Origin of the sequence: Burkholderia sp. COPS, from assembly GCF_019425585.1 — a bacterium.
Lineage (GTDB): Bacteria > Pseudomonadota > Gammaproteobacteria > Burkholderiales > Burkholderiaceae > Burkholderia > Burkholderia cepacia.
The window spans coordinates 111134-167305 of the sequence record NZ_WIXR01000004.1 but is presented as its reverse complement, the minus strand read 5'-3'; the positions used below and the strand labels follow the sequence as shown (position 1 = coordinate 167305).

The window sequence follows — 56172 nt, the reverse complement described above, 5'->3', positions numbered from 1 at the left end:
CCTATGCGGGCGCGCTGAAGGTCGCGCCGGACGCTGCTATTCGCGACATGCTCGTGCGCAGCCAGCGCCGCTGGATCGCCGCGCGCAACAACCGTCTCGATGCCGATTATGACGGCCATCTGCTGGCAGTCAATGAAGTGCGCAAGGCAATCGACCGACGCAGCGCCGAGCTGGCGGATCAGTCCGGTAAAGGCCTGATCGCGCGAGCACTGGCCGAACGCCAGTGGCTCGCGAAATTCACGGGCGGTCCGTTGACCGGTTTCGATGGCAACTGCGATTTCATCCCCGACGATGCGAGCGGCGCGCACGTTTCGTATGCGTGTTTCGGCGCGGTGCACGTGCAGAATCGCACGCGCATCTGCAGCCAGAGCGAGGACTGGGCGACCGGCGCGGTTTATCAGTACCGCTCGGTGAGCGCGGCCGATGGCGGGCGGGCGCGCCCGGTGGCGTTTTGCGAGGCACAGGCGCATGGGCGTGCGTGCGATAACGGGGGCGCGCAATCGGGTTGGATGCGTGCGGGGGTGTCCGGTGACGATAAGCGTGCGTCCGCGCCGGCAATCGGTTTGCCGCAACTTGATGCGGAAATGTGGCCGATCGGCGACGGAGACGATGCGGTGTGGTTTGAGCGGTGTCTGACTGCGTCGGTGTTTCCTGATGCGCGGTGACGTATCGCGTTTCGTGTTCCAGCAAGGCCCGCCATGGCGGGCCATTTTCATTTCTGCCGTCGTTCAGTGCGCCGTACCGTAGTCCTGATCGTCGTCCGACGGTGGGAGGTCGAGCACGAGCTTGACGGCGCTGTAGTTGGCCTTGAGCGAAAACACGCGGCCGATCACGAGAAACGTCTGGCGCGAATTCTCGAGTTCGACGAAATCGCCCGGTTGCGGTACGTGCCCGCCTTGATCGTAGGAAAAACTGGTGCTGGTTTGTTCTCCGATGGCCTCTGCCGCGTGTTCGGTGAATTCGATCGTGATGTGGGTGGTCATGCAGGCCCCGTCGTGGGTGGATTGAAGCGGTTGGAGGTTCCGATTCTCGCATAATGGCGGTTCGCTTCCGGAGCGATTGTCGTGCACCGGTGCTTGCGGATCGTGCTGGCCCGCCGGGCTCCGGTTCACCGGAACACGCGTTCGTCGAGGATTTTCTCGCGAGCCCTGCAGCGAGCCTCCCGCTGGATAAACGTGACAGTGCGATGGCAGCGGCCCGGCCGAAGCCGGGCGGCGTGGAACGAAGCGAGGCGGCGTTATTTCCCTGCAAACGTGCCGGCTTCCACCAACGTCATCTTGGCGGGGTCCAGGTATGCGCGGATGGCGGTGTTCACCTGCTCGACGGTCAACGCGCGGATGCGCTCGGAATAGGTGTCCAGGTCACTCAGCGGGCGATCCTGGAGCACCGTCTGGGCGATCATGGCGGCCATCTGGCCGGTGGTTTCCATCGCGACTTGATGGCGACCGATCATGCCGTCCTTGCGTGCATCCAGTTCCGCCTGGGTGATGCCCTGTTTCCACCAGACATCCAGAATGCGGCGCGTGCTGGCAATGCCCTTGTCCAGCAGGGGCGGGGCGAAGCTGCTGGCGATGAAGAATCCGCCGTCCATCAGGGAGAGCCCGGACAGGCTGGCACGGATGCCGTAGGTGAGGCCTTCCTTGTCTCGGACCCCTGCCATCAACCGGCCGGTGAAGCCGTTGCCCAGGATGTTGACGGCAGCGCTGAGGGGCAGGTAGTCGGCATCGTTCGCGCGCAGGTCGATGGCCTGACCCAGCATCACGCTGATGGATGCCTTGTCCTTCATCGCGATTCGCTGCGTGTCGGCCTGGCTCGCCTTGGGTGGCGGACTCTGTCGCACGAGGGCCTTGCCACCGCTCCAGCCCGCGAAGGCCTCGGTCACCGTGGATTGCAGGCGTCCCGGGTCCGCTCCACCCACTACCACCAGCGTCATATGTGCCGGTCCGTAGTAGGTTCGATGAAACGCCTTGATATCGTCCAGCGTGGCAGCGGCAATGGCCTCGAGCATCCGTTCGCGCGGCACCGGGGCGTTGAGGTGCGAGTCGGGGTAGATGGACCGATGCAGCGCCTCGGTGGCCCGGACCGACGGGTTTTCTCCGGCGTTACGGACCGCGGCCTCCAGCCGGGTCTTGGCCTTGGCCAGTTCCTCAGGCCTGAAGGCTGGCTGGCGCAACTGCTCGGCCATCAGGTCGATCAGCGTCGGCAAATCCTTGGTCAGGCATTGGCCACGTATGCCGACGTAACCTCCGTCGGACTGGAATGACAACTGCGCGCCCAGGCTGTCCAGCAGCGCGGAGATCGCCACCTTGTCGCGACGGGCGCTGCCTTCCTGCAGCAACATGCCGGTCAGCAGGGGCACGGCCGGATTGGCTGTCTTGCTGGCCGCGTCGGCGTCGCCCAGGGGCATGACGCCGACCAGTGACACCATTTCATGCGGCGACATCGGATAGGTCAGCAGCGCGATGCTGCCGGCCTGGGTGCGCACGACGCGGTCGGCGATGCCGGCCTGAGCCGCAACAGGCAGCCACAGCACGGCGAACCACACGAACCAAGTCCGCAGATGATTGAAACGAAGATGCTTCATGAAGATTTCTCCGGGACGAACCAGCCGGTCGTGCTCTGGTTTTCGATGAGGTACTTGCGGGCGACGCGCTGCACGTCGGCGGGCGTTACCTTCTCCAGTTCTTCAAGCTCGGTGACGAACCGTGTCCAGTCGCCCAGCGAGGCCGCGTTGCCGAGTCGGGTGGACGTCAGGCTGACGCCGTCACGCTGATAGATCTGATCGGCCCGGTACGGCCCCAGCACCCGCTGGATATCCTCGCGAGTGACGCCCTCGGTCTTGATGCGCTCCAGTTCGGTCCAGGCGATTTTCTCGGCCTGCTCGTGTTTCGCGTCGGGCGGCAGGCTGACCGTCACCACGAACGGACCGGGGTCGCGCAGCGCGTGGAAACTGGCGCCGGCATGCGTCGCAATCGCAGTGTCAACCAGTGCGCGATACAGCGGGCTGCTCTTGCCCTGGCTCAATACCAGGCCCAGTACGGTTAGGGCCGGCGCATCGGGATCAAGCGCGCGCGGCGCCTTGAAGGCAATGATCAGATTGCCTGTTGCGCCGGCGCGCTTGAGCACCAGCCTTCGCGGCCCCTGCTGCGGAGGTTCCTCGGTCGTGACAGCGGGGATGGCCTGGGGCGCGCGCGGGATGCCGCTGTAGTACTGCCTGACCCAGCCCAACGCCTGGTCCGGCCGAAAATCGCCGACCAGGATGACGACTGCGTTGTCCGGCCAGTAGAAGGTGTCGTAGAAACGGCGCAGCTTGTCCACGCTCACGTGCTCGATGTCGCTGCGCCAGCCAATGGTGGGATGGTGATAGGGGTGCGCCTGGTAAGCAGTGGCCATGACCTGCTGGAACAATGCGGTGAAAGGACTGTTTTCGCCCCGCTCGTACTCGTTGCGCACCACCGTCATCTCGCTGGCCAGATCTTCCGGGCGCAGCAGGAGGTTGCGCATGCGGTCGGCCTCGATGGCGATGTAGCCTTCCAGCGCGTCGCGACCGAGCGTGCCGAAGTAGTTAGTGCGGTCCGTCGAGGTGGTTGCGTTGAAGGTCGCGCCCACTCGCTCCATGTAGCTGTTCAATGAGTTGCCGAGCGCCGAGTTGTAGTGGCGGCTGCCCTTGAACATCAGGTGCTCCAGCAGGTGGGTGTCGCCGGTCGTGCCGGTGGCTTCGTTGCGTGAACCCACTTGGTACAACACCTGGAAACTGACTACCGTCGCTGCCGGGTCGGGCAGGGCAAGCACGGTGAGACCATTGGCATCCAGACGGTATTCGTCGATACCGCCCAGGGAGCGGACGTGGGTAAAGCCCGCTACCTCGACGGGTTGGGCCATCGCCGTGCCTGCAATCAACAGGCACAGTGAGAGCCCGGTGCATATCAAACGTCGTACTGACATGGAACGTCCTTTGGTGTGGGCAGGATGAACGCGGAAGATCGGGCGCCGGCTCGGCAGGTCAGTTGACCTGCCATGCGCCGAGCGCGGCGAACGTGAAGTTTTTCATATTTTCCGATGCGCGTTGACCGGTGGCGTATGGCGGGGACATCGATGCCGTGATGCGCTCGTTGACGGCCATGCGCTGTTTGACCGTCGATGCGTAGCGACAGACGGCGCGATCTCCTTTGAATGTGCAGATCACCTGAAAGCGATTGTCGGGCTTGGACTTGTTCGATGGCGCATCGCTCTGGGGGCTGGCGGCAAACAACGCAGGCAGGGGACCGTTCGACGCTGACGCATCGGCGGAAAATCGGGACCCGTCGCCGGTGCTCCGGTCGAGCGTGATGGCAATGGAGGCACGACTGGGCCGTCTGTCGCAAGCAAGGAAGTTCGGAGGCCAACGGCCCGCGTTGACTCGGGTGGTATGCTGCGTTGCCGGTTCCGCCATCGGGGGCGTGGCGGCCTCGGTGTTCATCGAGGCCGGTACGGAAACCAACATCGCAAGTCGGCGCGCGAGCACGCGCAAGGTGGCGACCTTCATTCGGCATCCCGTTCCAGGGTAAGGGCGATCGATGCACGACCGCAATCGACAGGCTCGTGCGGCTCGACGTCGTGACATCGAAGGCAGCGCGGCCCCATTGCGAACTGGTGAGCCAAATTCGACCCCACGTGACAATGCAGGCGGGGGCAGGGAGGCTCAGGTGCGATGCTACTTCGCGCTCCATCATCGTGAAATGAGACGAGTTCGAATTCTTGGGGCAGAACCGGCGTATTCGTCGGTACGACCGGCCGGTGAGAGATCGTGAACGCAGGCTGCGTTTCGCGGTCCTTTCGGCCGAAAGCCCGCGATTGAAGCACACCGGGATCGGAAGGAGGCGTGGCGCTCTCAGCGCATCAAATTCCATTGTTTGGGCGTCGCGCGCCGATCGGACGGCAATGCGTTGCTTCAAAATGAAAGGGGCATATCGAACTGCCTTGCACGACGGGCCGTTGGCGGGGCGTGCATCCGATTTGACGGTCGATGCCGTTGCCGGCCGCCTGTTTTGCTTCGCCGAACCCTAAATCGCTGTAAACTCACGCTTTTGCTGCCACGCCCCCACATTCCAGATGTCCCAATCCCCCAAAGTAGGGTTCGTATCCCTCGGGTGCCCGAAAGCCCTCGTCGATTCCGAACAGATCATCACGCAACTGCGTGCCGAAGGTTATGAAATCTCCGGCACCTACGACGGCGCCGACCTCGTCGTCGTGAACACCTGCGGCTTCATCGACGAAGCCGTGCAGGAAAGCCTCGACGCGATCGGCGAAGCGCTGACCGAGAACGGCAAGGTGATCGTCACCGGCTGTCTCGGCGCGAAGTCGAGCGCCAGCGGCTCGAACCTGATCGAGGAAGTCCACCCGAAGGTGCTCGCCGTCACCGGCCCGCACGCGGTGGGCGAAGTGATGCAGGCCGTGCATTCGCACCTGCCGAAGCCGCACGACCCGTTCACCGACCTCGTGCCGGCGGCCGGCATCAAGCTCACGCCGCGCCACTACGCGTACCTGAAGATCTCCGAAGGCTGCAACCATCGCTGCACGTTCTGCATCATCCCGTCGATGCGCGGCGATCTCGTGTCGCGTCCGGTCGCCGAAGTGATGCTGGAAGCCGAGAACCTGTTCAAGTCGGGCGTGAAGGAACTGCTCGTGATCTCGCAGGACACGAGCGCGTACGGCGTCGACGTGAAGTACCGCACGGGCTTCTGGAACGGCAAGCCGATCAAGACGCGCATGACCGACCTGGTCGCCGCGCTCGGCGAACTCGCGGCACAGTACGGCGCATGGGTGCGCCTGCACTACGTGTACCCGTACCCGAGCGTCGACGAAGTGATTCCGCTGATGGCCGAAGGTCCGTTCAAGGGCCACGTACTGCCGTATCTCGACGTGCCGTTCCAGCACGCGCATCCGGAAGTGCTGAAGCGCATGAAGCGTCCGGCGAACGCCGAGAAGGTGCTCGAGCGCGTGCAGAAGTGGCGCGAGATCTGCCCGGACCTGACGATCCGCAGCACGTTCATCGCGGGCTTCCCCGGCGAGACGGAAGAGCAGTTCGAAACGCTGCTCGACTTCATCCGCGAGGCGGAACTCGATCGCGTCGGCTGCTTCGCGTATTCGCCGGTCGAAGGCGCGACGGCAAACGAACTCGACGGCGCGCTGCCGGATGAGGTTCGCGAGGAACGTCGCGCACGCTTCATGGAAGTCGCCGAGGAAGTGTCGGCGAACCGCATTCAGCGCAAGGTCGGCAAGACCCTCAAGGTGCTGATCGACGAAGTCAGCGAGGAAGGCGGGATCGGCCGCACGGCGGCCGATGCGCCGGAGATCGACGGCGTGGTCTATGTCGAGCCGGCGGCGAAGGCCTCGAAGCGCTACAAGGTCGGCGATTTCGTGTCCGTGAAGATCACGGGCGCCGACGGCCACGATCTGTGGGGCGAGGTGTAAGCGATGGCCGCCGCATTCCCGGAGATCCTCGCGCTCGGCGAAGCGATGATCGAATTCAACCAGTCGCAGCCGGGCCAGCCTGAATTCCTGCAGGGCTTCGGCGGCGACACGTCGAACTTCTGCATCGCCGCGGCGCGCCAGGGCGCGTCGACGGGCTTCGTGTCGGCGATCGGCGACGATCCGTTCGGCCGGCTGCTGGCCGACATGTGGCGCGCGGAACGCGTCGACACGACGTACGTGCGGATCGATCGCACGGCGCCGACCGGCGTGTATTTCGTCACGCACGGTGCCGACGGCCACCAGTTCGACTATCTGCGCGCCGGCTCGGCGGCGAGCCGCTATGCGGCAGGCGACCTGCCGCTCGACGCACTGGCCGCCGCGAAGGCCGTGCACCTGTCGGGCATCAGCCTCGCGATCAGCACGGCCGCGTGCGACGCCGCGTTCGCGGCGATCGACCACGCGCGCCGCAACGGTGCGAAGGTCAGCTTCGACACGAACCTGCGCCTGAAGCTGTGGCCGCTGCCGCGCGCCCGCGCGGTGATGCGCGAGGCGCTGCGCCAGACGGATATCTGCCTGCCCAGCTGGGACGACGTGACGGCAATCACCGGCGCGAACGATCGCGACGCGATCGTCGACGCGATGCTCGAACACGGGCCGCAGGTCGTTGCGCTGAAGCTCGGCAAGGAAGGCGCCTACGTGGCGACGCCGAACGAGCGGCGCGTCGTGCCGGGTTTCGCGGTCGAAGCCGTCGACGCGACGGGCGCGGGCGACTGCTTCGGCGGTGCCTTCGTCGCGCGGATCGTCGCGGGCGACGATCCGTTCGCGGCGGCGCGTTACGCGAACGCCGCGGCGGCATTGTCGACGACGGGCTACGGCGCGGTCGCGCCGATTCCGCAGCGCGAGGCGGTGGAGCGCCTGATGCAAGGCTGATGCAAAGTACGCGCGCCGGCCGCGGCCCCGTATGACGGCCAGCGCATCGCCGCAATTTACGAGCGAATCTGAAGCGAGGAGCAACACAAGGTGGGTCGATATTCGCAATGGCAACGGGCGCTCGTTGTCGCGGGCGCGCTGGCGGCGGGCATGGCGATGCCGGGCGTGGTCGCGGCGCAGGCTGTCGCGCCGGGCGTGCAGCAGGACGAACCGGCACCGGCGCGGCCGCTGAAGCCGAATCCGGAGTTTGCCCGCCTGCCGCGCTACGAAGGCACGCTCGGCGACCGCCCGATCGTCGTGCATCTCGGCCCGAAGACGGACGAGGAAGGCGTGCACGGCGAATACCAGTTCGCCGATACGGGCGAGGTCGTACTGCTCGCGGGCGATCGCGACGGCGACACGCTTGAAATCGAGGAATCGAACGACGGCACGAACATCACGGGCGTGTGGATCGGGCGCTTCGACGCGACGGGCACCCTGAAGGCCGACCGGATGAACTCGGACGAGTCGGATCCGCAGCCCGTCGTGCTGCGTCTCGCGCCGGGCAAGCGCGCGGCGCTGCAGGTGCGCGACGGCCGCGTGCAGGAAATCGAGACGGTGGGCGGCGTCGTCAACCTGCGCACCGACAACTGAACCCGCGCTGGCTCGGCGCGCGCGGCGCGCATTGTACCGGGCCAATCGTGCCGATTTTGGCTAATCTGGCGACTTGTTCCGCAACCGAACGGCCTCGTGCCCGGCTTCCTGTCATGACTGCATCCACTCCCAAGCGCGCGCTGCAAACCCGCATCGTTCAACCCGACGACGTGATCCCGGAAGGTTTCCGTTCGTTCGTGCCGCCGGTCGCGCGCGCGTCGACGGTCGTGTTTCCCGATCTCGCGACGATGCGTGCGCTCGTCTGGCACAACGACAACCAGTGGCGCTACGGGCTGCATTCGACGCCGACGTCGCTCGCGCTCGCGCAGCGGCTTGCCGAGATCGAGGGCGGCACGCATGCGCTGCTGCAGCCGTCGGGCCTCGCGGCGATCATGAACGTCTACTTCGGGATCGTGAAAGCCGGCGACGACGTGCTGATTCCGCACAACGTGTACGGGCCGAACGCCGATTTCGGCAACTGGCTCGCGAAGGATTTCGGCATTACCGCGCGCTACTACGATCCGCTCGTCGGTGCCGGCATCGCCGACCTGATCCAGCCGAACACGCGGCTGATCTGGATCGAGGCGCCCGGCTCGGTGACGATGGAGGTGCCCGACGTCCAGGCGATCACGGCGGCCGCGAAGGCGCGCGGCATCGTCACCGCGATCGACAATACCTTTTCGGCCGGGCTCGCGTTCAAGCCGTTCGAGCACGGTGTCGATATCTCGGTGCAGGCGCTGACCAAGTACCAGTCGGGCGGCAGCGACGTGCTGATGGGCGCGACGATCACCGCGAGTGCCGACCTGCAGGCGAAGCTGAAGCTCGCGCGGATGCGCTGCGGGATCGGCGTGTCGGTCGACGATTGCTCGCTCGTGCTGCGCAGCCTGCCGAGCATGCAGGTGCGCTTCGACGCGCACGGCAAGAGCGCGCTCGCGCTGGCGCAATGGCTGAAGGCGCGGCCGGAGATCTCCACGGTGCTGCATCCGCAGATCGCCGACTGTCCGGGGCACGCGGCGTTCATGCGCGATTTCACCGGCGCGGGCGGGCTGTTCTCGGTGGTGTTCGACGAACGCTACAGCGCGGAGCAGGTCGACCGCTTCGTCGAGTCGCTCGAACTGTTCGCGATCGGCTGGAGCTGGGGTGGCGCGTGCAGCCTTGCGATGCCTTACGACGTCGCGTCGATGCGTCCGGACTGGCCGCATCGCGGCACGCTGGTGCGTTTTTATGTGGGCCTGGAAGACGAAGCCGACCTGCGCGCGGACATCGAACGCGCGATGCAGGCCGCACTCGGCTGATCGCTGGCCGGTCAGGTTCCCCGGCACGACAAAACGCCGGCGCGATGCCACATCGCGCCGGCGTTTTTCATTTGACGCGCGGCAGGATCAGAACAGCCGCAGCAGCCCGTCGAGGCCGACGTGATCGAACGCGACCGTCGCCGCGTCGCGCACGACGGGTTTCGCGTGGTACGCGATCGACAGCCCGGCTTCGGCCATCATCTTCAGGTCGTTCGACCCGTCGCCCATCGCGATCGCGCGGCTCGGCTCGAGGCCGAGCGACGCGCACGTCTCGCGCAGCAGGCGCGCCTTCACGTCGGCGTTGACGATCTCGCCGAGCACCTTGCCGGTCAGCTTGCCGTCGACGATCTCGAGCGTATTCGCATGCGCGTAGTCGAGGCCGAGGCGCGCCTTCAGCCGCTCGGTGAAGAACGTGAAGCCGCCCGACACGAGCAGCGTCTTCATGCCGGCGGCCTTCACGCCGGCGAGCATCGTCTCGGCGCCCGGTGTCAGTTGCAGCCGTTCCTCGTACACGCGTTCGAGCGCGTGCGCGTCGAGCCCGGCCAGCAGCGCGACGCGGCGCGTGAGGCTTTCGTTGAAGTCGCGGATCTCGCCGCGCATCGACGCTTCGGTGATCTCGGCGACCTGCGTTTTCAACCCGCAGAAATCGGCGATCTCGTCGATGCATTCGATCGTGATCAGCGTCGAATCCATGTCCATCACGGCGAGCCCGAAATCGGCGAGCGTGCGGCCGGCCTCGACGAACGCGAAGTCGAGCGCGTGCGTGCCGCAGTACGCGTCGATGTCGAGGCGCTGTGCCGGGCTCGCGTCTTCGATGCGCAGCGCATGATCGTCGGTCTGCACGACGCGGGTGCCGCGCGACAGCGCGAGCAGCGGTTTGTGATGGGCGTCCGACAGCGGCGCAAGGCTCTGGATGACGAGGTTGTGGGTCATGACGGGATGGTTGGGAGGCGTATGAAAAGCGTGCGCGGCCAATGGGCGGCCGTCTGCGTGCGTGGCCCCGTTCGACTGCGGGCCATTGCGTCGCGAACGCGCCATTGTAGCCGGTTGGCCGGACCGGGCGGTCGCGGCAGGGACGAATCCTGAGGCCCGACTCGAACCGGCACGCCCGCGGCGCGAGCCGAACGAAGGCACCTATCGCCCGTCCGCGCGATCCCAGTACGGCGGATCGCCGAAATGCTCGGCCAGGAACGCGATGAACGCGAGCGTCTTCAACGGCACGTGTGTGCGGCTCGGGTAGACGGCCCAGATCGCGACGTCGTCGGCGAACGGATAGTCGTCGAGTATCGTGACGAGCGCGCCGCTCGCGAGCAGCGGGCCGACGTCCCAGGTCGACTTGATCGCGATCCCGAAGCCGTCGACCAGCGCTTCGCGGATCGCCTCGCCATTGCTCGCGACGAGCCGGCCGCCGACCCGCACGGTCAGCGGGCCTTGCGGCGTCGTGAACGACCAGTCGCGCTGGTCGCCGAGGATCACGCATTCGTGCTGCGTCAGGTCGGCCGGATGGCGCGGCGTGCCGTGCCCGGCGAGATACGCGGGCGAGCAGCACAGCACGCGGCGGTTGGCGGCGAGCTTGCGCGCGACGAGCGTCGAATCCTTCAGCGCGCCGAGGCGGATCGCGACGTCGTAGCCGTCGTCGACCAGGTCGACGATCTCGTCCGACAGCCGCAGGTCGAGCGACACGGACGGATAGCGGCGCAGGAATGCGGGAATCACCGGCGCGACATGCTGCCGGCCGAACGACGACGACATCGACACCTTCAGCCGCCCGTACGGTTCGGTGCGGCCGTGGCCGACCGATGCGCGCGCGGCGTCGGCGGCCGACAGCAGCGTGTCGGCGTGCGCCATGAATACCTCGCCGTCCTGCGTGAGGCTGATACGGCGCGTGGTGCGGTGCAGCAGCCGTGCGCCGAGCTGACGCTCGAGTTGTGCGATGCGCGCGCTCGCGACCGCGGCCGACACGCCGAATTCGCGCCCGGCCGCGCTGACGTTCGCGAGCAGGGCCGCGCGAACGAACAGCGCGACGTCGAGCAGGTCGAGCGGCTTGTCGGGGGCCGGAATCGGATCGGAGGCCATTATTCTGAATTTCCTGAAAATGTTTCAGGAAATATAGCGGTTTTCTCGAATGATCGGGTTGCCTACGATAACGTTCATGGGGCTGCGCCGCGGCCCCCAGGTTTCCCTGAAGGAGTTTCGTGATGAAGGCCGTTGGACTGACCCGTTATCTGCCGATCGATGACCCGCAAGCCTTGCTCGACGTGGAGCTGCCGCAGCCCGTGCCGGGCCCGCGCGACCTGCTCGTGAAGGTCGAGGCGATTTCCGTGAACCCGGTGGACACGAAGGTGCGCGCGCCGAAGCCGCAGGTCGAGGACACGCCGCGCGTGCTCGGCTGGGATGCGGCGGGCACGGTGGTCTCGGTCGGTGCCGACGTCACGTTGTTCCGGCCCGGCGACGAAGTGTTCTATGCGGGCAGCATCACGCGGCCCGGCGCGAACAGCGAATTCCATACGGTCGACGAGCGGATCGCCGCGCTGAAGCCGCGTACGCTCGATTTCGCCGCGGCGGCCGCGCTGCCGCTCACCGCACTGACCGCGTGGGAGGCGCTGTTCGACCGGCTGCACGTGTCGCCGCAGGGTGCGGACGCCGGCAAATCGGTGCTGATCATCGGCGGCGCGGGTGGCGTGGGCTCGATCGCGATCCAGCTCGCGAAGGCGCTCGGCAAGCTGCACGTGATCGCGACCGCGTCGCGGCCGGCGTCGGCCGAATGGGTGCGCGCGCTGGGCGCGGATGCGGTGGTCGACCATTTCGGCGACTTGCCTGCGCAGTTGCGCGAGGCCGGGCATCCGAGCGTCGACTACGTGCTGATCTTCAACGATACGGATCGTCATTTCCCTGCCGCTGCGGAGGTAATCCGGCCGCAGGGCAGCATTTGCACGATCGTCGAGAACGACAAGCCGGTGCCGGTCGAACTGCTGAAGGCGAAAAGTGCGGCGTTTCACTGGGAATTCATGTTCACGCGTGCGATGTTCGAGACGCCGGACATGATCGAGCAGCACCGGATCCTCGGCGAAGTCGCGCGGCTCGTCGACGGCGGCACGCTGCGCACCACGCTCGGCGAACAGCTCGGCACGATCAATGCCGCGAACGTGCGGCGCGCGCACCAGCTGCTCGAGGCCGGGCGTGCGATCGGCAAGCTCGTGCTGAGCGGCTTCTGAGCCGGTATCGCGCGTAAGGTTGCGGCGCCGCGAACGCAAGCGGGGTAACACCCGATGCGTTTGCGGCGCATTGCACCCCGCTTGGCGGTAGACTGGCAGCGCATCATGCATCGAAAACCGCGCGGCACGCGCGTGCCGCCGCATACCAAGGAGGTCAGCATGAGCCAACGCAGCTTGTCAGTCGCCGCATCGTTGTCGGTCGTGTTCGCGGCGGCGTGCGTCAGCGCGAGCGTATTCGCGGCGCCGCCGGTCAAGGGCAGCCTGAAGGGCGGCGGCACCGGACAGCTCGAATACACCGTCAAGGTCGAATCGAAGACCTTCGGCAACACGCAGGAGACCCGCAAGATCCGCTCGGGCGAGACGGACGACTTCAACTGGAAGTCGGTGCCGCCGAGCGGTGCGGTCGCGATGCCGGACGGTTGCCCGAACGCCGACAGCCTGCCGCGCGACGCGAACGGCGCGATGGTCCGCCAGACCCAGGTGCGGCTCGCGCCGTCGATCGACGCGAAAGGCGTCGCCAACGTGCAGATGAGCTTCCAGGCGGCCGCGCCGAAGGGTACGCGCAGCGTGACGGCCGGCGGCAAGTCGCTGCAATGTCCGGACGTCGCGTCGGTGAGCCAGGTGAAGTGGGTGTCGATCCCGACCAACGGCGGTTCCAAGTCCGTCACGATGAGCGACGGCACGAAGGTGACGGTGTCGATCAAGCGCTGAACGGCGCGCGCGGGACGCTGCCGGAACCGGTGCGCGCGCAACGGATTCGACGCGCGGGCCGGCCCGGCGGCGCGTGAGCGTTTCGTGTCGCCGTCACGATGCTTTCCCGCGACCCGCTCGCGGTGCCGTGCTGCGGCAGCGGTATGGCGGCCGCCCGGCATGCGGCGGTGTCGCGCGTCGACCCGCGTGACGTCATGCGAATGTCACGCTATGCTCGCCCGCATCATCCACTTCCCGTAACGACATCCCGATGAAATGCCGAATCCGCGCATTGCTGTGCGCCATTGCGTTCGCCGCCATGCACGCGCACGCGGCCGACGATTGCGGTTTCGTGAAAAAGGTCGAGCTGCCGTCCCGGCAGCAGGTGGCCGTCGTGTCGAGCGGCGCGCTCGAACCGTGCTCGACCGGCAGCTACGCGGTGCGGGTGTATTCGACCGCGCATGCCGCCGCCGGCTTCGATACCGACGACTACGTGACGGGCGCGCTGCATGCGCGTGACGGTACGGTTACCGATGCGTTCACGGCCGACCTCGGTGCGCGGGCGCCGCAGGCGCTCGTCGTGACGATACGCTCGGCCGGCAGCGGCGGTTATGTCGGCGCGCAGGCCTATGTGACGACGCCGCGCACGGTGCGGCTCATTGCGTCGGTCGACGGGCTCGCGGCGGACGCGGACATCGCGGCCGCATTGCGGCAGGCGATCGGCAAGCGTCGCGGCGCGCGCTGACCGGCGAACCGCGCGGACGAATCGCGCGGCGACTCCGCGTGTCAGTGCGCGCGTTCCTCGAGCCGCGATGCGAGAAAGCGGTGATCCGCCGAGAACAGCCGGCGATAGGTCATCAGCACCGCGCCGACGGTGCCGAGCGCGGAAGCCGCGGCGATCAGGAACATGATCACGATCTGGTAGCGCACGGCCTGCAGCGGCGACTGGCCGGCCAGCACCTGGCCCGTCATCATTCCCGGCAGGCTCACGACGCCGACGACGGCCATCTGGTTCAGCGTCGGCAGCATGCCTGCGCGCACGGCCTGGCGCGCGGCGTCCTGCGCGGCTTCCCAGCGCGTCGCGCCGAGCGCGAGTGCGGTTTCGACGCGGTCGCGGCGCGCCGTGAGCTCCTCCATCATCCGCTCGACGCCGAGCGACACGCCCGTGAGCGTATTGCCGAGAATCATCCCGAGGATCGGAATCGCGTATTGCGGTGCGTACCACGGATGGATGCGGATCACGACGAACAGGCCGACCGCCGCGACGAACCAACTGCTGAACCAGATCGATGCGATGCTGTCGATGCGCTGGCCGCGGTAGGTGCGCTTGCCGCGCCCCGCGCCGGCGAAACCGGCGATCAAGGTCATCAGCGCGGTGAGCGGCAGCACGATGTACCAGTGAGGATGACCGAATACCCAGCCGAGCACGTAGCCGATCGCGAGCAACTGCACGACGGTGCGCACGGCCGCGAGCGCGAGCTTGCGGCCGAGGCCGAGCGACAGTGCCATCGAGATCGCGCCGTTGACCGCGACGAGTGCGGCGGCGATGCCGACGTCGACGAGGCTCAGGTCCTGCAGTGCGGGGCTCATCGTGTTGCCTCCGTCGGGTCGGCAACGTGTATCACGCCGGCCTGCATCACGAGCCGCATCGTGCCGATCCGTGCGGCCTGGGCGGGATCGTGCGAGATCCACATGTACGCGCGGGCCTCGGGCGCCGCGTCGAACCATGCGCCGACGAGCGACTCGATCGCGCGCGCCGATTCGGGATCGAGCGCGGAGGTCGGCTCGTCGAGCAGCAGCACGTCGGGATCGAGCTGCAGCACGCGCAGCAGCGCGGCGATCTGGGCTTCGCCGCCCGACAGGTCGCTCGCACGCTTGTCGAGGAAGTCGGGGCCGCGGCCGGCCTGCGCGGCGAGCGCTTCGGCGCGCGCGCGATCGAACGCGACGTCGCGATAGATCGCCAGCAAATACGGATAACGCAACTGCGATTCGACGGTGCCGTCCATTTGCGCGGGGCGCTGGCGGACATAGGCGACGCTGCGCCGGTAACGCGGGATCGCGCTGCGCCGGATCCGTTTGCCGCGCCACAGGATGTGGCCGCCGTCAAGCGGATCGAGCAGCGCGAGCGCGCGCAGCAGCACGCTCTTGCCCGACCCGGACGGTCCCGTGACAGCAATTCGCGATCCCGCTGCGAGGCTGAAATCGGTCGGGGCGAGCAGGGTCTTGCCGCTGCTGGCGTCGCGCCGCGTGATGTGCTGCGCATCGATGAGGCCGGTGGGGGCTGTCATGTCACAAATGAAAAAAAGCGTTAATGGCGCCGAAACGTCACCATGGCGTGCGTCATAATACCGACTGAAAAGCCGCGGGTGTCGTGCGCCGTTCGTCCACGCAAGCGGCCCGGCATGGTGCGGCGACATTTCAGAACAACAACGGAACCGCCATGACGCTTACCCGAGCCATCGGCAAATCGGCTGCATGGATCGTCGGTATCGTCGCGGTGCTCATCGCGGCGGCCGGCGTCTTTCTCTTTGCGTTCGACTGGAACCGCGCGAAGCCGTGGGTCAACGAACAGGTGAGTGCCGCACTCGGCCGCCCGTTCGCGATCAACGGCGATCTCAAGGTCGGCTGGCGCCGACCCGACGGCGAAACCGGCTGGCGTGCCTGGGTGCCCTGGCCGAGCTTCTCGGCCACGCAACTCGAGATCGGCAACCCCGACTGGGCGAAGACGCCCAAGTTCGTCACGCTCGATGTCGCACACTTTGACCTCGCGATCCTGCCGCTGCTCGCGCATGAAATCGTCATCCCGTCGATCGACGTCGTGAATCCGGCCGTCGACCTCGAGCGGCTCGCCGACGGCCGCAACACGTGGACTTTCCAGTTCAAGCAATCGTCGCAGCCGTCGCCGTGGAAAGTGCGGCTCGACAGCTTCGGCTTCGCGAAGGGCACCGTCACGTATCGCGACGCGATCACGAAGGCCGACCTGACCGTCGCGATCGATACGCTCGGGCAGCCGATTCCCCTCGGCGATGTGCTGAAGGAGCAGGAGCAGACGTCGCGCGCGGCATCCGCGCAGCGTGTCGGCAAGCGCGGCGCCGCGCAACTGAGCGCGAAGGCCAGCGCGGAAGCTGCGTCGGGCGCGGAGGCGTCGAGTGCGGCATCGGCGCCGGGCGCTTCGGCTGCTTCGGCTGCTTCGCGCGTTGCTTCGGCTTCTTCGGCTTCGTCCGCTGCTTCTGCTTCCTCCGCTTCTTCCGCATCGACGGCTGCCGCCGCGTCCGGCGCAAGCGGCGCCGCGGCGCCCGCGAAGCCGTCCGGCCCGACCTATGCGTTCGGGCTGAAGGTCGACGGCCGCTACAAGAACGTGCCGATCAGCGGTACCGGCAAGCTCGGCGGCGTGCTGGCGATCCAGGATGCGTCGCGGCCGTTCCCGCTGCAGGCCGACGTGAAGGCCGGCGACACGCGGCTCGCGATCGTCGGCACGCTGACCGATCCGATGCATCTCGCGGCGATCGACCTGCGGCTGTGGCTGCAGGGCACGTCGATGTCGCACCTTTACCAGCTCACCGGCATCACGCTGCCCGACACGCCGCCTTACGCGACGGAAGGGCGGCTGATCGGCAACTTCAAGCGGCGGGCGAGCACGTTCCGCTACGAGAACTTCAACGGCCGCGTCGGCGGCAGCGATCTCGGCGGCACGCTGGTGTACGAGCAGCGCGAGCCGCGGCCGAAGCTGTCGGGCGAGCTCGTGTCGAACCTGCTGCAGTTCTCGGACCTCGCGCCGGTGATCGGCGCGGATACGGCCGCGAGCAAGGCCAGGCGCGGCGACACGACGCGCCAGCCGCCGGACCGCGTGCTGCCGGTCGAGACGTTCCGTACCGATCGCTGGCGCGCGCTCGACGCGGACGTCAAGTTCACGGGCCGCAAGCTGATCAAGAGTTCGAACCTGCCGATCACGAACCTGTACACGCACATCGTGATGCAGGACGGCGTGCTGTCGCTCGAACCGCTGCAGTTCGGCGTCGCGGGCGGCACGCTCGCGACGACCGCGCACCTCGACGGCAGCGGCGCGCCGTTGAAGGGCCGCTTTACGGTGGCCGCGCGGCACCTGAAGCTCAAGCAACTGTTCCCGACGCAGAAGGTCATGCAGTCGGCGCTCGGCGAGATCAACGGCGACGCGTCGCTGTCGGCGACGGGCAACTCGCCGGCCGCGCTCGCCGCGACGTCGACCGGCGAAGTGAAGGCGCTCGTGACGGACGGCCGCATCAGCCGCCTGCTGATGGAAGCGGCGGGGTTGAACGTCGCCAACGTCGTCTACGAGAAGCTGTTCGGCAACAACGACGTGAAGATCAACTGCGCGGCGATCGATTTCGTCGCAACCAACGGGATGCTCGACCCCAAGGTGTTCGCGCTCGATACCGACGATGCGCTGATCAACGTCGACGGCCCGATCAGCCTGCGCGACGAAACGCTCGACCTGAAGATCCATCCGCATACGAAGGGTTTCCGGATCTTCTCGCTGCGCTCGCCGCTGTATGCGAAGGGCACGTTCAAGAATCCGAAGGTCGGCGTCGATGCGGGCGCGCTCGCGCTGCGCGCCGGCGCGATGGTCGGGCTCGGGCTGATCAACCCGTTCGCGGCGCTGATTCCGCTGATCGCGCCGAGCAACAACCGCGACGTGCCGTGCTCGGAGTTGTTCGGGCAGATCAACGCGAAGGCCGCGCAAAGAGCGGCCGCGAAAGCCGGCAAGTGACGCACGCAGCCGCTGGAGCGGCTTGCGCCACGGTGCCGTTCGGGGTCGTGGCCGCGCCCGGCGAAGCGCCGGCCGCGCGGGGCGCCATCAGGGGCGCCATCAGGGGCGCGCTCAGCGGCCGGCGCGTACCCAGACGATCACCGGCTCGACTTCCCGGCCGCCGATCCGTACCGGTTCGGCGGTGCCGAGTTGCAGCCGGTCGCCGTCCAGGCTGACTACGCGCTGCTGGACGTTGCCGATCCAGTTCGGATACAGGCTGACGTCCATTTCATGAGTCAACGTGCCGTCGTCGTCGACGTTAAAGGGGCCGGAATACGCGATGTAGCCGTGCGCCGCAGCCGCGCGTTCCTCGACGCTGCCGCCCTGCAGGTCGCCGTCCGCGTAGGGCGGGCGGCCGGCCGCCATCAACTGGGCGGACATATAGCCGTCGGGCGTATAGAGGATCCAGCCGCGTGCGTCGCGGCCGAGCGGATAGGTGACGGTACTGCCGTCGCGCGGGCGGATTTCGTAGGACACGAGGCGCCATGCGCCAACGAGTTGTTCGCGAAGCTGGCTGGCAAGCATGCGGGGGTTCCGGTGAGACGGCGGTGGAGCGCGTGCCGTCGTGTTGACGGGCCGCCGGGCGGCGGGCCGGGAGGGCCGGGAATACGCCGTCGGGGCGGTGCGGTCGGCAGTTTCTCCGACACCTGCTAAAATACACGGTTTTCCGTCGATTTCTCTCTTACGGGACCTGCCGTGCTTTCTACTGCCAACATCACGATGCAATTCGGGCCGAAGCCCTTGTTCGAGAATATCTCGGTCAAATTCGGCGAGGGCAACCGCTACGGTCTGATCGGCGCGAACGGCTGTGGCAAGTCGACCTTCATGAAGATCCTCGGCGGCGACCTCGAGCCGAGCGCCGGCAACGTCGCGCTGGAGCCGAACGTGCGCCTGGGCAAGTTGCGCCAGGACCAGTTCGCGTATGAAGACGTGCGCGTGCTCGACGTCGTGATGATGGGCCACACCGAGATGTGGGCCGCGATGACCGAGCGCGACGCGATCTACGCGAACCCGGAAGCCACCGACGACGACTACATGCACGCCGCCGAGCTCGAAGGCAAGTTCGCCGAATACGGCGGCTACGACGCCGAGGCGCGCGCGGGCGCGCTGCTGCTCGGCATCGGCATCGAGGAGAAATTCCACAACGGCACGATGAGCGACGTCGCACCGGGCTGGAAGCTGCGCGTGCTGCTCGCGCAGGCGCTGTTCTCGAAGCCGGACGTGCTGCTGCTCGACGAACCGACCAACAACCTCGACATCAACTCGATCCGTTGGCTCGAGCACACGCTCAACGAGTACAACTCGACGATGATCATCATCTCGCACGATCGTCACTTCCTGAACTCGGTGTGTACGCACATGGCCGACATGGACTACGGCACGCTGAAGGTCTGGCCGGGCAACTACGACGACTACATGCTCGCATCGGCACAGGCGCGCGAGCGCCAGGCCGCGGCGAACGCGCGTGCGAAGGAGCGCGTGGCCGAGCTGCAGGACTTCGTGCGCCGCTTCTCGGCGAACAAGTCGAAGGCCCGTCAGGCAACGAGCCGCGCGAAGCAGATCGACAAGATCAAGATCGAGGAATTCAAGCCGTCGTCGCGTCAGAACCCGTTCATCCGCTTCGAGTTCGAGAAGAAGCTGCACAACGTCGCGGTGGTCGCGGAAGACATCACGAAGAAGTACGAGCGCACGATCTTCCAGAACTTCAACCTGTCGGTGCAGCCGGGCGAGCGGATCGCGATCATCGGCGAGAACGGCGCGGGCAAGACGACGCTGCTGCGTTCGCTGCTCGGCGCGCTCCCGCTCGAGCACGGCACGGTGAAGTGGTCCGAGAACGCGAATGTCGGCTACATGCCGCAGGACACGTACGAGGAGTTCCCGAACGACATCACGCTGATGGACTGGATCGACCAGTACCGCAAGGACGGCGACGACGAAACGATGGTGCGCGGCACGCTGGGCCGCCTGCTGTTCTCGTCGGACGACATCAAGAAGTCGGTGAAGGTGCTGTCGGGCGGCGAGAAGGGCCGGATGATCTGGGGCAAGCTGATGCTCGGCCGCCACAACGTGCTGCTGATGGACGAGCCGACCAACCACATGGACATGGAATCGATCGAGTCGCTGCAGATCGCGCTCGAGCAGTTCGAAGGCACGCTGATCTTCGTGTCGCACGACCGCGAATTCGTGAGCGGGCTGGCGAACCGGATCATCGAAGTGCGCACGGACGGCACGCTGTTCGACTTCGGCGGGAATTACGAGGAGTTCCTGACGAGCCAGGGGCAGGAATAAGTGTCCTGAGCGTTCCTCCGGCCAAGGGTCGCGGCTGGGCAGGCAAGCAGTACCTCCGCCGTCCCCACGAAGCGAACCGCCGGAAGTAAATCGAGCCCGCATCGACAGCGTTGTCGATGCGGGCTTTTTTCATTTCCGCTTGCAGCGCAACCCGGCAGCGTGTCTCATTCCGGTTTCCTCCCATCAATCGACTTCGGGTAAATTACCCACCGAACGCCAATCATCATTCCCCATTTCGACCCGGAGCCGCCCCCGATGCCGGACCATCCTCTCCCGCTCGACCTGTCCGGCCTTGCGCAAAGCCTGTACGCGCAGGGCACCGAGGAGGGCATCCTGTCGCGCCTGATGGAGCGGATCACGCCGGTCAACCGGTTCTGCGTCGATATCGGCGCCAGCGACGGCCTGCGCAACAGCAACACCGCCCGGTTGTTGCGCGAACAGGACTGGGCCGGCGTGCTGGTGGAAGGCAGCGCGTACCGGTTCGGCAAGCTGGCCGCGCACTACGCGGGTGCAGCGCGCATCCGCCTGCATCACGACCGCGTCCAGCCCGACACGGTCGATCATCTGCTCGCCGACGCGAACACGCCGACCGACTTCGACCTGCTGTCGATCGATATCGACGGCAACGACTACTGGGTCTGGCGTGGCCTGCAGGCGTTCAAGCCGCGCATCGTCGTGATCGAATACAACCCGTACTACACGCCGCCCGAGCGTTGGGTCATGTGCTTCAACCCGGATCACGAATGGGACGGCTCGACCTATTACGGCGCGAGCCTCGAATCGCTCGTGCACCTCGGCAGGCAGAAGGGTTATGAACTCGTCTGCTGCGACGACATGGGCAACAACGCATTCTTCGTGCGTCAGGACCTGTATCCGCTGCTCGGCATCGCGAACAACGATCCTTCGGTGCTGTTCCGGCCCGCGATGTACAAGCTGCGTTATGTCGGACACAACACGTTCCTGACCGGTCATCCGTATCGGCACGGGCCGGCCGAGCACATCTGAATGGGCCCGCTCGCCGCGACCTTCGACGAGATCCTGGAAGCCTGCGCGCTCGGCCGTAGCGGGCCGCCGCGCCAGGTCAGCGAACGCGTGTGGCACCTGCCGACCGATGACGGCGGCGTGGCGGTCAAGCTCTACGCGGCCGGGCATCAGGCGCGTGCGGCCAGGGAAGCGGCGGTGCTCGCGCACTTCGAGACGCACGGCGATACACGTTTCCATGTGCAGGCGCTGAAACGCACGGCAGCCGGCGCACCGCTGTGGACGGGGGCGAACGCCCACGCGATGCTCACGCGCTGGGAACCCGGGCAGTTCAGAACCTACGACACGTTTTCGCCGGCCGAATGGGATGCGCTGGGCGCGAGCCTGGCCGCGTTGCATCTGAGTCTCGAACGGCTTCAGCTGCCGTCGCTCGACACGATCCGTGCGCGGTTGATCGCGATCGACGCGGATGCGGTGCGGCGCAGTCTGCTCGATGCGTTGAATCGCGCACGCTCGAACGAGAACGCCGCGAACCTGCGCCGCTACGTCGATCTCGCGCTGCGCATGCTCGACCGCTACTATCCGGGCAGCATCGACGCGTTTCCCGCCGACGATCCGCAGCACCCGATCCACAACGACTACAACCAGTTCAACTATCTGTTCACGGGCACGCTGCCGCCGCTGATCCTCGACTGGGAAGCGACGATCGGCGCGCCGCGCGAATACGAACTGGTGCGTTGCCTGAACCATTTGCCGCTGGAAGCGCCGCAGCTGGCGGAAGCGTTCGTGCGCGCATACCGGCGGGTGCGGCCGGTGGATCCCGCACGCATTGCCTGGGCGGTCGATGCCGCATGCCTGCAGCACGCGCTGAAGCTCTGGATCGTCCAAGGCTGGCTCGACGATCCGTCGCGTTTCGCGTCGCATCTGAGCGGCGCGGTGACGATGGCATCCGCGATGGTGGATGCCCGCGACCGCCTGGTCGATTTCTTTTCCCGTTGCATCGAAGCAGGACGTTGAAGTGAATTCGAACCTGAACCGGATGTCGCCTCCGACGTCGCCGTCGGGCGAGCGGCAGCACGTATTTCCGCCGCCGCTGGAGCGCGACTACCGTGTCGAGGACGGGCGCGTCCTGACGCGCTCGCTGGAAGCGCATATCGTCGACCACTGCAACCTGACGTGCGCGGAATGCTGCTCGCTGTCGCCGCTTCTGCCCGAGTGGTACGCGAGCCCGGCATCGCTCGAGGCCGACCTGCGCCGTGCGGCGAAGGTGCTGCGCCCGCGCATGTTCAAGCTGGTCGGCGGCGAACCGCTGCTGCATCCGGCACTCGTCGAGCTCATCGGGCGCGTGCGCGCCACGGGTATCGCGCCCGTGATCTCCGTCACGACGAATGGCCTGAAGCTCGGCGAGATGACGGACGCGTTCTGGCAGGCGGTGGATGCGCTGACGATCTCGCGCTATCCGAAGCCGTCGCTTTCGGCCGACCTGGTCGCGCACATCGAGCACCAGGCCGCGCGCTTCGACGTGCGCCTGAACTGGAAGGTGCAGGACGTGTTCACGACGATGAACCGTGCACAGCCCGGCACCGACCGGGACGCCGCGCAGCGCCTTTATCACGATTGCTGGATTCGCGAGCGCTGCCATATGATTCGCGACGGCATGTTCTACACGTGCACGCGTCCGGCGCATTTCCACACGCTCTACAAGGGCGAGAAGGATTTTCGATCCGACGGCCTGCCGCTGCGCGACGACGCGGGCATGCTCGACGCGATGCTCGCCTATCTGCAACGCGAGGCGCCGCTCGAAGCGTGCCTGCATTGCCAGGGCGGCAGTGCGCCGGTGGCGCCGCATCGCATCCTCAAACGCATTGAAGTGGACTCCTTGAAGGCTCGTTATCCATGATCGTCGGCACGCGCGACCTGTTCGGCTTCGACCGGCTTCACTACCATCCGCGCAGCGGCACGGCGGCGTCCGGCATCCGGGCCGTCCTGCACGCATCGGCGCAACCAGCCGGCGAGCCGGACGCGGCGGCCATCGCGGGCTACCTGAGCGGCGAGCGTCTGGCCGGCCGCACCGTGCTGCGCGACGTGCGCGCGGTGCCGCCCGGCCATGCGCTGATCCGTTCGCCGCAAGGGCTGGCCGTTCAGCCGGCACCCGGGCGGTCGCAGCACGCGGATCTGGAAACCGTGCTGCGCGCGTCGCTGCAACGTGCGCTCGACAGCGGCAAGCGCGTTGCGCTGGCGTTGAGCGGCGGGCTCGATTCGGCGTTGCTGCTTGCGCTGCTGCGCGAACTCGGCGCGCAGCGGCACGTGACGTCCTACATCCTCGTGACCGACATGCCGGACTATTGCGAACGCGATGCGGCACTCGAACTGGCCGGGCAGATGCAGGCGAACGTGAAGCTCGTGCGCGTGAACGAGGCGGATTTCGTCGCGGCGCTGCCGAGAACGACCCATGCGGTCGAGGAGCCGATGTTCAACCTGCATCCGGTCGCGAAGCTGCTGCTGGCCGAGGCGATGGCCGCGGACGGCGTCGAGGTGGCCATCACCGGCGACGGCGCGGACCAGGTGCTGCGCCGCGACCAGTCGGCCAACTATCTGCCGCTGTGCCATGCGTTGTTCGATGCGGCGTCGGTCGACCTGCATCCGCCGTTCGTCGACGATGCCGTCGTCGCCCATCTGACCAGCATCGCACCCGATCCGGACAAGCAATGCCTGCGCGATCTCGGTGCGCGCCTGAACCTGCCGGACCGGCTCGTGCATGGCCCCAAGCGCGGGCGGCTCGCCCCGGCGATGGATCTCGCGACGCTGCTCGATCGCGACCGCACGCGCGTGCTGGCCGACACGCTCGGTCTGGACGCGCCCACGCTGCAAACGGACAACGAACGCGTGCTGTGGACGACGCTGTCGCTGATCCTCGATCATTTCAACCGCCTCGACACTCCCCTCGATGCCGCGCATCGCCCAACCTGAGCCGCTCATGAAACGCATCCTGTTCTGCGTGGTGCCCGAGAAAGGGCACGTCAATCCGTGCATCGGCCCGGCCCAGCACCTGCGCGCCGCCGGTTGCGACGTCGCGTTCTATGCGCCGGCCGACATCAGCGCCCAGCTCGACGGCGCCGGCGGCTTCGCGTTCGTCGGGCCGCGCGAGACACCCGAGCGTCACGACCTGTCGCGCGGCGCGAGCTTCGCCGCGAACATCCGCGACGCGGACTGGCTGCGGCACTGGATCCGCACGTTGCTGATCGACCTGGCGCCCGCACAGGTGGACGGCATCCGCGCGGTGCTGCGCGACTGGCGGCCCGACGTGGTCGTGATCGATCCGCTGCTCTATGCGGCGGCGATCGCCGCCGAGCTGGAGGGGCTGCCGTGGGTGGCGATGTCGAATTCGCTGAATCCGGTGCTGCCGGACGATCTCGACTCCGAATTGCTGCGCACGGTGCGATGGCTGGCGCCGGAACGCACCCGGCTGTTCGCGCGCTACGGGCTCGATGCACGCTTTCGCGGTTGCGACATCCTGTCGCCGCACCTGACGCTCGCGTTCACGACCGACGCGCTGGTCGGCGCGCCGCCGCCCGGTGTCGAGCTGGTCGGCCCCGCGCTGCCGTCCGGCCCGCGTGGCGACGAGACGCCGTTCCCGTGGGAGCGCCTCGATGCCGATCGTCCGCTCGTCTACATGTCGCTCGGCAGCCAGCTTTATTACCAACCCGATGTGTTCGCGAAAGTCATCGAGGCGGCGCGCGCGACGCCGGCGCAACTGGTGTTGTCGGTGGGCGAGCTGGTCGATGCGGATCTGCTGCCGGCCGACGACGCGCGTGTCATCGCGGTGCGTTACGTGCCGCAACTGGCGCTGCTGCGACGCACGCACGCGTTCGTGAGCCATGGTGGCGCGAATTCGGTGATGGAATCGCTTGCATGCGGCGTGCCGATGTTGCTGTCGCCGTTCTGCAACGACCAGTTTCATTCGGCGCACTTCGTCGAGCGGGCCGGCGCGGGGCGCGTGCTGGATCTGCAGCACGCCGGCGTGGCCGACATTGCCGATGCGCTCGCGGGCCTATTGCGCCCCGGTTCGTTGCGCGAGCATGCGGCGCGGATCCGTGCGAGCTACGCGTGTGACGGCTCGGCGGAGGCCGCGCGCCTGATCAGCGAACTCGCTTCAGGAAGCCGCCTGGCGACAGCGTCATGAGTACGCGGTCTTCGATGTCGTAGTCGACCTCGAACCGGTCGTCGCGGCCGAGATAGTCGCGCACGGCGGTGGCCGGGTTGTTGCCTTTGCCGTACGGCTTGCCGTCGAACATCGACGCGGGCAGGTATTCCATCACGGTATCCATCACGATCGCGTAGCTGCCCGGCGTCACGAGCGGCGCATAGCATTCGAGTTCGCGCAGCACGTGCGCATGGGTATGCGTGAGGTCGAGGATCGCCATCACGCGCGCATCCTGCGGGATCTGCGCGCGCACCGATGCGAGCGTGTCGGCCGCGCACGACTCGCCTTCGATCAGCACCATGCGATCGGCGAGCCGATGCGATTGCAGGCGCTGCCTGACGTCGTCGCGCAGGCGTGGCTCGATCGCGACGACACGGCCGCGATCGCCGTTCAGCGCCAGCATCGACGCGGAGAACACGACGCCGCCGCCCGCCGCGATGCCGGTCTGCACGATGCAGTCGGGACGCTCGCGCCAGATCAGTTCCTGGAGCGCGAGCATGTCGCCGGGCAAGTGGAAGAAGCGCTCGCCGAGCCAGCGCGTCTGGAACAGGTGGTCGAATTCGGCGGCGCGCGTCAGCCATTCGATGTTGATGTCCCGCATGCGGGCCGAAGGACGCTCTGACATGGTCAATGCAACGAGTAGGAGTGACGTGAAAACGCTGGAACCGTGGCTTCACCGGTATTGGAACATCGGGCCTGCACGCATGCAGGCGCTGGCGTCGGGCCATACTAACAAAACGTATCTCGTCGAGTGCGACGCGGGGCGCGCGGTGCTGCGCGTGTCGTGGTCCGGCAAGCCGGTCGGGCAGGTGGATCGCGAGGCGGCGATACTCGGTCATCTCGGTGGGACGCGGGCGGCGCCGATGCTGCCGGCGCTGCCGCGCCTGCGGCCGACCGTCGACGCGCAATCCGGCGTGCGACTGCCTGACGGAAGCTGGCTGCATCTGTTCGAGCATATCGACGGCAGCCCCGGCCTGCCGCCCGAAGCGGAGGCGGGCGCGATCGACGCGATGCGTGCGCTCGCGCATCTGCATGCGGCGCTGGCGGCGATTCCCGTGACCGAATCGGCGCCGCTGGCCTGGCTGTCGGCGCGGCACGCACGCGTAGCCGCGCGTGCCGCGCCGCCGTTGCCGGGGGACCTGGGCGACCGGTACGGGACGATGATCCGTCGGATCGGCGCGCATCTCGACGCTGCCGCACGCTGGCTGACGGGCACGGTGCACTGGCTGCACGGCGACTATCACGCGGGCAACCTGCTGTACGTAGGGGGCGCCGTGAACGGCGTGCTCGATTTCGACGACGTCGGGCAGGGCGCGCAGTGGCTCGAAGCGGCCTTTGCGCTGTTTGCGCTGTCGCGCGATGCGGGCCGGGACGATCGCTTCGTATTCGACGCGCGCCGCTGGGACGCCGGCCTGCAGGCCTATGCGGCGACGCGGCCCGATGCCGTGCCTGACTGGATGCATGACCGTCGCGACACGCTGATGGCCCTGTTCTGCGCGGACCAGACGCTGATTCACCTGGAAGCCGCGCAGCGCGGCCTGTGGGTGCCGGGGTCCGGCATCGGTTTTCTCGGCGGCTGGCGGCAGTTGCTGGACGGCGCTGCGCCCTGACGCCGGCCGGATGCCGCGTCAGCGCGGCCGATTCAGGAACAGGCGCACGGCCTCGACCGTGTTGGGCCGCGCCTCGCCGTGCCGCGATCCGTCGTGCATGCAGAACAGCACGTCGCGCCGCCGTGCCGTGCTGGCGTCGACATGGGCGCACATCGCGTCGAACAGCGCCTGCGGCGACGGCGCCGGCCGCTGCCAGTCGTCGAGGATCGCGGTCCAGCCGGTATGTTCGCGTTGCAGCCGTGCGAGCACGCGGGCGCGACTGTCCTGCGGCATCAGTCCATAAGGCAGGCGCAGCGGGATCGCATCCGGCGCGGGCACGCGGGCCTCGCGATAGGCATCGCGGATCAGCGCGTCGGTCGTCTCGATCTCGTCGATCAACGCGTCGTCCGACAGCGTGCCCGGCTTCGCATGCGAACGGGTGTGATTGCCGAGCCGGTGGCCTTCGCGTGCCATGCGTGCGGCCACATCGAGCGCGCCTGCCAGATTCCGGCCGAGCAGGAAGAAGGTCGCGCGGCACGACGCGGCGTGCAGGACGTCGAGCAGGAGGGGCGTCGACGGGCCGGGGCCGTCATCGAAACTGAGGCAAATGGGCATCGCAGGTGGGTGCGCCGTTCAAGGTGTACCGGGGGAACGATAGCGCAAGTCGCGGCGAGCGGCAGCCGGCGACCGGCTACTCGCGCGGCTCGATGGCCAACGGACAGGTGCCGACCCGACGCAAGCGCGTACCGGTCCACTCGTAGAAGAACCGGGCCGCCTTCGCGTCGTTGTAGTCGCAGTCGTCGTTGAAGCAGCCCGCGACGATCAGCAGCGTACTGCCGGGCCGGAAATCGACGCGCTCCTCGTCGTTGCCCGTCACGCCTTCGATGGCCTGTACGCCGGGCATCGTGTACGTTGCACCCGTGTACTTGTCGACGATCGCGAAATTCCGGCAATCCGTTCCGCAACCCCAGGTCGCGACGCGGTAGTGGCCGGCAAAGTTGGCCGGTTGCGTGAATTCGTCGCGAATGACGGTGCGGTAGAGGCGGGCTTCCCGGGTGGTCAGGCGTGGTGCGGCGGCCGGCTTGCGCGGTGCGCTTGCGGCGGGTGCCGGATAGCGCTCGAACGACGGCGAAGGGCATGCGGCGGCGGCCGTGGCCGTGGCCGCGCCGGCGGTGCCGGCGGTGCCGGCGCCGCAACCGAGCGCGGCCGCTGCGCCGGCGAACAGCAGAAATCGATGGGCAAGCATCACGCGAGCGTCCTTCATGTTCGGGATCGAGATCGGGCCGGAGGGTCCGGGCGGCCGGCGACGACGATTCTATGACGCTTCGCGCGCGTGGGCGACCCGGGCGGGCGATCGCGCACGGATGCAACACCGGCATGTCCGCACGCGGCGCGCCGTCAAGCTTTGTCAAATCGTGGCGATATCACGATGCCTGACGTTTCAGGCCGCCTCCAAAGGCTGTCATGCACGGGTTGATTGAGTATCCTTGGATTCGATTCGCGGTACTCACGCAGTCACAACCGGGAGGCTTCACATGAATGCACGTCTATACCGCGCGACCATTGCCGGTGCGCTGATCGGATTGCTCGCGCCGTTTTCGGTGGCGCATGCGCAGCTGGGCGATGTCCTGAAGCAGGTCGGCGGCGGGGGCGATTCGGGCGGCAGCGCGGGCGGTGCGCTCGGCAACCTCGGCGACATCGGCGGCGCGTTGACGGGCGGCGGCGGTTCGTCGCTGATGCCGGGCAGCACCGGCAACGTCGCGGGCCTGCTGCAGTTCTGCATCCAGAACAACTATCTCGGCGGGGCATCCGGCGGTGCGTCGTCGGTGAAGGACGCGCTGATGGGCAAGCTCGGCGGCAACGCGTCGTCCGACAGCGGCTATACCAGCGGTGCGAGCGGTGTTCTCGACGCCGGCAATGGCAGCAAGCTCGACCTGAGCGGCGGCGGACTGAAGCAGCAGGTGACCAGGCAGATCTGCGACAAGGTGCTGACGCAGGCGAAATCGCTGCTGTAAGCGCGCATCGCGGGTCGGGGTGCGGTGCGCGACGTACCGCCCCCGTCAGTCTTTCCGGCTGACATTCCCGTCAACGAAAGGAGCGCGGCGCCGCGCGTGCCGTCCCGATCGTCAATCGGCCAGCCGCTTGTCGGCGAGCGCCTTGCAGCAGTCTTCGTAGACCCATTGCACGAGTTTCGCCCGATAGTCGAGGTCGTCGGTATCGACGATTTCCTCGACCGCGTCGCGCGCCCACGACGCATCGACGAACCCGGCGTGCCGCTTGGCGATGTCCTGCGCGAGCGCCGCGAGCTTGGCGATCGCGAGCCAGTCGGCCTGACGGTGATGGCGGTCGAGCCAGCGGTGCGCGGCCTGGACCTGGAACGTGGCGTCCGGCCACGATTCGTTGAGGTAAAACGCGCCGAGGTTGCCGCAGGTGAGCCAGCAAAGCAGCTCGAGGCGGTCTTGCGAGCCGAGGGTATGGGGTGCGTCGGACATGGCAGCGCTCACGAAATACGTCGATTCCGGGCGGCGCCGGTTGCAACGGGCCGGTGCCGATAGTAAAAACATAGCACGATGCGGGCCCGCCCGCGCACCCGGGCGGATGCTGACATGGCGGTGGCGAAATGGACGCTGCGCCGGCGCGGATGGCCGATGGCGGAATGAGGGGGCGGCGGGAACGAAAAGTGCGCGAGCGCGTGGGGAGCGACGTGGGAAGATGCGGCCGGGAAGCGACCAGGAAGCGACCAGGAAGCGGCCGCTTGCGCCGCGAAGCGGGCCCGTTGCCGGGCCCCCGCAGCCCGGCGCGCGGGCTGGCGGATGCGCGGGTTCAGTTCGCCGTGTGCGTGGCGCGCGCGATCGAGCGGATGCTGCGCTCGACGCGGATCAGGATGATCAGCACCGCGAGCGACACGAACGAATACAGCGCGACGAGCGCGGCGACACCGGCGAAGCGCGCGGTCTGGCCGTTCTCGGCAGCCGTTTCTTCCGCGGCCTTCTTCTCGTTGTCGATCGCGGTCCGGCGTGCGTCGTAGCGCTCGGAGAAGTCGCGCATGACCGCCGACACGACGTCGGTGTACGCCTGCTCGCGCGCATATTCGTCGCCGTGCCCGGCGACTTTCTTCTTGACGCTTGCCGCGACGTCCGCGCGTGACAGCACCTTGTCGAGATACGCGATCTGCTGTTCGTAGTACGCGACGTCCGGATGGTCGTCGTCGCTGAGCACGCGCTGGAACGACGGCTCGTACGCGTCGCGATCGACCGCGTAGTCCGGCGACAGGGCCGCCCGGCCGTGCTTCTGCACGATGCCCGACAGTTGTGTCGACAGGCGTAGCGCGGGCGATGCGTTGTCGTCCTTCGCTGCCGCGCCGTCGGCGGCCGGCGTGGCCTTGGCGGTTGCGCCGTTCTCCCACGCGAACGATGCAGGATCGACCTGGATGGCCGAATCGACCTTCGGCGGTTTCGACAGGCGCGCATCGAGTGCGATCGCGCCGAATATGACCCCGCCGATCAGGACCGCGGTCGCAAACAACAGCACGATCACGCGCAATACCTGAAGATAGCCGCCCTCGATTTTGGTCAGGATGCTCAAGGCATTCTCCTTTCTTATGATGAATGAGGCGCCGAGGCTAAAGACCTTTCCAATAGCTGTCAATCGTCACACCGGCCGGCCGAAACGCTCGCTAGAATGTCGGCTTTCCTGGAGGCGGAAAACGATGAAAATCTACGACCAGTTCTATATCGACGGCGCGTGGCGCAAGCCGGCCGGCACCGGCACGATCGACGTGATCGACTCGGGCACCGAAGCCGTGATCGGCCGGATTCCGGAAGGCGTCGCGTCCGACGCGCAGGACGCGATCCGCGCGGCGCGCGCGGCCTTCGACGCGTGGGCGGCCACGCCGGCCTCGACGCGCGCGGGCTACCTGCGCAAGATCGTCGAGCATCTGCAGGCGCGCAGCGAGGAGCTCGCGCAGTCGATCACCGGCGAAGTCGGGATGCCGATCAAGCTGTCGCGCGCGATCCAGGTCGGCGGCCCGATCTACAACTGGAAGGCGTACGCGAAGCTTGCCGAGTCGTTCGAGTTCGAGGCACAGGTCGGCAACTCGCTCGTCGTGCGCGAGCCGGTGGGTGTCGTCGCGGCGATCACGCCGTGGAACTACCCGCTCAACCAGGTGACGCTGAAGGTCGCGCCGGCGCTCGCGGCCGGCTGCACGGTCGTCCTGAAGCCGTCCGAGGTCGCACCGCTCAACGCGTTCATGCTTGCCGAAGCGATTCACGAAGCCGGGCTGCCGGCCGGCGTGTTCAACCTCGTGTGCGGCTACGGCCCCGTGGTCGGCGAGGTGCTGGCCACCGATCCGGACGTCGACATGGTGTCGTTCACGGGCTCGACGCGCGCCGGCAAGCGCGTCGCCGAGCTGGCGGCCGCGGGCGTCAAGCGCGTTGCGCTTGAGCTGGGCGGCAAGTCGGCGTCGGTGATCCTCGACGATGCCGATTTCGCGACGGCGGTGAAGGGCACGGTCAACGCGTGCTACCTGAACGCGGGGCAGACCTGCTCGGCGCACACGCGCATGCTGGTTCCGGAAGCGCGCTACGACGAAGCGCGCGAGATCGCGAAGGCCGCGGCCGAATCGTACGTCGCGGGCGACCCGCGGCAGGATGCGACGCGTCTCGGCGCGCTTGCGTCGGCCGTGCAGCAGCAGCGCGTGCAGGACTACATCCAGCGCGGGATCGACGAAGGCGCGGAGCTCGTGACGGGCGGCACGGGCCTGCCGGAAGGGCTCACGAAGGGCTTCTTCGTGAAGCCGACCGTGTTCGGCCGCGTCGATCCGAAATCGACGATCGCGCAGGAAGAAATCTTCGGGCCGGTGCTGTCGATCATCACGTATCGCGATGAGGACGAGGCCGTGCGGATCGCGAACGATTCGCCGTACGGGCTCGGCGGCGCGGTGTGGGCCGGCAGCGACGAACGCGCAATGGGCATCGCGCGCCGTATCCGCACCGGGCAGGTGGACATCAACGGCGGCACGTGGAACGGCGCCGCGCCGTTCGGCGGCTACAAGCAGTCGGGGCATGGCCGCGAGAACGGCGTGTACGGGCTCGAGGAATATCTCGAGTACAAGTCGATGCAGCTCAAGCCCGCGAAGCCTGCCTGAGCGCTTCGCACCGCACGAACCGGAAACGGCACGCTGGTGCCGTTTTTTTATTGACGGTCGTCAAGGTGCGCGGCGGTGGATCGTCGATCATCGCGGTTCCGATGTTCCGACGAGGTTTCAGATGACCGTACGCACTTCCTTTCCGCCGCTGACGATCCGCGGCCGCACCTTGCTGCCTGTCGTGCAGGGCGGCATGGGCGTCGGCATTTCCGCGCACCGGCTGGCGGGCAGCGTCGCGCGCGAAGGCGCGGTCGGCACGATCGCGAGCATCGACCTGCGTCACCATCATGCGGACCTGCTCGCGCGTTGCCGCGCGCAACCCGATCGCGCGACGCTCGAGGCCGCGAACCTCGACGCGCTCGCCCGCGAGATCCGTCTTGCGAAGACCTACAGCGAAGGACGCGGGATGATCGCGGTCAACGTGATGAAGGCCGTGAGCGCGCATGCGGACTACGTGCGGGTCGCATGCGACGAGGGCGCGGATGCGATCGTGATGGGCGCGGGCCTGCCGCTCGACCTGCCCGATCTCACGCAAGGACACGACATCGCGCTGATCCCGATCCTGTCGGACAGCCGCGGGATCGCGCTCGTGCTGAAGAAGTGGATGAAGAAGGGGCGCCTGCCCGACGCGATCGTGATCGAGCATCCGGCGCATGCGGGCGGCCATCTCGGCGTCACGCAGATCGACGACATGCACGACCGCCGTTTCGATTTCGCACGCGTGCTCGACGAGACCGCGCAGGTGATGGCATCGCTCGGCATCGAACGCGAAACGATCCCGCTGATCGTTGCGGGCGGGATCAACAGTCACGACACGGTGCGCGCGGCGCTCGAGGCCGGCGCGAACGGCGTGCAGGTCGGCACGCCGTTCGCGGTGACGGAAGAGGGCGATGCGCATCCGCACTTCAAGCGCGTGCTGGCCGATGCGACGCCCGACGACATCGTCGAATTCGTCAGCGTGACGGGGCTGCCCGCGCGCGCGGTGAAGACGCCGTGGCTCGATCGTTACCTGCGCAACGAGACGCGCATCCGCAGCAAGCTCGGCGCGCTGAAGCAGCGCTGCCCGACCGCGCTCGAATGCCTGAGCGTATGCGGGTTGCGCGACGGCATCGAGAAGTTCGGCCATTTCTGCATCGACACGCGGCTGGCGGCGGCGCTGCGCGGCGACGTCGCGAACGGGCTGTTCTTCCGCGGCCGTGAAGCGTTGCCGTTCGGCCCTGCGATTCGCAGCGTGCGCGACCTGCTCGACCTGCTGCTGACGGGCTGTGCGACCGAGCCTGCGGCAAACCGTCCCACGTTTACGCTGGCTTGACGGATATCAAGAACATGAAAAGACCCTACGAGGAGAATGGGAACCATTCTTTGGGGGTCCGTACCATGCTTAAAACGATTCGAACTTGTGTCACCGCTGCCGCCGTTGCGGCCAGTTTCGTCGCGATGCCGTCGCTGTCGCACGCGGCTTCGCCGGGCGAAGGCATCAACCAGGGCGACGTCCTGGTCCGGCTGCGTGCGATCAGCATCCAGCCGAACGAACGCGCGAGCGACACGCTCGGCGCGCTCAACGTCGGCGTGAACAACGCGATCGTGCCCGAGCTCGACTTCACGTACATGATCCGCGACTACCTCGGCGTCGAACTGATTCTCGGCACGTCGCGGCACCAGCTGACGTCGAGCCTGGGCAATCTCGGCGGCGTGGGCGTGCTGCCGCCGACACTGCTGCTGCAGTATCACTTCAACCATGCCGGCAAGGTGCGTCCGTATTTCGGCGCGGGCGTGAACTACACGTACTTCTACAACAACGGGCTCAACGTCGGCGGGCAGGGCGTGTCGATCAACAAGAGCAGCTTCGGCCCGGCATTGCAGTTCGGCGTGGACGTGCAGTTGACGAAGAAGGTCTTCATGAACGTCGACGTGAAGAAGATCTGGATGAGCACCGATGCGACGCTCGGCGACAAGGGCATCGGCACGCTGCACATCGATCCGCTGATCGTCGGCGTGGGCGTCGGGATGAAGTTCTAGACGCGGCGGGAAACGAACAGAAACAGGTACAGAAACAGAACAGAGTTGGGGTTGGCGGCATGGCGGTCTGCATGCCGCTTTTTTTTGCGCGGCGGATTTACAGCTTGTCGTACTGGAAGCGCATCGCGGTGCCTTCGCGCTGGATGCGCTCCCATACCGCGCGCTTTTCGTCGTCGCTCAGGAACACCCAGTTCGACACTTCGGCCGCCGTGCGGCCGCAGCCCTTGCAGACTTCGTCGAAGAGGGTCGAGCACACGCCGATGCAGGGGCTGTCGGGCAGGTCGTGGAGATTGGAGGCCATCGGAGGGGTTCACGCAGTTGAATCGTCAGCCGCCATTTTAATGCATCGCGGCCGGTCGGTCGGACGGGTGCGGCCGGCATACCGTACCGGTGCAGCGGCGTAACAGTACGGCCGGGTTCGGGCGCAGCCGCCGCACGGCTCGCGTCCGGCCGGCGAACGCGGTTTCGTCGCCGCCTGCCTTTCCCGGTGGACAGCCGCCGATTACCCGATAGAATTCCCCGGGAACGTCTCGCCGCACGGGCCGCCTGACCGGCCGGCAGCGGGATATCTGTTCCGTTTGCGCGACACCGGCATGATTTTTTTGTGACGGGGCGCGAATGATGGTAGTTTTCGGGGTTTTCGAGGGGCGGCGCGCCAGAATGCGCCGCCATGACGAGGCAGACGGCAGCCGGGCAACGTGTCCGGCCGGAGGGAGAACGGGATGAAAGCAAAGGTAGTGGGCCGGTTCGCAGCGCTCGCGCTGTGCGTGGGTGCATCGGCGGCAGCGGCGAAGGATACGCAGCTCAATGTCTATAACTGGTCGGACTACATTGCGAAGGACACGATCCCGAACTTCGAGAAGCAGACGGGCGTCAAGGTTCGCTACGACAACTACGACAGCGACGATACGCTGCAGGCGAAGCTGCTGACGGGCAGCTCGGGCTACGACATCGTCGTGCCGACCAGCAACTACGCGGGCAAGCAGATCGCCGCCGGCATCTTCGCGCCGCTCGACAAGTCGAAGCTGCCGAACCTCAAGTACCTCGATCCGCAACTGATGGCGCTCGTCGCCGGCGCGGACCCGGGCAACAAGTTCTCGGTGCCCTGGGCGTACGGCACGACCGGTCTCGCGTACAACCTGACGAAGGCGCAGCAGGCGCTCGGCAAGGTGCCGCTCGACAACTGGGACATCCTGTTCAAGCCGGAAAACATCTCGAAGCTGAAGACCTGCGGCGTGTCGGTGCTCGACGCGCCCGACCAGATGTTCGCGGCGACGCTGCACTACATCGGCAAGGATCCGATGAGCACGAACCCGGCCGACTACAAGGCCGCGATGGAAGTGCTGAAGAAGATCCGCCCGTACATCACGCAATTCAACTCGTCGGGCTACATCAACGACCTGGTCGGCGGCGACATCTGCTTCGCGTTCGGCTGGTCGGGCGACGTCGTGATCGCGAAGCATCGCGCGATCGAGGCGAAGAAGTCGTACAAGGTCGAGTACTACATTCCGAAGGGCGGCGCGCCGGTGTGGTTCGACGTGATGGCGATCCCGAAGGACGCGAAGAACAAGGAAGCCGCGCTGGAGTGGATCAACTACATCGAGGATCCGAAGGTGCACGCGGCGATCACGAACGCGGTGTACTACCCGAGCGCCAACGCCGAGGCCCGCAAGTACGTGCGGCCCGATGTCGCGAACGATCCGGCCGTCTATCCGCCGGCCGACGTCGTGAAGACGCTGTTCCTGCTCAAGCCGCTGCCGCCTGAAATCCAGCGCCTGCAGACGCGTCTGTGGACCGAGCTGAAGTCGGGCCGCTGACGCGAGCCGGCGTTCCCAGCAGTCATGAAGCCCCTGGTGCCCCCGGGGGCTTTGTTCGTTCAACGCAGGAGAGATGCAGCACATCATGAATAGCCAGTCGGGTGCGCCGGTCGCGGGCGCACCGTCCTCCGTTTCCTCCTCCGGCGCCGATGCGCGCGCCGAGAACTTTGTCCAGATCGTCGACGTCGTCAAGAAATTCGGCGACACCGAAGCCGTGCGCAGCGTCAACCTGACCGTGCGCCAGGGCGAGCTGTTCGCGCTGCTCGGCAGCTCGGGCTGCGGCAAGTCGACGTTGCTGCGGATGCTCGCGGGCCTCGAGACGGTCACGTCGGGCAAGATCCTGATCGACGGCGAGGACCTCGCGCAGATGCCGCCGTACAAGCGGCCTGTGAACATGATGTTCCAGTCGTATGCGCTGTTCCCGCACATGTCGGTCGAGTCGAACGTCGCGTTCGGCCTCAAGCAGGAAGGCACGCCGAAGGCCGAGCTGAAGGAGCGCGTGGCCGCGGCGCTCGAACTCGTGCAGATGAGCAAGTACGCGAAGCGCAAGCCGCACCAGCTGTCGGGCGGCCAGCAGCAGCGCGTCGCGCTGGCTCGCTCGCTGGTCAAGCGCCCGAAGCTGCTGCTGCTCGACGAGCCGATGTCCGCGCTCGACAAGCAGATCCGCCAGCGCACGCAGATCGAGCTCGTCAACATCCTGAACAAGGTCGGCGTCACCTGCATCATGGTCACGCACGACCAGGAAGAAGCGATGACGATGGCCAATCGCCTCGCGGTGATGAGCGAAGGCCAGATCGTGCAGATCGGCTCGCCGAACGAAGTGTACGAATACCCGAACAGCCGCTTCTCGGCCGAGTTCATCGGCTCGACGAACCTGTTCGAAGGCGTGACCGTCGAGGACGAACCCGACCACGTGTACATCGAATCGCCGGAGCTTCCGAGCCGGTTGTACGTGAGCCACGGGATCTCGGGCCCGCTCGGGATGCCGGTCACGGTGTCGGTGCGCCCCGAGCGGATCGCGCTCACGCGCAAGCCGCCCGAAGGCGCGTTCAACTGGGCGCGCGGCCGGATCGGCAACGTCGCGTACATGGGCGGCTATTCGCTGTACCACGTGAAGCTCGACGGCGGCAAGACGGTGATCGCGAACGTGTCGAGCCTCGCGATTTCGGAGCTCGACACGCCGTCGCTCGGCGACGAGATCTACGTGCGCTGGAGCGCGACTGCCGGCGTGGTGCTGACGTCATGACCTCGTTCAAGTCCATGCTCTCGTGGCCGGTGCGGCGCTTCAACCTGACGGGCGCCACGGCGGTCGTGGCCGGCCCGTTCACGTGGCTCGTGCTGTTCTTCCTCGTGCCGTTCGTGCTGGTCGTCAAGATCAGTTTCGCGGAGCTGCAGCTTGGCATCCCGCCGTACACGGAGCTTGCGTCGTACGCCGACGGCGTCGTGCACGTCGCGCTGAACCTGTCGCACTACGCGTTCCTGTTCACGGACAGCCTGTATTTCGCGACCTATGTGAACTCGGTGTGGGTGGCCGCGATCACGACGCTGCTGTGCCTGCTGATCGGCTATCCGATGGCGTACTACATCGCGCGCTCGAACCCGGCGACCCGCAACCTGCTGATGATGGGCGTGATGCTGCCGTTCTGGACGTCGTTCCTGATCCGCGTGTACGCGTGGATCGGCATCCTGAAGAACAACGGGCTGCTGAACAACTTCCTGATGTGGATCGGCCTCACGCATACGCCGATCGAGCTGTATCGCACCAACTACGCGGTGTACATCGGGATGGTGTATTCGTACCTGCCGTTCCTTGTGATGCCGCTGTACGCGCACCTGGTGAAGATGGACCTGCGTCTGCTCGAGGCCGCGTACGACCTCGGCGCGAAACCGTGGAAGGCGTTCGTGCAGATCACGCTGCCGCTGTCGAAGAACGGGATCATCGCGGGCTGCCTGCTCGTGTTCATCCCGGCGGTGGGCGAGTACGTGATTCCCGAGCTGCTCGGCGGCGCGAACACGCTGATGATCGGCCGCGTGATGTGGAACGAGTTCTTCAACAACGCAGACTGGCCGATGGCGTCGGCCGTGACCTGCGCGATGGTGCTGCTGCTGCTCGTGCCGATGGCGATGTTCCAGCACTTCCAGGCGAAGGAGCAGGGAGGCCGTCGATGAAGCCGAATCGTTACCTGCAGTTCGCAGCGCTGTTTGCCGGCTTCGCGTTCCTGTACATCCCGATCATCAGCCTGATCGTCTATTCGTTCAACGAGTCGAAGCTCGTCACCGTGTGGTCGGGGTTCTCGTTCCGCTGGTACTCGGCGCTCGTCGAGGACGACGAGCTGCTGACGGCTGCGTGGCTGTCGCTGAAGATCGGCGTGCTGACCGCGTTCGCGTCGGTGATCATCGGCACCTGGGCCGGTTTCGTGCTCGCGCGGATGGGGCGTTTTCGCGGTTTCGCGCTGTTCAGCGGGATGATCAACGCGCCGCTCGTGATTCCCGAGGTGATCCAGGGGATCTCGCTGCTGCTGCTGTTCATCGAACTGGCGAAGTGGATCGGCTGGCCGGCCGAGCGCGGCATCTTCACGATCTGGCTCGGCCACGTGATGCTGTGCATCTCGTACGTCGCGATCATCGTGCAGTCGCGCGTGCGCGAGCTGAACCCGTCGCTGGAAGAGGCCGCGCTCGATCTCGGCGCGACGCCGCTGAAGGTGTTCTTCACGATCACGCTGCCGCTGATCTCGCAGGCGCTGATCGCGGGCTGGCTGCTGTCGTTCACGCTGTCGATCGACGACCTCGTGCTGTCGGCGTTCCTGTCGGGCCCCGGCTCGACGACGCTGCCGCTCGTGGTGTTCTCGCGTGTGCGTCTCGGGCTGAACCCGGAGATGAACGCGCTCGCGACGCTGTTCATCGTCGCGGTGACGGCCGGCGTCGTGATCGCGAACTTCGTGATGCTGCGCCAGGAGCGCAAGCGGATGGCGGGGTTCGCGACCTGACGCTTGAATGGCGTCTGCCATGAACAACGCCCGGTGCCGACGACGAGTCGGGCCGGGCGTTTTGTCTGGCGCGACGGGAGAAAGGAATTGAAGATTTCAGAATTGCTTGGTGCAAGCCTGACTGCCGCGATCGTGGCAGGCTTGTTGATCGGCATTGTGTCCGTCAAGGATTTCGGCGAAGTTTCGATCTTTTTTTCCGCTGTGGCTTTCACGGTTGCATTTCCCGTGGCAATGCTGCTTTCGTATCCGGTCTATCGGGCCAGCACGCTGCTTCCTCGGAGGGCGGTATTGCCGATGCTGGTCATCGTGGGCGGTGCGGCTGGATTGACCGTTCTTGCGGTTCTGACACAGGCAGCCTGGCCGGACATCGCAGGGAACGGAGAAATGGCCCTGCTGTATGCGGCAATCGGGATGATGTGTGCGGTTTCGGCGCTGGGGTATGTCGAGCGATCCGGGATTGCCGGCAGGCTGCGCAAATGGCTCGAAAGGCCGAATTGACGGCCATCCAGCATCTGCCTTGACGACGACGGTGCGTCGCGCCGTTGGCCGGTGGCGCCCGCGATAAAAAACGCCCGGTGCGGACGTCGAGTCGGCCGGGCGTTTTGTCTGGAGGCGCTGCGCGTCGAGCTGCGTCGAGTCGGCGCCGGTCGGTACGCGATTACGCGCCGAACGCCGCCTTCGCCAGCAGCCCGAGCGCGACGCACACGAGCACGGCCGCGAACCCGGCCTGCACGTGCCGCGCGGCGAGGTGGCGCGACGCGCCGCGACCGGCAGCCATGCCGAGCGCGGTCGCGACGGTGAACCACAGCGTCACGTCGAGCGGCGCACGCGTGCCCGACACGAGCGTCGCGAGCACGCCGCCGGTGCCGACCAGCGCGATAACCATCAGCGACGTCGCGACCACCCCATGCATCGACACGTTCGTGAACTTGCGCAGCATCGGCACGATCACGAAGCCGCCGCCGACGCCGAGCAGCCCGGTCATCAGGCCCGTCATCGCGCCGGTCGATGCCAGCGCGATGCCCACGGGCCAGGACCACATCAGCCGGCCCGTATCGGGATTCACGCGGCCGACGCACAGCGGCGACGCATCCGCATCGACCACCGCCTGCCGCAGCGCCTGCCGCAGCAGGCGGCCGGCGACGATCAGCATCGTCAGTGCGAACAGCGCGAGCAGCAGGCGCTGCGGCAACACGTGCGCGAGCCGTACGCCGAGCGTGGTCAGCGGCACGCCGGCCACGGCCATCAGCAATGCCGCGCGATAGCGCACGAGCCCGCGGCGGAAGCCTTCGAGCGCGCCGAGCGCCGCGCTGCCGGCCACCGCGACGAGCGCGACGGGCGTGGCCTGCTGCATCGGCCAGCTCATGCCGACGACGAGCGCGGGCACCGCGAGGATGCCGCCGCCGGCGCCGGTCAGGCCGAGCACGGCGCCGACGAAACCGCCCAGTACGAGGGAAATCAGCATGACGTCATCGGGCTCCGGTCAACGCGCGATCGCGGGTTTCGCGAGCCATTCGCGGCCCTTGAGCATCGCCTTCCAGTAGAGCGGCGGCAGCACGCGTTCCTTGAGCAGCCACGCGAGCCGCGACGGGCGCTTGCCGTCGATCAGCCACGCGGGGAAGGTCGGCGCGACCTTGCCGCCGTACAGGAATTCGGCGAGCACGATCTTGCCGCGCTCGACGGTGAGCGGGCACGAGCCGTAGCCGTCGTATGCGGCGTCGCCGTGCGCGCGGCCGAGCGACACGAGCAGGTTGTGCGCGACGACGGGCGCCTGCTTGCGGGCGGCCGCGGCCGTTTTCGCATTGGTCGTGTTGGTGGCGTCGCCGAGCGCATAGATGTCCGGGTACTGCCGATGGCGCAATGTCGCCGGATCGACGTCGATCCAGCCGGCCGCATCGGCGAGCGGGCTCGACCGCACGAAATCGGGCGCCTTCTGCGGCGGCACGACGTGGATCATGTCGAACGAGCGCACCACGGTTTCCTTGCCGCCGTCGGGCAGCGCGCGCGCGAACGTCGCCTGGCGTGCCGGGCCGTCGATCGCGACGAGGTTGTGGCCGAACGACAACGCGATGTCGTAGCTTTTCACGTACTCCATCAGCGCGGGTACGTAGTCGGCGACGCCGAACAGCGCGCCGCCCGCATTCAGGAACTCGACGTTCGCGGCCTCGAGGCGGCCCGCGCGCCGCCAGTGGTCGCACGACAGGTACATCGCTTTCTGCGGTGCGCCTGCGCACTTGATCGGCATCGGCGGCTGCGTGAAGAGTGCGTTGCCGCCGCGGAACGCGCGCACGAGTTCCCACGTGTACGGCGCCAGGTCGTAACGGTAGTTGGACGTGACGCCGTTGCGGCCGAGCGTATCGGCGAGGCCTTCGATCGCGTGCCAGTCGAGCTTGAGCCCCGGGCACACGACGAGCTTGCGATAGCCGATGCGGCGGCAGCCGTCGAGCACGACCGCGTGCGCGTCGGGCTCGAAGCCCGCAACGGCGGCCTGGATCCGGTGCACGCCGCGCGGCAGCACGTCGGTAATCCGGCGTGCGGTGGTCTCGGGCCGGAAGACGCCCGCGCCGACCATCGTCCAGCCCGGCTGGTAGTAGTGGACGTCGGCCGGATCGATCACCGCGATGTCGAGCGACGCGTCGCGTGCGAGCAGGCTCGACGCGACTGCGATGCCGGCCGCGCCCGCGCCGACGATCACGACGTCGTGCCGCGCGTCGACGGCCGGTGCCGCCTGCTTGCCGCCTTGCACGACACGCGACGCGAGCGCGTGCAGGTCGTAGCCGGCCGCGGCGGCCGTCGCGACGATGTCGTTCAGCGGGCGCAGGCCGGCTTGCGACAACGCCCACAGCGTGGCCGAACGCATGCCGCTGCGGCAGTACGCGAGCACCGGGCCGTCGAGCGACGCGACGAGTGCGCCGAATTGCGCGGCCTGGTCGTCGGTCACCTTGCCCGTATCGACCGGCAGGTAAAGCACGTCGATGCCGAGCGGCGCGGCGGCCGCGCGGATTTCGGTGACGGTCGGCTGGTCGGCGCCTTCGCCGTCGGGGCGATTGCAGACGATCGCGCGGATGCCGGCCGCGTGAAGCGCGGGCAGGTCGGCCGCCGCGATCTGCGGCGAGACCGACAGCGTGTCGGTCAGCTTGCGGATGGAGGTCATGTCGGGGGTCTCGGTTGGGGCGCCGGCGCTCAGATCGCGTCGAGCGGGATCTTCAGGTAGCGCACGCCGTTGTCTTCGGGCTCGGGCAGGTGGCCGGCGCGCATGTTGACCTGCACGGACGGCAGCATCAGCACCGGCATGGCGAGCGTGGCGTCGCGCGTGGTACGCATCGCGACGAAATCGTCCTCGGTCACGCCGTCCTTCACGTGCACGTTCGCGCGGCGCTGTTCGGCCACGGTCGTCACGAACTGCACGTCGCGGCCGCCCGGCTGGTAGTCGTGGCACAGGTACAGGCGCGTGTCGGGCGGCAGGCCGAGCACGCGCGCGATCGAGCGGTACAGCGTGCGCGCGTCGCCGCCCGGGAAGTCGCAGCGGGCCGTGCCGTAGTCGGGCATGAACAGCGTGTCGCCGACGAACGCCGCGCGCTGCGTCGCGTCGTCGACGCAGTAGGTCATGCACGCGGGCGTGTGGCCCGGCGTATGCAGCGCGCGGATCGTCAGCGTGCCGAGCGCGAGCGTGTCGCCGTCGTCGAGCAGCCGGTCGAACTGGCGGCCATCGTGCGCGAAGCCGGGGCCCGCGTTGAACAGCGTGCCGAACACGTGCTGCACGCGGCGCACGTGCGAACCGATCGCGATCCGGCCGCCGACGTGTTCCTTCAGGTACGGCGCGGCCGACAGGTGGTCGGCGTGTACGTGGGTTTCCAGCAGCCAGTGCACGTCCGCGCCGAGTTCGGCGACGCGGGCGATCAGCCGGTCGGCGCTGGCGGTGCGCGTGCGGCCGGATGTCGGGTCGTAGTCGAGCACGCTGTCGATCAGCGCGCATGCGCGGCTCGCGGTATCGAGCACGAGATAGCTGACGGTGTGGGTCGCCGGGTCGAAAAAGCCTTCGACCGACAGTGTGGTGGCATCGCTCACGGGGTGTCCTCGATCGGGTTCTGCATCTGCAATCGCAACCTGTAACTCAAGAAGCGTGCCAGCCTGCGTCGCGGCACCGGCCGATCTGCCAGGGATTTGATTCGACTCGGGTTTTCGGCGCAGGCGCGTTGAAGCACGGGCGTCGCCGGCATACGGTTGCCGCTGCGGACTGCCACTTCTGGCAGTGTCGTGGCAGAATTGGCAGTCCGCCTGGCAGTACGCTCGCCCGTTCGTCAGGCATCTCCTTCACCGAGCATCCGCATGAATCCGCACGACACCATCCCGATCGTCCCCGCGCCGCGCCCCGACGTCATGCCCGACGTGCGCGCGCTCGTCGCGTATCTCGAGCAGGATCCGCAGCCGATGATCGTCGTCGATCCCGATTACCGCATCCTCGCGGCGAACGATGCGTACCGGCGCCAGTTCGGCGTCGCGGGCGTCGAGCACGTGGGCCGGCACTGCTTCCAGGTGTCGCATCACTACGACGTGCCGTGCGACCAGGCCGGCGAGCATTGCCCGATGAAGCAGGCGCTCGAGTCGCGCGGGCTGAACCGCGTGCTGCACATCCATCACACGCCGCGCGGCCCCGAGCATGTCGACGTCGAATTGCGGCCGATCTTCGATGCGCACGGCAACGTGATCGCGTACGTCGAGCGGCTGACCACGGTGCGCAGCGCATCCGCGCAGCCGAGTGCGGAAGGGCTCGTCGGCGGCGCCGACGCGTTCAATGCGGCGCTCGGCGCACTGCAGCGCGTCGCGCCGTCGATGCTGCCGGTGCTGCTGCTGGGCGAATCGGGCACGGGCAAGGAACTGTTCGCCCGCGCGCTGCACGAGGCGAGCGATCGCGCGATGGGGCCGTTCGTCGTCGTCGATTGCTCGGGGATCGCCGAGACGCTGTTCGAGAGCGAACTGTTCGGTTACGAGAAGGGTGCGTTCACGGGCGCGAACCAGCGCAAGCCGGGCCTCGTCGAGACCGCGCAGGGCGGCACTTTGTTTCTCGACGAGATCGGCGACGTTCCGCTGCCGATGCAGGTGAAGCTGCTGCGCCTGATCGAGTCGGGCACGTTCCGCCGCGTCGGCGGCGTCGAGGCGCTGCGCGCGGACTTCCGGCTGGTCGCGGCGACGCACAAGCCGCTGCGCGAGATGATCGACGACGGCCGGTTCCGGCAGGATCTCTACTACCGGATCAACGCGTTTCCGATTCCGCTGCCGGCGTTGCGCGAGCGGCGCGGGGACGTCGCGCTGCTGGCCGAATCGATCCTGCGGCGAATCGCGAACGCGCGCGCCGGCGCAGGCGAGACGGGCGCCCGGCCGTTCGCGGCCCGGCCGTTCGTCCTGACCGAACGCGCGCGTGCGTGTCTCGATGCCTATGCGTGGCCGGGCAATATCCGCGAGCTGCGCAACGTGCTCGAACGCGCATGCCTGTTCGCGGACGACGGGACGATCCGGGTCGAACACCTGCCGGCCGAACTGGTCGCCGCATCGGCGGCGCCGCAGGATCGCGCGTCCGATGCGCGCGGCGTGTCGGACGCCGAGCTCGTGCGCATCGCGCGCACGTTCGACGGCACACGCAAGGCGCTCGCCGAGCAGGTCGGGATGAGCGAGCGGACGTTGTACCGGCGGATGAAGGCGCTCGGGCTCGGGGCGCGCGAGCGCTGAACGGGCAGGCGGCTGGCAGAGGCACGCGGCTGTGTCGATAATGGCGCGTTCGATCCCGCTTCCACCTCGCCGATGAAGAGACACTTCCTTTCGCCTTGCCTGTTTCTGGCCGCCACTGCGCTGTGCAACCTGGCGCAGGCCGCCACCGAATACACATGGACCGATGCGGCCGGCGCACATGCGGTGACGCTCGCACGCACCGCGTCCGGCGACGACCTCGAGCTCAAGGTCGCCGCGACGCTCGACGGCCGGCCCGACTGGACCGTGCGCGACTACGTGAAGGCATGCCCGGTCGACGTGATTCTCGACGTCGTGCCCGCGTCGATCGAGATGCGCGACCTGCTCGGCAACGGCCGCAAGCAGTTTCTGTTCGCGTACAGGATCGGCTGCCGCGGCGACGTCAGCGCCGACCAGGTCAAGTACTTCCTGATCGACCAGGGCACGAAGTACGTGCTGCGCGGCGAGGAAACCGTCACGGTCAACGGCAAGTTCATGGACGGCGGCGCGGCGCCCGTGCCGAATGCGGACCTGAAAGCCCGACCCGCGTTTCTGCGCTACATGACGAAGCGCTGGCACGCGATCAGCGCGCACGACTACCGATAGGCGCGCCCGGCGCTCGTGACGGCGCGTGCGACTCACGCCTGTCGGGGGTGAGTCGAACCGGTCGAACAATAAGAAATCATGGTGCAACGGCAATAAATTATCGTTTCACGATAATTTTGGACGTACAATCGACGCTCGTTCATTCGTCGTCGAGGACACGTCATGCATTCCGATCGTATCGCCCGTATCAGCCAGCAGATGGCCACCGTCACGCTGTGGTTCATCGTCGGCATGCTGGTGCTCAACGCCGCGTGCTGGGCGTTCCCGTCGCTGAACGCGGCGTCGGGGCCCGGCCTCGTATTCGGCCTCACCGATTCGGTGATCTCGAACCTGCACGTCGATGTCGCCGCGTTCCCGTGGTGGCAGAAGGCGGTCGGCATCCTGCTGTCGAGCGTGCCGCTGATCGCGCTCGCGAACGGCCTGCGTCATCTGCGTGCGCTGTTCCGCACCTACGCGCGCCGCGACTATTTCTCCGCGCAAGCGGCCGGCCATCTCGGCAAGACGGGCCGTGCGATCGGGATGTGGGTGTTGCTGAGCCTGCTGTGCGAACCGCTCCTGAGCGTGTGGGCGACGCTGCGCGAACCGGTCGGCCATCGCGTGGTCAGCATCGGTTTCAGCCTGCCGTACGTGGTCGCGCTGTTCACCGCGGCCTGCATCGCGGTCATCGCGCATATCCTCCGGCAGGCGAGCGAACTCGATGCCGAACATCGGCAGTTCGTCTGAGGCGCGCCATGTCGATCGTGGTCAAGCTCGATGTGATGCTCGCGACGCGCAAGGTCCGCTCGAAGGATCTCGCGGCGGCGGTCGGCATCACCGAACAGAATCTGTCGCTGCTCAAGCAAGGGAAGGTCAAGGGCATCCGTTTCGCGACGCTCGAGGCGATCTGCCGTTATCTCGACTGCCAGCCCGGCGACCTGCTCGCGTTCAGCGATGACGGTGTCGGCGAGCCGGACTGACGCATCGCCCTCGCGGCTTGCCGGCGTGGCGGGGCGACGCCGGCCGCGCATCGTCGCGCTGGCTGTCGTCGCGTCCGTATCGATTCACCTGCTCGGATGGTTCGTGCTGCAGCGGGCGTCGACGGTGGCCGGCCCGAACGCCGGGGCGCGGCCCCGGCTCGCGCTGCGCGTCGAGCTGATTCCCGCGCGGCCGGTGCCCGTGGCGGGTGTGCCTGACGCCGGGCGAACCGGGCCCGCCGCGAGTGGGCGCGGTGCCGAGGGCGCCGTGTCATCGACGAAACGATCCGCCGCGGTTGCGGTGTCGCGCATGACGACGCGGCCGTCTTCGAATACGGAGGGCGTTTCGCATCGGCAAGGTGAAACGCGTGCCGGTGCAATCGCGACCCGACGTGAACCCCTTCCCGAGCCCGCACCAGGCCCCGATCTCGACTGGCGCCGCGATCTGGACGCGATCGGCTCGCGGCATGCGGCGGCGCGCAGTCCGGCGCAGGCGGCGGTCGGGGCATTGGGCGCGTCGTCCGGCGGCGTGGCCGCGCGCCGTGACAGCGTCGACGCGAGGCTGGCCGACGGCGTGTCGAATGCCCGTCGCACCGACTGCCGTCACGCGTATTCACACGCGGGCCTGCTGGCATTGCCGATGCTCGCGCTGGATGCGGTGCGCGACACGGGCTGCAAATGGTGAAACGGGCGGCACGCGGGAAACCCGCGTGCCGCCCGCACCTTCATGCGCTCAACGCGTTCAGCGCGCGGGCGCAAGCTGTGCCATCGCCTCCCGCACGAAACCGATCAGCGTGTCGTCGGCCCACGTATCCTGCGTCAGTGCAGGCTCGTTCATCATCGCCGCGCGGAATTTCGCGTGCGTGGCCGGATCGTGGCCGGCATAGCTGCAGAACAGCTCGAGCCAGCGCTGCGCAAGCGCGCGGCCTTCCGGCGAAGCAGGTCGGGTACCCGCATCGATCGCGTCGCGCACGTCGCCCATCAGTTGCGGCCATTCCATCGCGCGTTCGCCGTAGTGCGCGCGCATGAAGCGGATCTCGTCCGGCGCGAGATACTTCTCGAAGATCCGCATCTTGTTTTCGGACGACGCACGCAGCACATAGTCGCGCAGCGCGGTCGAAATGCCGATCTTCGACTGCATCGCCGGTTCGTGCTCGTGCATCAGGTTCAGCTTCGCCAGCAGCCGCGGGTCGTTGTTCGTGTCGCGCACGAGCAGCGTCATCCAGCGACTGGCGAGCGCACGGGGGCGTTCGTCCTCGGCGGGTACGCCCGCGTCGTGCAGCGCGCGCACTTCGTCGACGAGTGCGATCCATTCGGCGTCGCCCGCCTGGCTTTTCTGGTACATCGGCAGGCGCGCGAGTTCTTCCTCGGAAAAATACTTGTCGTACACGGTCATCAACTCCAGTGTGGTGAGCCAATCGGCCAGCTCCGGCTCCGTGCCCGCGGCGAGCTGCGCATGCAGGCTCACGAGGCGCTCGCGCAGCTGCGCGGTCTGCGCGAGCTGACGGTCGAGCAGCGCGATCTGCTTCGCGACGAGATCGACGAGCGGCGTGCCGGGCTGGTTCAGGTGGTCGCCGATTTCGGTGAGCGACAGGCCGAAGCGACGCAGCGCCTGGATCTGGTGGAGCCGGGCGATGTCGTGGCGGTCGTACAGCCGGTAGCCGTTGTCGGCGCGCGCCGAAGGCGTCAGCAGACCGATCGCGTGATAGTGATGAAGCGTGCGGACGGTCAGCCCGCTGCGTTTCGCCAGTTCTCCCACTTTCAGTCGCATTCGTTCCTCCGTTCGGTACGCGCACTGGAGTCTCGAACGTTACGCTACGTGAGGGTCAAGCGGAAGATGGGGGGGCGTGCGCGCGGGATTCCGCGCGCACGCGATGGCGGGCCGGCTTATTGCGGTGAAGGCGGCGTCTCGGTGGCGGCAGTATCGGCGGTGGCGGCGGTGGCGGCGCGCTCTTGCTGGCCGGTTGCGCCGTCGCCGTCGCCGGCGGCGTTGCCGGCCTTGCCGGACGGCCCGCCCTTGTCGACCGGCGGCGTGCCCATCGCCTGGTAGAGCCGCGCGGTATCCGCGAACCGCGCGCCGGTCGCGCGGATCTCGTCGAGCCGTGCATTGCGATACTGCAGCTCGCTGGCGCGCGCGGCCGACGGCGGCAGCGCGCCGAGCCGCACGCGGGCCGCCGCGTCGTCGTACGCGCCCCGCGCGGACAGCGCGGCGCGCGACGACGCGTCGAGCGCTTCCGCATCGTGCTCGAGCGCCGCGAGCGAATCGGCGACGTTCTGGAACGCGCCGAGCACGGCCTGCTTGTACTGGTCGACGGCGGCCTCGTAAGTCGCCTTCGCCGCGCGGCGCTGGGCAAGCAGCGCGCCGCCGTGGAAGATCGGCTGGCTCAGCGACGCGCCGACGTTCCAGATCGCGCCGGCGCCCGACAGCATCGCCGGCCAGCTGAAGCCGCCTTTGCCCATCGCCGCTGACAGCGACAGTTGCGGAAACATCTGCGCGGTCGCGAGGCCGACTTCGGCCGCGGCCGCCTTCAGCCCCGCGTCGGCGGCCTGGATGTCCGGGCGGCTTTGCAGCAGGTCCGACGGCACGACGACGGGCACCTGTTCGGGCAGGTGCAGATCGGCGAGCGTGAGATCGGCCGGCGGCCGGTCGGGCGTGCGGCCGACCAGCACCGCGAGCGCATGGCGGGCCGAGTCGCGCTGCTGGCGCAGCGCGGGCAGGCTCGCCGCGAACGTGTCGGCGCTTTGCCGCGCGTTCAGCGCGTCGCTGCGCGAGGCGGAACCGAGTGCGTAGCGGCGTTCGGCATCGTGCGCCTGGTCGTTGGCGAGGGCGACGAGCCGCTCGGTCGTGTTGATCTGCGCATTCAGCACCGACACCGTGATCGATGCGGTGACGATGTTCGCGGCCAGCGCGCGCCGCGCGGATTCGAGCTGGAACGCGCTGACGTCGACGCGTCGCGCCAGCGCGCGGTTCGCGAAACGCGACGCGCCGAACAGGTCGATCGTGTAGCTCGCCTGCAGCTGGCCGACGAACGTGTCGTACAGCAGCGTCGGCGCGCCGAGCGCGGGGATCGGCACGCCGAGCGCACGCTGGCGCGTGGCCTGTCCGCCGGCGTCGATCGACGGCAGCATCGAGCTGCCGATCTGCCCGCGCAGCTGTTCGCGCGCGGCATCGAGCGAGTGCGATGCCGCACTGAGCGTCGGGCTGTTGCGCAGCCCTTCGTCGACGAGCGCGTTCAGCGCATCGGAGCGGTACTGCTTCCACCAGTCGGGCACCGGCTGTGCGCCGACCTCGAACTGCTGCGCGACGCCTTGCGCGGACACGGTCTGCTGCACTTGCGGCGTGGTGCCGTAGTGCGCGGGCGACGGCATCGCGGGCGGCTCGCCGCTCGGCGCGAACCAGGCGCAGCCCGCGAGCGGGCCGGCGAGGCTCGCGACGGCGAGTGCCCGCACGGCTTTCGTTTTCAGGTTCATCGATCGATCCATGGTCAGGCTCCCGACGGTGCGGCCGGCGTGCTGCCGCCGGGCGGCGGGCCGTTCTGCGGGTCGCGTTCGTCGCGCTTCACGCGGAACCACGTCGCATACAGCGCGGGCAGGTAGAACAGCGTCAGCACGGTCGCGCTCGTGATGCCGCCCATCAACGCGGTCGCCATCGGCCCGAAGAAGTTCGAGCGCAACAGCGGGATCAGCGCGAGCACGGCGGCCGCGGCCGTCAGCGTGATCGGGCGGAACCGCCGCACGGTCGCGCCGATGATCGCGTCGACGCGGCCGTGGCCGGCGGCGATGTCCTGTTCGATCTGGTCGACGAGGATCACCGAGTTGCGCATGATGATCCCGAACATCGCGATCACGCCGAGCATCGCGACGAAGCCGAACGGCTGGCCGAACATCAGCAGCGTGGCGACCACGCCGATCAGCCCGAGCGGCGCGGTCAGCACGACCATCAGCACGCGCGAGAAGCTCTGCAGCTGGATCATCAGCAGCGTGAACACGGCGATCGCCATCAGCGGCATCTGCGCATTGATCGATTTCTGCGCCTTCGCGCTTTCCTCGACCGAGCCGCCGATGTTGATCTGGTAGCCGACCGGCAACTGCGCGCGCAATGCGTTCAGCTTCGCGTCGACCGCATGCGTGACGTCGATGCCCTGCGCGCCGGCGCGTACGTCCGACTGCACGGTGATGGTCGGCTGGCGGTCGCGCTCCCACACGACGCCGTATTCGAGCGTCGGCTTGAAGCGGCCGAGCGAGCCGAGCGGCACCGGGCCGTTCGGGGTCGGCAGCGCGAGGCCGGCGAGCTTCGCGGGGTCGACGCGATCGGCCTTCGGCGCGCGCAGGTCGACCGCGATCAGCTTGTCGCGTTCGCGGTACTGCGTGACGGTCGTGCCGGACAGCGTCATCGCGAGGAAGCTCGACACGTCCTGCGACGTGACGTTCAGTTCGCGCGCCTTCTTCTGGTCGATCTCGAAGCGCACCGAGCGCTCGGCCGGCTCGTCCCAGTCGAACTGCACGTTGACCGTGCGCGCGTCGCCGCGCATCGTCGCCGCGACCTTCTCGGCGATCGAGCGGACCGTCGCGATGCTGTCGCCGCTCACGCGGAACTGCACCGGGTAGCCAACCGGCGGGCCGTTCTCGAGCCGCGACAGCCGCCAGCGCACGGCCGGGAACTGCTCGCGCAGCGTGGTTTCGAGCCAGGTCGCGAGCTTCTCGCGATCCTTCACCGATTTCGCGGTGATCACGAACTGCGCGAAGTTCGGCAACTGAAGCTGCTGGTCGAGCGGCAGGTAGAAGCGCGGCGCGCCGCTGCCGACGAAGCTCACCGAATGATCGATCTCGGGGCGCTTGTCGATCACTTTCTCGAGGCGCTCGGTCTCGCGCAGCGTCGCCGCGAACGACGCGCCTTCGGGCAGCCGCAGGTCGACGAGCAGCTCGGGGCGATCGGAACTCGGGAAGAACTGCTGCGGCACGAGCGAAAAGCCCATCATTGCCACGACGAACAGGGCGCCCGTGATCAGCAGCACGACGAAGCGCCGCTCGATGCACCAGTCGATCCAGCCGCGCAGGCGGCGGTAGAAGCGCGTGTCGTAGATGTCGTGCTCGTGATCGTCGGGCAGGTGCGCCTCGTGCGCCTGCCGCTTGCGCTCGGGCAGCATGTGGTAGCCGAGCAGCGGAATCAGCACGACGGCCGCGAACCACGATGCGATCAGCGCGATGGCCGACACCTCGAAGATCGAGCGCGTGTATTCGCCGGTGCTCGATTTCGCGAGCGCGATCGGCAGGAAGCCCGACACGGTGACGAGCGTGCCGGTCAGCATCGGGAACGCGGTGCTCGTATAGGCGAACGCGGCGGCGCGTGCGCGGGTGTAGCCCTGTTCGAGCTTCACGGCCATCATCTCGACCGCGATGATCGCGTCGTCGACGAGCAGCCCGAGCGCGAGCACGAGCGTGCCGAGCGACACCTTGTGCAGCCCGATGTCGAACAGGTACATGAAGAGGGCGGTGACCGCGAGCACGACCGGAATCGAGATCACGACCACCATCCCGGTGCGCAGGCCGAGCGACACGAGGCTCACGACCAGCACGATCGCGACCGCTTCGGCGACGGCTTCGAGGAAATCGTCCACCGAATGCGCGACCGCGTGCGGCATGCTCGACACCTCGACCAGCTTGAGTCCGGCCGGCAGTTGCGCCTGCAGGTCCTTCGATTCGGCGTCGAGCGCCTTGCCGAGGCGGATCACGTCGCCGCCCGGCTGCATCGTCACGCCGATGCCGAGCACGGCCTTGCCGGCCGAACCTGGACCGGCCGCGCGCATCTGCGTGACGACCGGGTCGTCGTAGCCGCGCTTCACGGTCGCGAGATCACCGAGCCGGAACGTGCGGCCGTTGATGCGGATCAGCGTATCGGCGATCGCATTGACGTTGTCGAACTGGCCGCTCGGCCGCACGAACACGCGATCGTCGGCGGTCGTCAGTACACCGGCCGACGAGATGTCGTTCTGCGCGTTGATTGCCTGGCCGAGCTGCTGCGGCGAGATGCCGAGGCGCGTGAGCTGCGCGTTGTTCACCTCGATGAAGATCCGCTGGTCGGGGTCGCCGAAATAGTCGACCTTGCCGACGCCCGGCACGCGCAGCAGCACGGTGCGTAGCTGATCGGCGTAGTCGTGCAGTTGCGCGGGCGTGAAGCCGTCGCCCTCGAGCGTCCAGATGTTGGTGTAGACGTCGCCGAATTCGTCGTTGAAGAACGGGCCCTGCACGCCGGGCGGCAGCGTATAGCCGATGTCGCCGACCTTCTTGCGGATCTGGTACCAGGTCTCAGGCACGTCCTTCACGGGCGCCGAATCCTTCATCGTGAAGAAGATCAGCGATTCGCCGGGGCGCGAATAGCTGCGCAGGAAGTCGATGGCCGGCGTTTCCTGCAGCTTGCGGCCGATCCGGTCGGTCACCTGTTCCTGCACCTGCCGCGCAGTCGCGCCGGGCCAGAACGTGCGGATCACCATCACGCGGAACGTGAACGGCGGATCTTCGGACTGCGCGAGCCGCGTGTACGCGAGGATGCCCGCGAGCGTCGCGAGCGCGATCAGGTAGACGACGAGCGCCTGGTGGCGCAGCGCCCATGCAGACAGGTTGAACCGGCCTTCTTCGTGCGGAGTGCTCACGATGCGAAGTCCTCCGGATGCAGCGGCGCGATCGCGCGTACCTTCTCGCCCGCGCTGACCGTGTGCACGCCCTGCAACACGACGCGTTCGCCGGGCTGCAGCCCGTGCGACACCGTCACCGTGCGCTCGTTGAAGCGCGCGACGTCGACGCGGCGCAGCTCGAGCGTGTCGTCCTTCGTGCGCACGACCCACACGGCCGGCTGCGCGCCGTCATGGAACAGCGCGGTCGCGGGCAGCGTGATCGACGGCGCGTCGCCGGCGGCCGGTGCGCCGTCGAACGCGACGCTGGCCGTCATCCCGAGCCGGATCGCCGGATCGGGCGCGGCGAGCGTGAGCTTCACGCGATACGTGCGGCTTTGCGGATCGGCGGCCGGCGCGATTTCGCGCACCTTCGCCGCGAACTGGCGACCGGGCAGCGACGGCAGCGTGACGCTGGCCGCGTGGCCGGGCGTGAGCGATGCAAGCGCGGCTTCGGGCACGTCGCTGACGACGTCGACGTCGCCGGACCACGCGAGCTGGTAGACGGGCTGGCCGGCCGACACGTTCTGGCCGGTGTCGGCCTGTTCGGCGGTGATGTAGCCCGCGTGATCGGCGACGAGCGTCGCGTAGCGAAGCTGGTTCCGGGCGAGCGCGAGCTGCTGCTGCGCCTGGTCGCGCTGCGCGAGCGCCGACGTGTAGCTGTTCTCGGTCTGTTCGAGCTGGGCGGTCGCGATCAGGTTTTCGCGCGCCTGTGCGCGGTCGCGGTCGAGCTGCTGCTTCGCGAACGCGAGGCTGTGCGTCGCGGCGTCGAGTTGCGCCTGCGCGCTCGCGGCGTTCTTCTCGACGTCGGATGGATCGAGCAGCGCGACGACCTGGCCGACCTTGACCGTATCGCCGAGACGCACCTTGCGCTCGATGATCTTGCCGGCGATGCGGAACGACAGCGGGGTGGCATAACGCGGCTGGATCTCGCCGGGGAGCGTGCGGGCGACCGCGGCGTCGTCGGCATGCGCGGGCAGTGCGACGACGGGGCGCGGGGCGGGCGGCGCGGATTCTTTTGGATGACAGGCGGCGAGGACGAGCGCGGTGCCGACCAGCAGCACGGCGCGGGAACCGGAGCGATTCACGAAACCCCCAAGTGAGGTGAGAGCGAGAGCGGAACGAAGCCGGCAAGCGCGACCTGCGCTTGCCCCGAGCGGCGCCGACAGAGGCGCGCGGACAGCATTTTCAGAAACTGTGGCGAATTCTAATACACACCTGTATCTGAGTGCAAAGATGAATTTGAAAGGGAATCGATGCTAGACTGCGCGCCATGAAACCACAGCGCTTAACCCGCGAGCAGAGCAGGGATCAGACGCGCGAACGTCTGCTGAATGCCGCGCATCGCATTTTTCTGAAGAAAGGCTTTGTGGCCGCGAGCGTCGAGGACATCGCGGCCGCGGCCGGCTATACGCGCGGCGCGTTCTACTCGAATTTCCGCAGCAAGTCGGAACTCCTGCTGGAGTTGCTGGAGCGCAACCATGCGCAGGTGCAGGCCGATTTCCAGGCGATCTTCGACGAGGGCGGGTCGCGCGAACAGATGGAATCGATGACGCTCGCGCATTACCGCACGCTGTTCGCCGACGACGAATTCTCGTTGCTGTGGGGCGAGGCGAAGCTGCAGGCCGCGCGCGACGCGAAGTTCCGCGTGCGCTTCAACCAGTTCCTGCACGCCAAGCGCGTGCAGATGGCCGAATTCATCCGGCGCTTCTCCGAGCGCTCCGGCACGCCGCTGCTGTTGCCGGCGGAGACGCTCGCGTTCGGGCTGATGTGCCTGTGCGACGGCGTGCAGTCGTATTACGCGGCCGATCCGCAGCACGTGCCGGCCGACGTGGCCGAGTCGGTGCTCGCCGGGTTCTTCGCGCGTGTCGTGCTCGGGCGCGCGCCCGACTGACGCGGCAGCGGATTCGTCGTGCCGCGTGCGATGCGCGGCAAAGGCGGGGTGCGATGAAGCATGCGGCATGCGCCGCGCCTCATCGCGTCGTGCGAATCAGCGCTCGCCGGTCATCCGCCGGTACGCGTCGAGCAGCGACGTCTTGTAGACCACCCCGGCGAGCGTCGGCTCGGCTTCGCTTTCGATCACCGGCAGGCGTTCGCCCTGGAACGCCATGAAGCGTTCGAGCGCGGTGGCGAGCGGCATGTCGGGCGTCAGGAGCGGAAACGGCGTGTGCGCGTAATGCGCGGCCGTCTTGTCGGTCGTGTCGCGCTTGTCGAGCAGGTCCGACGTGATGTCCTTCAGCGCGACCGCGCCGCGAAAGCGCCCGGCATCATCGGTGACGTACAGGTACTTCACCGGATACTCGAGAAACACGCGCGTCATGTCGGCGACGCTCGCCGTGAGCGGCACGACCGTCTGCGCGGGCTGGATCAGCTCGCGCATCTGCGTGGTGCGCAGCCGCAGCTTCTCCTGCGCGTCCTGGTAATGGTGTTGCGTGATCTCGTACATCGACGTCGTGCCGGTCGCGCGCGCGACGAAATACGCGAATACGCACGACACCAGCAGCGGCAACACGACCTGATAACTCAGCGTCATCTCGAAGATCATCAGGATCGCCATCAGCGGCGCCTGCGTGGCGCCCGCCATGAACGCACCCATCCCGACGATCGCGTACGCGAAGTACGCCGACGTATGGCCGGGCCACAGTGCTTCCATCGCGAGCCCGAACAGCGAACCGAACACCGCGCCGACGAACAGCGTCGGCGTGAACACGCCGCCGATCGCACCCGAGCCGACCGTGGCCGAGGTCGCGATGACCTTGAACACGAGCACCGCGACCAGCGCCTGCCAGGTCCATGGCGAATGCAGGATCTGGTTGACGACGCTATAGCCGTTGCCCCACACGTCCGGCGTCCACACCGAGATCACGCCGACGACGAGGCCGCCGAGCGCGAGCCGCACCGGCAGCGGCACCGGCAGCCGCTTGAACTGGTTCTTCGACGCGTCGAGCAGGTGCAGGAACTGCGGCGCGAGCACGCCGCACAGCGCGCCGAGCACGACGAACAGCAGCACCTCGGGGCCGGTGACGGCCGGAAACACCGGCATCTCGTACGGCGGCTTGTAGCCGGCGAATTCGCGCATCACGATGTTCGCGACGACCGACGCAACGACCATCGGGCCGAAGCTCTCCATCGCGATCGTGCCGAGCACGATTTCCGACACGAAGAACGCGCCGGCGATCGGCGCGTT

At 67.5% G+C, this 56172-nt stretch carries 54 protein-coding genes (2 of these 54 only partly in view); 31 read left to right on the top strand and 23 right to left on the bottom strand.

What is annotated here, in order from left to right; all coding sequences use genetic code 11:
• Positions 1-665, top strand: partial view of a lysozyme inhibitor LprI family protein gene (locus FOZ70_RS03505; RefSeq protein ID WP_224052107.1) — the 3' portion only. It extends 166 nt beyond the left edge of the window; 665 of the gene's 831 nt are visible here — the last part of the coding sequence; the start codon falls outside the window, past its left edge; its stop codon occupies positions 663-665.
• Positions 666-728: 63 nt separating this feature from the next.
• Here FOZ70_RS03505 and FOZ70_RS03500 read toward each other — a convergent pair whose 3' ends face one another.
• The 4 genes from FOZ70_RS03500 to FOZ70_RS03485 all read right to left on the bottom strand — a co-directional run bounded on the left by FOZ70_RS03500 (position 729) and on the right by FOZ70_RS03485 (position 4525).
• Positions 729-983, bottom strand: coding sequence for a hypothetical protein (locus tag FOZ70_RS03500; protein WP_021159790.1), 255 nt, complete (start codon positions 981-983; stop codon positions 729-731).
• Positions 984-1237: 254 nt separating this feature from the next.
• Positions 1238-2584 carry a pitrilysin family protein gene (locus FOZ70_RS03495; protein WP_219704951.1) on the bottom strand — a complete coding sequence of 449 codons (1347 nt, stop codon included), beginning with the start codon at positions 2582-2584 and terminating at the stop codon, positions 1238-1240.
• Positions 2581-3882, bottom strand: coding sequence for a pitrilysin family protein (locus tag FOZ70_RS03490; protein WP_258025531.1), 1302 nt, complete (start codon positions 3880-3882; stop codon positions 2581-2583). The genes FOZ70_RS03495 and FOZ70_RS03490 overlap by 4 nt, the downstream gene beginning before the upstream one ends.
• A gap of 121 nt (positions 3883-4003) precedes the next feature.
• On the bottom strand, positions 4004-4525 hold the full coding sequence (locus FOZ70_RS03485) for a hypothetical protein (RefSeq protein WP_146774294.1): 522 nt from the start codon (positions 4523-4525) through the stop codon (positions 4004-4006).
• Positions 4526-5091: 566 nt separating this feature from the next.
• On the opposite strand from FOZ70_RS03485, the gene rimO reads away from it, so the two are divergent.
• From rimO to FOZ70_RS03465, 4 genes are all read left to right on the top strand, one after another.
• On the top strand, positions 5092-6453 hold the full coding sequence (gene rimO / locus FOZ70_RS03480; RefSeq protein WP_027787268.1) for a 30S ribosomal protein S12 methylthiotransferase RimO: 1362 nt from the start codon (positions 5092-5094) through the stop codon (positions 6451-6453).
• Between the two features lie 3 nt (positions 6454-6456).
• A complete protein-coding gene (locus tag FOZ70_RS03475) occupies positions 6457-7383 on the top strand; it encodes a sugar kinase (protein ID WP_219704949.1) in 927 nt (308 codons plus the stop codon).
• Between the two features lie 90 nt (positions 7384-7473).
• Positions 7474-8016 carry a hypothetical protein gene (locus FOZ70_RS03470; protein ID WP_059675871.1) on the top strand — a complete coding sequence of 181 codons (543 nt, stop codon included), beginning with the start codon at positions 7474-7476 and terminating at the stop codon, positions 8014-8016.
• 113 nt (positions 8017-8129) lie between these two features.
• Positions 8130-9311 (top strand): cystathionine beta-lyase, encoded by a 1182-nt coding sequence (locus FOZ70_RS03465; RefSeq protein WP_111999299.1) that lies wholly within the window; start codon positions 8130-8132, stop codon positions 9309-9311.
• Between the two features lie 87 nt (positions 9312-9398).
• Here the strand turns inward: FOZ70_RS03465 and serB are convergent, their stop codons facing one another.
• Entirely contained in the window at positions 9399-10244 is an 846-nt protein-coding gene (gene serB / locus FOZ70_RS03460) for a phosphoserine phosphatase SerB (protein WP_111999298.1), read from the bottom strand.
• A 201-nt stretch (positions 10245-10445) separates the two neighbouring features.
• Positions 10446-11387: a LysR family transcriptional regulator gene (locus FOZ70_RS03455; protein ID WP_021159778.1), complete on the bottom strand. Its 942-nt coding sequence runs from the start codon at positions 11385-11387 to the stop codon at positions 10446-10448.
• 122 nt (positions 11388-11509) lie between these two features.
• Between FOZ70_RS03455 and FOZ70_RS03450 the strand changes: the two genes are divergently transcribed.
• From FOZ70_RS03450 to FOZ70_RS03440, 3 genes are all read left to right on the top strand, one after another.
• Positions 11510-12526 (top strand): zinc-binding alcohol dehydrogenase family protein, encoded by a 1017-nt coding sequence (locus FOZ70_RS03450; protein WP_219704948.1) that lies wholly within the window; start codon positions 11510-11512, stop codon positions 12524-12526.
• Positions 12527-12685: 159 nt separating this feature from the next.
• Complete coding sequence (locus tag FOZ70_RS03445) at positions 12686-13237, top strand: DUF6013 family protein (RefSeq protein ID WP_048022914.1); 552 nt, start codon at positions 12686-12688, stop codon at positions 13235-13237.
• Between the two features lie 250 nt (positions 13238-13487).
• On the top strand, positions 13488-13961 hold the full coding sequence (locus FOZ70_RS03440; RefSeq protein ID WP_219704947.1) for a PliI family lysozyme inhibitor of I-type lysozyme: 474 nt from the start codon (positions 13488-13490) through the stop codon (positions 13959-13961).
• 41 nt (positions 13962-14002) lie between these two features.
• Here the strand turns inward: FOZ70_RS03440 and fetB are convergent, their stop codons facing one another.
• Together fetB and FOZ70_RS03430 are read right to left on the bottom strand one after the other, a co-directional pair.
• Positions 14003-14806 carry an iron export ABC transporter permease subunit FetB gene (gene fetB, locus FOZ70_RS03435; RefSeq protein WP_021159773.1) on the bottom strand — a complete coding sequence of 268 codons (804 nt, stop codon included), beginning with the start codon at positions 14804-14806 and terminating at the stop codon, positions 14003-14005.
• Complete coding sequence (locus FOZ70_RS03430; RefSeq protein ID WP_059653040.1) at positions 14803-15504, bottom strand: ATP-binding cassette domain-containing protein; 702 nt, start codon at positions 15502-15504, stop codon at positions 14803-14805. The genes fetB and FOZ70_RS03430 overlap by 4 nt, the downstream gene beginning before the upstream one ends.
• Positions 15505-15656: 152 nt before the next feature.
• Between FOZ70_RS03430 and FOZ70_RS03425 the strand changes: the two genes are divergently transcribed.
• Positions 15657-17963: an AsmA family protein gene (locus FOZ70_RS03425; RefSeq protein WP_219704946.1), complete on the top strand. Its 2307-nt coding sequence runs from the start codon at positions 15657-15659 to the stop codon at positions 17961-17963.
• Between the two features lie 111 nt (positions 17964-18074).
• Here the strand turns inward: FOZ70_RS03425 and FOZ70_RS03420 are convergent, their stop codons facing one another.
• Positions 18075-18527, bottom strand: a complete 453-nt coding sequence (locus tag FOZ70_RS03420) for a lipocalin-like domain-containing protein (RefSeq protein WP_021159771.1) — start codon at positions 18525-18527, stop codon at positions 18075-18077.
• A gap of 171 nt (positions 18528-18698) precedes the next feature.
• Between FOZ70_RS03420 and FOZ70_RS03415 the strand changes: the two genes are divergently transcribed.
• The 6 genes from FOZ70_RS03415 to FOZ70_RS03390 all read left to right on the top strand — a co-directional run bounded on the left by FOZ70_RS03415 (position 18699) and on the right by FOZ70_RS03390 (position 25455).
• The gene (locus FOZ70_RS03415) at positions 18699-20291 is read left to right on the top strand and encodes an ABC-F family ATPase (RefSeq protein ID WP_027787281.1); all 1593 of its coding nucleotides are present in this window, start codon (positions 18699-18701) and stop codon (positions 20289-20291) included.
• A gap of 255 nt (positions 20292-20546) precedes the next feature.
• Positions 20547-21296, top strand: coding sequence for an FkbM family methyltransferase (locus FOZ70_RS03410; RefSeq protein ID WP_048022829.1), 750 nt, complete (start codon positions 20547-20549; stop codon positions 21294-21296).
• Positions 21297-22289 carry a phosphotransferase gene (locus FOZ70_RS03405; RefSeq protein ID WP_060128469.1) on the top strand — a complete coding sequence of 331 codons (993 nt, stop codon included), beginning with the start codon at positions 21297-21299 and terminating at the stop codon, positions 22287-22289.
• A 22-nt stretch (positions 22290-22311) separates the two neighbouring features.
• Positions 22312-23172 (top strand): 4Fe-4S cluster-binding domain-containing protein, encoded by an 861-nt coding sequence (locus tag FOZ70_RS03400; RefSeq protein ID WP_219704962.1) that lies wholly within the window; start codon positions 22312-22314, stop codon positions 23170-23172.
• A complete protein-coding gene (locus FOZ70_RS03395) occupies positions 23169-24242 on the top strand; it encodes an asparagine synthase-related protein (RefSeq protein WP_175926287.1) in 1074 nt (357 codons plus the stop codon). The genes FOZ70_RS03400 and FOZ70_RS03395 overlap by 4 nt, the downstream gene beginning before the upstream one ends.
• A gap of 7 nt (positions 24243-24249) precedes the next feature.
• Positions 24250-25455, top strand: coding sequence for a glycosyltransferase (locus FOZ70_RS03390; protein WP_219704945.1), 1206 nt, complete (start codon positions 24250-24252; stop codon positions 25453-25455).
• Here the strand turns inward: FOZ70_RS03390 and FOZ70_RS03385 are convergent.
• A complete protein-coding gene (locus FOZ70_RS03385; protein WP_048022821.1) occupies positions 25412-26101 on the bottom strand; it encodes a CmcI family methyltransferase in 690 nt (229 codons plus the stop codon). The two genes, FOZ70_RS03390 and FOZ70_RS03385, sit on opposite strands and share 44 nt — an antisense overlap.
• A 25-nt stretch (positions 26102-26126) precedes the next feature.
• Here FOZ70_RS03385 and FOZ70_RS03380 point away from each other — a divergent pair, with 25 nt between their 5' ends.
• Positions 26127-27086 carry a phosphotransferase gene (locus FOZ70_RS03380; RefSeq protein ID WP_346656384.1) on the top strand — a complete coding sequence of 320 codons (960 nt, stop codon included), beginning with the start codon at positions 26127-26129 and terminating at the stop codon, positions 27084-27086.
• 18 nt (positions 27087-27104) lie between these two features.
• Here the strand turns inward: FOZ70_RS03380 and FOZ70_RS03375 are convergent, their stop codons facing one another.
• Positions 27105-27680 carry a polysaccharide deacetylase family protein gene (locus tag FOZ70_RS03375; protein WP_027787289.1) on the bottom strand — a complete coding sequence of 192 codons (576 nt, stop codon included), beginning with the start codon at positions 27678-27680 and terminating at the stop codon, positions 27105-27107.
• A 76-nt stretch (positions 27681-27756) separates the two neighbouring features.
• Complete coding sequence (locus FOZ70_RS03370; RefSeq protein ID WP_219704961.1) at positions 27757-28314, bottom strand: hypothetical protein; 558 nt, start codon at positions 28312-28314, stop codon at positions 27757-27759.
• 286 nt (positions 28315-28600) lie between these two features.
• On the opposite strand from FOZ70_RS03370, the gene FOZ70_RS03365 reads away from it, so the two are divergent.
• Positions 28601-29080, top strand: a complete 480-nt coding sequence (locus FOZ70_RS03365; protein ID WP_219704943.1) for a DUF2501 domain-containing protein — start codon at positions 28601-28603, stop codon at positions 29078-29080.
• A 111-nt stretch (positions 29081-29191) separates the two neighbouring features.
• Here FOZ70_RS03365 and FOZ70_RS03360 read toward each other — a convergent pair whose 3' ends face one another.
• Both FOZ70_RS03360 and FOZ70_RS03355 read right to left on the bottom strand, forming a co-directional pair.
• Positions 29192-29557, bottom strand: a complete 366-nt coding sequence (locus FOZ70_RS03360) for a hypothetical protein (RefSeq protein ID WP_027787292.1) — start codon at positions 29555-29557, stop codon at positions 29192-29194.
• Between the two features lie 331 nt (positions 29558-29888).
• Positions 29889-30650: a hypothetical protein gene (locus FOZ70_RS03355; protein ID WP_060377450.1), complete on the bottom strand. Its 762-nt coding sequence runs from the start codon at positions 30648-30650 to the stop codon at positions 29889-29891.
• Between the two features lie 124 nt (positions 30651-30774).
• On the opposite strand from FOZ70_RS03355, the gene FOZ70_RS03350 reads away from it, so the two are divergent.
• From FOZ70_RS03350 to FOZ70_RS03340, 3 genes are all read left to right on the top strand, one after another.
• Positions 30775-32211: an aldehyde dehydrogenase family protein gene (locus FOZ70_RS03350; RefSeq protein WP_048022815.1), complete on the top strand. Its 1437-nt coding sequence runs from the start codon at positions 30775-30777 to the stop codon at positions 32209-32211.
• A 121-nt stretch (positions 32212-32332) separates the two neighbouring features.
• Complete coding sequence (locus FOZ70_RS03345; RefSeq protein WP_059816971.1) at positions 32333-33523, top strand: nitronate monooxygenase family protein; 1191 nt, start codon at positions 32333-32335, stop codon at positions 33521-33523.
• Between the two features lie 65 nt (positions 33524-33588).
• Positions 33589-34230: an OmpW family outer membrane protein gene (locus tag FOZ70_RS03340; RefSeq protein WP_021159755.1), complete on the top strand. Its 642-nt coding sequence runs from the start codon at positions 33589-33591 to the stop codon at positions 34228-34230.
• A 97-nt stretch (positions 34231-34327) separates the two neighbouring features.
• Here the strand turns inward: FOZ70_RS03340 and FOZ70_RS03335 are convergent, their stop codons facing one another.
• Positions 34328-34531, bottom strand: a complete 204-nt coding sequence (locus tag FOZ70_RS03335) for a DUF1289 domain-containing protein (protein ID WP_021159754.1) — start codon at positions 34529-34531, stop codon at positions 34328-34330.
• Positions 34532-34952: 421 nt separating this feature from the next.
• On the opposite strand from FOZ70_RS03335, the gene FOZ70_RS03330 reads away from it, so the two are divergent.
• The 5 genes from FOZ70_RS03330 to FOZ70_RS03310 all read left to right on the top strand — a co-directional run bounded on the left by FOZ70_RS03330 (position 34953) and on the right by FOZ70_RS03310 (position 39532).
• The gene (locus FOZ70_RS03330; RefSeq protein WP_027787297.1) at positions 34953-36047 is read left to right on the top strand and encodes a polyamine ABC transporter substrate-binding protein; all 1095 of its coding nucleotides are present in this window, start codon (positions 34953-34955) and stop codon (positions 36045-36047) included.
• An 85-nt stretch (positions 36048-36132) separates the two neighbouring features.
• Complete coding sequence (gene potA, locus FOZ70_RS03325) at positions 36133-37293, top strand: polyamine ABC transporter ATP-binding protein (RefSeq protein ID WP_048022911.1); 1161 nt, start codon at positions 36133-36135, stop codon at positions 37291-37293.
• The gene (locus FOZ70_RS03320; protein ID WP_027787299.1) at positions 37290-38216 is read left to right on the top strand and encodes an ABC transporter permease subunit; all 927 of its coding nucleotides are present in this window, start codon (positions 37290-37292) and stop codon (positions 38214-38216) included. The genes potA and FOZ70_RS03320 overlap by 4 nt, the downstream gene beginning before the upstream one ends.
• Positions 38213-39034, top strand: coding sequence for an ABC transporter permease subunit (locus FOZ70_RS03315; RefSeq protein ID WP_027787300.1), 822 nt, complete (start codon positions 38213-38215; stop codon positions 39032-39034). Before FOZ70_RS03320 ends, FOZ70_RS03315 begins: the two co-directional genes overlap by 4 nt.
• Before the next feature lie 87 nt (positions 39035-39121).
• Positions 39122-39532 (top strand): hypothetical protein, encoded by a 411-nt coding sequence (locus tag FOZ70_RS03310; RefSeq protein ID WP_059670205.1) that lies wholly within the window; start codon positions 39122-39124, stop codon positions 39530-39532.
• A 160-nt stretch (positions 39533-39692) separates the two neighbouring features.
• Here FOZ70_RS03310 and FOZ70_RS03305 read toward each other — a convergent pair whose 3' ends face one another.
• From FOZ70_RS03305 to FOZ70_RS03295, 3 genes are read right to left on the bottom strand one after another with little or no spacing between them, the layout of a single operon-like run.
• Positions 39693-40499: a sulfite exporter TauE/SafE family protein gene (locus FOZ70_RS03305; RefSeq protein WP_048022811.1), complete on the bottom strand. Its 807-nt coding sequence runs from the start codon at positions 40497-40499 to the stop codon at positions 39693-39695.
• 18 nt (positions 40500-40517) lie between these two features.
• The gene (locus FOZ70_RS03300; protein WP_219704942.1) at positions 40518-42188 is read right to left on the bottom strand and encodes a bifunctional protein tyrosine phosphatase family protein/NAD(P)/FAD-dependent oxidoreductase; all 1671 of its coding nucleotides are present in this window, start codon (positions 42186-42188) and stop codon (positions 40518-40520) included.
• Between the two features lie 29 nt (positions 42189-42217).
• Entirely contained in the window at positions 42218-43102 is an 885-nt protein-coding gene (locus FOZ70_RS03295; protein ID WP_059653079.1) for an MBL fold metallo-hydrolase, read from the bottom strand.
• A 261-nt stretch (positions 43103-43363) separates the two neighbouring features.
• Between FOZ70_RS03295 and FOZ70_RS03290 the strand changes: the two genes are divergently transcribed.
• The 5 genes from FOZ70_RS03290 to FOZ70_RS03270 all read left to right on the top strand — a co-directional run bounded on the left by FOZ70_RS03290 (position 43364) and on the right by FOZ70_RS03270 (position 47002).
• Positions 43364-44761 carry a sigma 54-interacting transcriptional regulator gene (locus FOZ70_RS03290; protein WP_060051314.1) on the top strand — a complete coding sequence of 466 codons (1398 nt, stop codon included), beginning with the start codon at positions 43364-43366 and terminating at the stop codon, positions 44759-44761.
• A 72-nt stretch (positions 44762-44833) separates the two neighbouring features.
• Positions 44834-45364, top strand: a complete 531-nt coding sequence (locus FOZ70_RS03285) for a hypothetical protein (protein WP_059675882.1) — start codon at positions 44834-44836, stop codon at positions 45362-45364.
• Between the two features lie 162 nt (positions 45365-45526).
• Positions 45527-46087 carry a DUF2975 domain-containing protein gene (locus FOZ70_RS03280; protein WP_048022805.1) on the top strand — a complete coding sequence of 187 codons (561 nt, stop codon included), beginning with the start codon at positions 45527-45529 and terminating at the stop codon, positions 46085-46087.
• Between the two features lie 8 nt (positions 46088-46095).
• On the top strand, positions 46096-46320 hold the full coding sequence (locus FOZ70_RS03275; RefSeq protein ID WP_027787308.1) for a helix-turn-helix transcriptional regulator: 225 nt from the start codon (positions 46096-46098) through the stop codon (positions 46318-46320).
• A 25-nt stretch (positions 46321-46345) separates the two neighbouring features.
• A complete protein-coding gene (locus tag FOZ70_RS03270) occupies positions 46346-47002 on the top strand; it encodes a hypothetical protein (protein WP_346656383.1) in 657 nt (218 codons plus the stop codon).
• Between the two features lie 57 nt (positions 47003-47059).
• Here FOZ70_RS03270 and FOZ70_RS03265 read toward each other — a convergent pair whose 3' ends face one another.
• From FOZ70_RS03265 to FOZ70_RS03250, 4 genes are all read right to left on the bottom strand, one after another.
• Complete coding sequence (locus tag FOZ70_RS03265) at positions 47060-48088, bottom strand: MerR family transcriptional regulator (RefSeq protein ID WP_059488413.1); 1029 nt, start codon at positions 48086-48088, stop codon at positions 47060-47062.
• A 116-nt stretch (positions 48089-48204) separates the two neighbouring features.
• Positions 48205-49800 (bottom strand): efflux transporter outer membrane subunit, encoded by a 1596-nt coding sequence (locus FOZ70_RS03260; RefSeq protein WP_219704940.1) that lies wholly within the window; start codon positions 49798-49800, stop codon positions 48205-48207.
• Positions 49801-49802: 2 nt separating this feature from the next.
• Positions 49803-52967 (bottom strand): efflux RND transporter permease subunit, encoded by a 3165-nt coding sequence (locus FOZ70_RS03255; protein WP_021160906.1) that lies wholly within the window; start codon positions 52965-52967, stop codon positions 49803-49805.
• Complete coding sequence (locus FOZ70_RS03250; protein ID WP_059710276.1) at positions 52964-54073, bottom strand: efflux RND transporter periplasmic adaptor subunit; 1110 nt, start codon at positions 54071-54073, stop codon at positions 52964-52966. The genes FOZ70_RS03255 and FOZ70_RS03250 overlap by 4 nt, the downstream gene beginning before the upstream one ends.
• Before the next feature lie 185 nt (positions 54074-54258).
• Between FOZ70_RS03250 and FOZ70_RS03245 the strand changes: the two genes are divergently transcribed.
• Positions 54259-54879 carry a TetR family transcriptional regulator gene (locus FOZ70_RS03245; protein WP_059816981.1) on the top strand — a complete coding sequence of 207 codons (621 nt, stop codon included), beginning with the start codon at positions 54259-54261 and terminating at the stop codon, positions 54877-54879.
• Positions 54880-54975: 96 nt separating this feature from the next.
• Here FOZ70_RS03245 and FOZ70_RS03240 read toward each other — a convergent pair whose 3' ends face one another.
• Positions 54976-56172 carry the 3' portion of a ClcB-like voltage-gated chloride channel protein gene (locus FOZ70_RS03240; RefSeq protein ID WP_219704960.1) on the bottom strand. 537 nt of this gene lie beyond the right edge of the window, so the window shows 1197 of its 1734 coding nt (coding positions 538-1734); the start codon falls outside the window, past its right edge — the gene reads right to left on this strand; the stop codon is at positions 54976-54978.

Coding starts and splice junctions, on each gene's coding strand:
- FOZ70_RS03385 (WP_048022821.1), bottom strand. CDS start 26,101: ATGTCAGAGCGTCCTTCGGCCCGCATGCGGGACATCAACATCGAATGG.
- serB (WP_111999298.1), bottom strand. CDS start 10,244: ATGACCCACAACCTCGTCATCCAGAGCCTTGCGCCGCTGTCGGACGCC.
- FOZ70_RS03410 (WP_048022829.1), top strand. CDS start 20,547: ATGCCGGACCATCCTCTCCCGCTCGACCTGTCCGGCCTTGCGCAAAGC.
- potA (WP_048022911.1), top strand. CDS start 36,133: ATGAATAGCCAGTCGGGTGCGCCGGTCGCGGGCGCACCGTCCTCCGTT.
- FOZ70_RS03400 (WP_219704962.1), top strand. CDS start 22,312: ATGTCGCCTCCGACGTCGCCGTCGGGCGAGCGGCAGCACGTATTTCCG.
- fetB (WP_021159773.1), bottom strand. CDS start 14,806: ATGAGCCCCGCACTGCAGGACCTGAGCCTCGTCGACGTCGGCATCGCC.
- FOZ70_RS03275 (WP_027787308.1), top strand. CDS start 46,096: ATGTCGATCGTGGTCAAGCTCGATGTGATGCTCGCGACGCGCAAGGTC.
- FOZ70_RS03500 (WP_021159790.1), bottom strand. CDS start 983: ATGACCACCCACATCACGATCGAATTCACCGAACACGCGGCAGAGGCC.
- FOZ70_RS03420 (WP_021159771.1), bottom strand. CDS start 18,527: ATGCTTGCCAGCCAGCTTCGCGAACAACTCGTTGGCGCATGGCGCCTC.
- FOZ70_RS03300 (WP_219704942.1), bottom strand. CDS start 42,188: ATGACCTCCATCCGCAAGCTGACCGACACGCTGTCGGTCTCGCCGCAG.
- FOZ70_RS03285 (WP_059675882.1), top strand. CDS start 44,834: ATGAAGAGACACTTCCTTTCGCCTTGCCTGTTTCTGGCCGCCACTGCG.
- FOZ70_RS03430 (WP_059653040.1), bottom strand. CDS start 15,504: ATGACAGCCCCCACCGGCCTCATCGATGCGCAGCACATCACGCGGCGC.
- FOZ70_RS03330 (WP_027787297.1), top strand. CDS start 34,953: ATGAAAGCAAAGGTAGTGGGCCGGTTCGCAGCGCTCGCGCTGTGCGTG.
- FOZ70_RS03455 (WP_021159778.1), bottom strand. CDS start 11,387: ATGGCCTCCGATCCGATTCCGGCCCCCGACAAGCCGCTCGACCTGCTC.
- FOZ70_RS03335 (WP_021159754.1), bottom strand. CDS start 34,531: ATGGCCTCCAATCTCCACGACCTGCCCGACAGCCCCTGCATCGGCGTG.
- FOZ70_RS03485 (WP_146774294.1), bottom strand. CDS start 4,525: ATGAAGGTCGCCACCTTGCGCGTGCTCGCGCGCCGACTTGCGATGTTG.
- FOZ70_RS03395 (WP_175926287.1), top strand. CDS start 23,169: ATGATCGTCGGCACGCGCGACCTGTTCGGCTTCGACCGGCTTCACTAC.
- FOZ70_RS03320 (WP_027787299.1), top strand. CDS start 37,290: ATGACCTCGTTCAAGTCCATGCTCTCGTGGCCGGTGCGGCGCTTCAAC.
- FOZ70_RS03345 (WP_059816971.1), top strand. CDS start 32,333: ATGACCGTACGCACTTCCTTTCCGCCGCTGACGATCCGCGGCCGCACC.
- FOZ70_RS03245 (WP_059816981.1), top strand. CDS start 54,259: ATGAAACCACAGCGCTTAACCCGCGAGCAGAGCAGGGATCAGACGCGC.
- FOZ70_RS03405 (WP_060128469.1), top strand. CDS start 21,297: ATGGGCCCGCTCGCCGCGACCTTCGACGAGATCCTGGAAGCCTGCGCG.
- FOZ70_RS03315 (WP_027787300.1), top strand. CDS start 38,213: ATGAAGCCGAATCGTTACCTGCAGTTCGCAGCGCTGTTTGCCGGCTTC.
- FOZ70_RS03305 (WP_048022811.1), bottom strand. CDS start 40,499: ATGCTGATTTCCCTCGTACTGGGCGGTTTCGTCGGCGCCGTGCTCGGC.
- FOZ70_RS03495 (WP_219704951.1), bottom strand. CDS start 2,584: ATGAAGCATCTTCGTTTCAATCATCTGCGGACTTGGTTCGTGTGGTTC.
- FOZ70_RS03265 (WP_059488413.1), bottom strand. CDS start 48,088: ATGCGACTGAAAGTGGGAGAACTGGCGAAACGCAGCGGGCTGACCGTC.
- FOZ70_RS03260 (WP_219704940.1), bottom strand. CDS start 49,800: ATGGATCGATCGATGAACCTGAAAACGAAAGCCGTGCGGGCACTCGCC.
- FOZ70_RS03390 (WP_219704945.1), top strand. CDS start 24,250: ATGAAACGCATCCTGTTCTGCGTGGTGCCCGAGAAAGGGCACGTCAAT.
- FOZ70_RS03465 (WP_111999299.1), top strand. CDS start 8,130: ATGACTGCATCCACTCCCAAGCGCGCGCTGCAAACCCGCATCGTTCAA.
- rimO (WP_027787268.1), top strand. CDS start 5,092: ATGTCCCAATCCCCCAAAGTAGGGTTCGTATCCCTCGGGTGCCCGAAA.
- FOZ70_RS03350 (WP_048022815.1), top strand. CDS start 30,775: ATGAAAATCTACGACCAGTTCTATATCGACGGCGCGTGGCGCAAGCCG.
- FOZ70_RS03365 (WP_219704943.1), top strand. CDS start 28,601: ATGAATGCACGTCTATACCGCGCGACCATTGCCGGTGCGCTGATCGGA.
- FOZ70_RS03440 (WP_219704947.1), top strand. CDS start 13,488: ATGAAATGCCGAATCCGCGCATTGCTGTGCGCCATTGCGTTCGCCGCC.
- FOZ70_RS03280 (WP_048022805.1), top strand. CDS start 45,527: ATGCATTCCGATCGTATCGCCCGTATCAGCCAGCAGATGGCCACCGTC.
- FOZ70_RS03375 (WP_027787289.1), bottom strand. CDS start 27,680: ATGCCCATTTGCCTCAGTTTCGATGACGGCCCCGGCCCGTCGACGCCC.
- FOZ70_RS03425 (WP_219704946.1), top strand. CDS start 15,657: ATGACGCTTACCCGAGCCATCGGCAAATCGGCTGCATGGATCGTCGGT.
- FOZ70_RS03290 (WP_060051314.1), top strand. CDS start 43,364: ATGAATCCGCACGACACCATCCCGATCGTCCCCGCGCCGCGCCCCGAC.
- FOZ70_RS03450 (WP_219704948.1), top strand. CDS start 11,510: ATGAAGGCCGTTGGACTGACCCGTTATCTGCCGATCGATGACCCGCAA.
- FOZ70_RS03445 (WP_048022914.1), top strand. CDS start 12,686: ATGAGCCAACGCAGCTTGTCAGTCGCCGCATCGTTGTCGGTCGTGTTC.
- FOZ70_RS03475 (WP_219704949.1), top strand. CDS start 6,457: ATGGCCGCCGCATTCCCGGAGATCCTCGCGCTCGGCGAAGCGATGATC.
- FOZ70_RS03360 (WP_027787292.1), bottom strand. CDS start 29,557: ATGTCCGACGCACCCCATACCCTCGGCTCGCAAGACCGCCTCGAGCTG.
- FOZ70_RS03490 (WP_258025531.1), bottom strand. CDS start 3,882: ATGGCCCAACCCGTCGAGGTAGCGGGCTTTACCCACGTCCGCTCCCTG.
- FOZ70_RS03340 (WP_021159755.1), top strand. CDS start 33,589: ATGCTTAAAACGATTCGAACTTGTGTCACCGCTGCCGCCGTTGCGGCC.